Origin of the sequence: Staphylococcus sp. GDY8P94P (assembly GCF_017892255.1) — a bacterium.
Lineage (GTDB): Bacteria > Bacillota > Bacilli > Staphylococcales > Staphylococcaceae > Staphylococcus > Staphylococcus cohnii.
On record NZ_JAESKU010000007.1, the window covers coordinates 1 to 57,671 of the forward strand.

A 57,671-nucleotide genomic window follows, 5' to 3' on the forward strand; every position below is an offset into this window, starting at 1 on the left:
CCCAGGCAAGCATGCACGGTCAAAATCGCAAGTTATCAAATAAAAAAGGGCTAATCCTTTTGAAAACGGATTAGCCCTTTTTAAGTATGAGATTTATATTTCATTTACGTTTAAATGAATGCTTTTAATCATCATTCATTTAAAAATTTCTGTACTTCTTCTTTATTTTTGGCTTTATCGATTTCTAGTGCGCTGCCATCCATTGGTGACTGGATATCTTGATAAGTGTTTGATACAGGTAAAGTGATAGACTCTACTTTTTTATCACCACGTATTCCAAAATTCAAACCAGTTTGGATGAGCGCAGAATCTGGCATATTCGTATTTAAATAACCTCTTAAAATACCTGCAACTCTAGGTAATTTAGGTAGCGTGTCTAAACTAGCCAATTCTTGTTTAAGTGATTGCATGACTTGTTGCTGACGTCTTACACGCCCGAAATCGCCTTCTTCATCATGTCTGAATCTAGCATAACCTAATAATTCTTTACCATTTAATCGATGATGACCTTTTTTAAGCGATACACCTATATTTTTAGACATATCTTTTTCAACATCAATCGGTACACCATTAGGTTCCAGTTCATCAATCATTTTTTCAAAACCGGTAAAATCAAGTATTGCATAATACTCAGGGTCTATACCTAAGTTTTTCTTTAATGTTTGTCGTAATAATTCAGGTCCACCGATAGAATAAGCTGAATTAATTTTATGTTGCCCATTGCCAGGTATATCTGCATAAATATCTCGCATTACAGACATCATCTTCATCTTTTTATGAATATAATCATATTGTGCAATCATAATTGAGTCGGTTCTAGAAATACCACCTTGCTCTTTATCTGCACCTAAGACCATAATCGTAATTTTTCCATCATTTTTTTTAGCACCATTAAATTTATGTTGCTTGAGCGTTTTGCCATGATCTTTTGCGTATTCAATACCTGATTTATAACCATGAACAGAATAACCAACTATAATGGCTAAAATAATTACAATGATTAAAATTACAATCGGAAATTTTTTTAATTTCTTCTTTTTTGTCCTACGCATCGTCGGTTGTTCTTCTGTGTTTGCACTTTCTTTACTACTGTGTTTGTGTTCATTCATATGTAATCAACCTTATATCTTCAAAATTGCACTGCTATGTACTATAATTAACATATATTAAAGTTATATAAAAACTGAATAAAAATCAAGTGATATCTTAATATATGGTACTAAGGTCTAATATGGAAAGGATGTTAAACATGAATATAAACAAGGCATACTTCGCTGGAGGTTGCTTTTGGTGTATGGTCAAGCCTTTCGACACATTTGAAGGTATTGAGAAAGTGACTTCTGGTTACATGGGAGGTCATACAGATAATCCGTCGTATGAAGAAGTTAAAACGGGTAACACCGGGCATTACGAAACAGTTGAAATAGAGTATGATGTCGCTCTATTTTCCTACAATAAATTATTAGAAATATTCTTTTCTGTAATAGATCCAACTGATGAAGGTGGACAATTTCAAGATAGAGGGTCACAATATAAGACAGCAATTTTTTATACAAATGAAGACCAAAAAGCGGTGGCTGAAGATTATGTAGAACAATTAAAACAAAGTATAGATAAAGAAAAAGCTATTGCTACAAAAATATTACCCGCTTCTACATTTTATGAAGCTGAAAAAGAGCATCAAAATTTTTATAAGAAAAACCCTGAACGATATGCTCAAGAACAGCAAGAACGTCAAAAATATAAGTAAGCACATAAAAAAACCGGTGCCTTTTGCATCCGGTTTTTATTTATTACTCAAACTTCAAAATAACTTATTGTCGTTTCATTTCTAAAGGTATTTTATTCTTTTTCTCAACCTTTTTACCATTATATAAATTCATTATTGTTTTAATACTTTCTTCTCCCATCAAATTAGGTTGTTGCGCAACTGTAGCAAACAACTTACCCTTTTCAACAGATTTTATCGCATCTTCATTACCATCAAAACCAACGACTTTAATATCCTTATTTCCTATCGCTTCTACTGCCCCTAAAGCCATTTCATCATTTTGAGCAAAAATAGCTTTGATATCAGGATGAGCTTGAATAATATTTTGTGTTACATTTAAACCTTCTGTTCTATTAAACTTAGCGCTTTGTTTGGAAACTACATCAAGTGATTTATCTGCGACGTTATGGAAACCTTTACCACGTTCACGTGTAGCACTGGCACCAGGAACGCCCTCAAGTTCCGCTACTTTCGCATCTTCACCTAATTCATCGACAATGAGTTCGCCACCCATTTCACCGCCTTTGATATTATCGGAAGCAATAAATGATGCAACATCCCCTTTAGCTACATCTCGGTCTAATGTAATAACTGGTATTGCCTCATCATTCGCGATTTGGATACTACCTGATATCGCATCAGAATCTGTTGGATTTACAATCAGGTAATCCACTTTTTGTTGTATTAAATCATCAATATCATTAGCTTGTTTCGCTGCATCATCTTGAGCATCTGCAAACTTAACTTTGACACCTTGTTTCTTTGCCTCTTTCTCAATGCCATCTTTAATTTTCACAAAGAAAGGGTTATTTAAGGTAGAAATACTCACACCAATAACAACATCAGATTTTTTCTTATCTACTTTACCATTATCATTTTTTTCTATAGGTGATTCTAGAGAACAACCTGCTAAAAATAATAAAATAGTTATTGTAGTTATAAAAAGTTTTTTCAATATCAACACCTCCAATTATTTATTTTTTCTATCTATCAGTACTGCAATGATAATAACGACACCTTTTACCACTTGTTGGTAAAATGAAGATACACCTAGTAAATTCAAACCATTGTTCAAAACACCAATAATTAACACACCAATTAATGTTCCAACAATACGACCTTTACCACCAGTTAAAGAAGTTCCTCCTAGTACAACTGCTGCAATGGCATCCAATTCATAGGACATCCCTGCTGTTGGTTGTGCTGAATTTAAACGTGAAGTTAAAATTGATCCTGCCATAGCTGACATTAAGCCGGCTAAACTATAAATCATTATTTTGATTTTATTAACTTTAATTCCTGAAATAAATGCTGCTTTTTCATTACCACCCATAGCATAAGTCTGTCTACCAAATACGGTTTTATGTAGCACAATATATAATATGATAAATGTAATAAACATTGTGACAGCTGGTACTGGAATACCTAAAAAATAGCCTCTACCAAATAATTGAAATGCATAACTACCATTTAAATTTGTAATGGGATTTCCATCTGTAATGACAAGCGTTAGTCCCCTGAATACAGTCATTGTAGCTAGTGTTGCAATGAAAGGTGCCATTTTACCTATCGTGATGAGTAAGCCGTTCACAGCTCCCAAAATCGCACCAAATATACAACCCATGAATAAAGCTACAATAGAATCCATACCTGAAACCATTAAAATCGCTACAAAAGCACTAGATAACGCTAACGTTGAACCTACTGATAAATCAATGCCTCCAGTCAATATTACGAAAGTCATGCCAAATGCAATCAAACCATTAATAGAAACTTGTCTTAATAAATTAAATAAGTTAGAAGGTTCTAAAAAAGCACTATTTAATATACTAATAATAACAACTAATAGTATTAACCCAATAAAAGGTATAATTTTTTCCAAATACGAATAAGAAAATGATAATTTAGACTGTTTCATTTAATTTTCCTCCTGTAGCTAAAGTCATAATACGTTCTTCTGTGATAGCTGAACCCTCTAATATTCCTGCAATGGACCCTTCATGTACAACCGCAACTCTATCACTCATACCTATAATCTCTGGTAGTTCTGATGAAATCATAATAATAGACATACCTCGGTCAGTTAATTCATGCATCAATTGGTATATCTCACGTTTAGCACCTACATCAATGCCTCGTGTTGGTTCATCTAGTATTAACACGTGTGGTGCAGTCGCAATCCATTTAGCTAAAACTACTTTCTGTTGATTACCACCTGATAAATTGCCACAAGTATCTCCTATTTTGCCTTTAATATTTAAACGCTGAACCATTTGTTCTGAATATTGTTCCATAGCATGTTGTGTTAAAAAACCAGAACTTGAAAAACTTTTCAAAGCAGGTAATGTAATGTTTTCTAAAATTGAATCCTGTAAAACTAAACCTTCTTCTTTTCTATTTTCAGTGATAAAAGCCAGACCTTGTGAAATGGATTGGTTAGGATTTTGAATCTGTAATTGCTTATTGTTAAGTTTCACCGATTTATTCCCTTTATCTAAGCCAAAAAGTACTCTCATAATTTCTGAACGACCGGCACCCATCAAACCACTAAAACCAAGTATTTCGCCTTTATGTAAATCAAAATGAATATGTTTTAAATGATGTTCAGCCGAATCCAAATTTTCAACAGAAAGCACAACATCACCTTGACGATATTGTCTAACAGGGTATTGATTATCTAAATCTCTACCAATCATAGATTTTACTATCTCAGCATGCGTCGTATTTTGAGTTTCTTTAGTTAATATCGAACGACCATCCCTCATTACTGTAATACGATCTGAGATTGCAAAAATTTCTTCCATTCTATGCGATATATATATAAAAGAAACGCCTTCTTTTTTTAAATTTTTGATTTGTTCAAACAACGTATTTATTTCGTTATTTGTCAGGGCTGCAGTAGGCTCATCCATGATAATGATTTTCGATTTTTCCATTAATGCTTTACTGATTTCGAGCATCTGTTGCATGCCGACTGATAAAGTACCTGCCATGCGGTTTAAATCGATATCAATATTTAATTTTTTGAAAATAGCCAAAGCACGTTGTTTCATTTTTTTATTATCAACAATGCCAAAAACTTTTGTTTCTTCTTTTCCTAAAAATAAATTTTCAAGCACGGTAAGATTTGGCCAAATATTTAATTCTTGCTGTATAAATGACACACCGTTTTGTTCAGCATCCATCGTATTTTTAAAATGAATAGGTTGACCGTTTTCTAACACATTACCGCTATCAGCGTTATATACACCTGTTAATATTTTCATGAGCGTACTCTTACCTGCACCATTTTCACCCATTAAGGCATGTATTTCTGCATCATTGATTTCAAAATCAACACCTCTTAAGACATCATTTTGACCAAATGATTTATGAATTTGATTCATCGTTATCATATTTTTCACCCCTTAAAATAAAACACCGCTTGATAAAATTGCATTTGCGTAAGGTGTCGCTTCACCTGTTCTTATAATTGCTTTAACATCCTTACTATACATTTTTAAATCTTCATGGGATTCCGTGACCATATCAATATTTTCAGCTAATAATTTCACATATAACTCACTATTTTGTTTGATCATTTCATTTGCAATAGTAAGCTGTTCAATTTTCATATGTGCTTTAACTAAATTAAATACTTCTTCAAATGAAGGGTGTCCAAAAGTTAATGCTAAATCTATTTTTTTAACACCATCTGGTACTGGTAATCCACAATCAGCAATGATAATTTTATCTGTATGCCCTAAATTACTTAATACCTTAGAAATTTCGCTGTTTAAAATACCTGTTTTATACATTTAAATCCCCTTTCGTTAAATCATATTTTATGTAACCCGTTACATATTATTACTCAAATCTAATACTACCTCTGCGTTTAGTAGATAACTTTAACGTATGATCTTGTTGATTCACTACACAGTTTTTATTTAATTTCAATAAAATTGATACCGCTTGTTGTCCTAAAAAATACGCGGACTGATCAATAGTTGCAATTTGAGGAAATGTCATTGCAGAAAAAGGTATATTGTCATAACCCACAATTTGAATCTCTTCAGGAACTTTCAATTGAAATTGCTGAATAAGTCCCATTGTTTCAATTGCAAGTACATCATTGCTACATATAATACTATCAATATGTAAATCTTTAACTAATGAAATAAATGCACTTTTATTTTTTAAAGTCTCGGCTGAACAATCGTAATAACTTACATCATAATTGTTCAATTCTTGTTTAATGCCATCTATTCTCAATTTAAATGCACCAATATTCAAATCTAAATGAAGAATCAAAATATTTTTTGGCTTACCTTCTAACACAAGCCGAGCTTGTAATTGTCCGCCTTCAAAATGATTCATAGAAATACCATTACCTTCATCTTTAACACGATCTACAAATACATAATGAATACCTTGTGATACTAATAACTTTTCGATTTGATCATCAGCAAATGCTGTAGCAATCACGCCTACACAATTATAAGCATTGAAAGTAGATAGATAATTTTTAGCCTTATCAACATCGTTGTCACTATTGCCAATTAAAACTTGAAAACCATGCGCAAGCGCTATATCTTCAACACCTCTCGCTATCAATGTAAAAAAAGGATTACTGATATCTGGCAATAATAAACCAATCATTTTTGACTTACGTTTATATAATGTACGTGCTGCTTCATTAGGTTGATAGTTAAGCTCATGAATCGCACGTTCAATTTGTGTTTTTGTTTGAGCTTTTACATATCCATTATTATTGATAACTCTAGATACCGTTGCTACAGAACAACCCGCTAATTTAGCTACCTCTTTTATTGTTACTATAAAAATCACCTCTATTTTTGTAACCGTTTTCATATTATCATAATAATTTATATTTTGGTAGTTTATTTGAAATTTTAATTTTTATATTACTTTATATTCCATGTTTTTATTAATTTATTTATATAGCACAAAAGCGTTGGTTTATACTAATCGGACCAAAAATATAAATATCTTACCATTTTATAAACTATTGCGCTATTAGTTATATTAAATAAAGACGTACTCGAACCTTCATTTACTTTAATTAAGTGATAATTTCATCATTTTCTTGAAAACCGCAATTCTTTCACCTCATATAAATTCAAATAAAAAAAGACTCATCCTGTTAATTCGGATAAGTCCTTAAAGTTGATAATGAACATTATGTCCACGTTCATTAATATCTATTCTATAGTAGATATTTGATCTATATTTTCTATTGCCGTCACTTTTTCATTTGAATCAAAATATACTTTAACAGAAAAATGATTAGATGGATTATCATCATATATTATCGTGCGATTATGACTATTAAATGTTCTTTGACCATGTACTTGAGCAAATGATTCAACAGTAACATTATCAGGAACAACAAAAATTCGTTGAACTTTATCATTTTTAAACAAAACTGCAATGTTACCATATTTATGTGCTTTCACATTAGCAATTTGTATTATATTTTCACTATCACCAAAATATGTTTCAACTTTACGCTTGTGCATACCTATTGAAATATGCATATAATGATTTCTTACATCACTATTCATGAAATTTTCACTGAATTGTTGCGATAATACATTAATCTTAGGTATTTTATACTTTGGATTTTTTTCCTTTTTAAACTTTTCATTTTGAGCAGATTGGTTCGAACCTTTGTAATTTGTGTGTATGGTATCATATAACGACTTAATTGATAACGTTAACGCAACTAAAAGTATTATTAATACCAAACAAACGATAACTTTTTTCATTTTTTCACCCCATTGCGCACACTGCAAGCATTAATATTTACATGTTACTACATAATCTTAAAATATTGAATGTATTTTAATAATATAACAAATGATAATAATTCAAATTGCAAATATTAACTTTAATCCGATGTAAAAATACATTTAAGTTTCAAAATGAAATTAACTATATAAAATGTCAATTTTTATTCACATGAGATGATATTATAGTATTGAAAGCGTTTTCTATTGATGATATATTATATTTACACCTTGGACAAAGGGGTAACTAGAAATTCATAAATATAGTTAGAGTCAAAATGATATTTAGAAAGTATATAGTTAGTTTATTAAAAAGTAGTTAATAACTTCTCCGGCATTGACTACAAAAACCATTAAAAGCTATAACTCCAAAAAACAACCAACAATCATTAACGGGATTGTTGGTTGTTTTTTATTATTTTTTTCTAATTACGCGCATGACTTTTGTCATACTTACCCATAATGAATTTCCTTTACGATATACTAAAAATCTTGGTTGCCAGTTGGGATTGAACTTTTCTTTATAACGTCTTAAACCTTGAAATCTATATAAGCCATTGAAATGCTCAAATATTCTACCAGCAAGTCTTTCTCTGTAAAATGAAAACGGTACTTTACCTACATTAGACAGTGTGGCCATGCCCATATTAAAGTATTGATAATGATTTGCTTTAGCCCATAATAGCATATGCAGATATAAACTATCCATCAGTGGTAAGGAAGCATCTGATTTCCAACGAATTAAATCAATAGATAATGTCGAATTGTCATTCACAGGCATAAATGTACAAAAACCAATAATAACTTTTTCTTTATCTCTAATGACTCCAATCGGCGCCTGTGATATATAATGTTCACTAAAATTTCCTACTGAAAATTGCATTTCTGTAGAGCCTGATAACCAATCATCACTTATTTGTTTCAATTCATCAAATATGTTTTGTGAAAAAGGCGGTTCTAACATCTCAAAATTACAACCCAAATCTTCTAGTTTGTTCAAGGTAGCACGCAAACCGCGCTTCTTTTTTCCTGAAGTAGTGAAAGTTGATAAATCAATAATGGCTTCTTCACCTAATTTAAAAAATTGATTTCCAAAATCATGGTAAATTGACATATATTTGTCAGTTACTTGATAAAAAATAATATCGTAACCTAAATAGTGTGCTTCATTATAAAATGTTTCAAGCAACTCATGGAACGATGCACTATTTCCGATAGGATCACCCAAAACAATATATGCATTTCGTTTATAACGATACATCACAAATGCGTCTTGCTGTTCATTAAAGAAAAACTTCTTATCGCCACTATAAATTAGATGACTTAAATAATTCCCGCCAAATTTTTGAATGATTGTTTCACATTGCTCTAGATTGTGATCACTGCCTGCAGATTTAAATCTTGCTTCAAACCACCACACAATAACACTTACTATAATAACTACCGTAATAATTGTGAACCAAAAATAATATCTTAAAAGAGAGGTATCTACTTCTAAATGATAAATATCTAAAGTATAAAATGTATTCTTTATAAACACATGGTTTATGAACAACACTAGTGCGCCTATGATTACACTAGACAATAGTTTCGTATATCTAAATGGACGCTTTATGACGCGTGCACTTCTATAAAATAAAACAAGCATTACGAACATAGTTATTAACCAACTCAAAAGAATCAAAGAAGGATAAGTATAAACTGTGACGCTAAATATAATGATGATTGAACAGATAGCGAACAAAAGTGCTCTCTTAGATAAATGATATACACCAATCACATTTAACAATAATAATAAACATGCACTAGTATGGATAGACGCTATAATATAATAAAACGCATGATTGTTACTATATAGCCCATCATAAATAATTGTAATGTTATTAAAGAAAAATAAAATACTCGTAAATAAAAGTAATAATGCAATGGAAAACGCTGGAATTCTTGTTAAAATATCTTTTTGATAAGATGCTAGAAGTGATGACATATCTTTGACAGGTATCATAATTTTAGAGTCATCCCAATAACGTTTTGCAGTATTTCTGAATTCAAATGTTGAGAGAATAAGTGCAATTAAAACAGGAAATAGGTAATAAGCTAACCTGTAGAGTAATAAAGCTAAAACAATTTTCTCTTCTGGAATGTTTAAACTTTTCAATCCTAGTAATAGTACCAAATCAAATGTTCCAAATCCTCCAGGAATGAAACTCATTAACCCAGATAAAGCGCCAATGATAAATATCCCCATGAATACAGGAAAATGCACATGTATACCAACAATTAACAGTGCCATGTATAACACTAAAGCAGCAATCATCCATTCAATACTAGAAACAATGGTGCAATATATCCCAGTCAGTTTACTGTTTTTATTGACTGGTTTCCAAATTGTAAAGAAAATAAAGATCGGCAAAAATAATGCTACAATATACATTAACCATCTAACCCAAGGGAATGGACTAAATATATGCCTAACATCAAATACATGAAATACTACTAAAATAGAGAGCATACTCAAACCAGTCAACATAGAGATTAAAACAATAGAAATAGTGTGTAGTAATCCTTTTTTATCTTCCGTAGTATCTTTATATAATAAAAATCTTACGCTCGCTCCTATAAATCCTCCAAAACCCAATACTGCATTCAAAGCATTTACAATATATCCTATACGTACGGTTTTAACGAAAGAAATTTTCAAATGTAATACCTTAGCTAAAATTACATCATACATCGATAAAATCAATATAGCTAAGCCGCCACTCATAAACAACACAACCAACCATACACTATTAATATCTTTTAAAGAATGAATCGTTTCTTTTAAATTTATATTCGCTAATTCTTTATATAACGTAAAAGCAACTAATATAAATAACGAAAGTGCAAATATAACTTTCATTATTGTTAATATTTTATTTCCTAACTTCTTTGACATGTGTTCACATCACTTTTCTATATTCATATAATATTTAAAATATAGCACAATTTTTATTTTTAATAAATAATTCTTATACACGTTATATATTACAATATTGTTAGACTCTGTATACTTCGTTTAAAAGTTTACACATGGAATCATCTTATAAACAAAATAAAAATGAGCAGAACGGGAAGCTAATTCACTTAAAATGAATATTTCATCCCATCTTGTCAATCATAAAAGAGATTGGAACATAAATCCCCATTCTCAAAATAAGAGGGCCAATCCTTAATATGGATTGGTCCTCTTTATATTTAAAATACTACGATTTTGATCGTGCATGCTTGCCTGGGGATATGGCTCGAGCCTGTAGTCTCTCGCTCATATCATTTCCCCGGACGTCCGCACGTTACAAAATCGCTATGAGTGATGTGTTTTAAAACAATGGAAAAATTTTCGTATTTATTATTTAAAGAAGTAACTGTTTTATAATATTAAAAAACATGATTTAACATATACAACTGCTAGAAATTTATAATTTTAATTTCACCAAATGATATAACTTAATATGATTACACATGATGGATGAGTCCATTTTAAATAAAAATCTTACGATTTTGATTGTGCATGCTTGCCTGGGATATGGCTCGAGCCTGTAGTCTCTCGCTCATATCATTTCCCGGGCGTCCGCACGTTACAAAATCGCTATAAGTGATATGTCACGACATGTGAATGAACTCGTTGAAACAACCCCTAAAAATGTATTCGGTTAAGAAAGTAAACACGTCAAAAGAGAACTTGGCTTTGTATTGATGGCACTTAATATAAGAAAAGTAATAGCTCAACAAGCTATCAATAGTCAAAACAATAATGAAAAAGACAATTTCTATATTATTTCAATAGAAATTGCCTTTTTTTACTTGACCAAGAACCTTATGTCTCAGCCTTATAATACATTGTTTAAATTTTAAATCAACGAATTTCTTCATCAGAAGTAATTTCATATTCCCCTGCATCATCACCATAATATTTATTATAACGACGTTTGTACATGGTAAATAAATGCGAAACTAATACTTTCAATATCGCATATGCAGGAATACCTAAAATAACACCGACAACACCTAATAAATTACCTGCACTTAGTAAGATGAATATAATTGTCAATGGATGAATTTTCAATGTTTTACCCATGATATTCGGAGAAATGAAATGCCCTTCAATAAATTGAACAGCTGTCCAAACAACCACTAACTTCAGCAACATAATCGGTGAAGTAATTAAAGCAATTATAATAGCTGGTGAAATCGCAATCGTCGGACCAATATATGGAACAACACTTGTGACTGCAGCGATTGAAGCTAAAATTAAACTGTAGTCTAAACCGATGATACTATACCCAATAAATAATAATATACCAATACAGAACGATACGATAATTTGTCCTTGGATATAAGAACCAACTTGTAGACTCATTTTATCTAATAAATCATGAAAATCTTTTCTAAATTTAGGCGGCATCAAATTTGTTGAAAATTCTTTGAAGCGGTGCCCGTCTTTTAACATAAAGAATAAAACAAATGGTGTTGTAGCAATCACAACGCCAACATTTACTAAAGCTTCAGCAAAATTTTTAACTTTAGAACCAAAACCATTAAAATAATCACTCACCATTGAAGGTAATTTTTTCGCCAATGAATCTAATTGATCTTGAATTTGTCCATAAAAATTAGAAATTAAAGAGTATTTCGTTACACTATCTATAAATTTATTAACCTTATCTACATAGTATGGGAAGTTATTTCCAAAACTTTTAAACTGAGCGCCAATCACAGGTATTAATAAATTAATAGCTAACGCAATCACACCAATAATGACTAAGAATAATATAATCACACCCCAAAGTCTTGATATATTATATCGTTCCATCAAGTTAACTAATGGGTTAAATAAATAATATAATATAATCGATACAATGATCGGTGCTACAATTGTATTAAAAACAATTATAAATGGTTTAAAAATATAAGAAACTTGATCAAATATAAAAATAGCACAGCCAATAAATATCAATATAAGCAAAGCAAAAACTAAATCTTTGCCTCCTAAAAACTTCATAAACCGCGTTTCGGGGAAACTTAATTTTAACTTACTTTTCTTAGATTCTGTTTCTTGCTTTAAATTATCTTCATTTGACATAACATCACCAAACCTTATTTTTCAAAATATATTGGTCTTTTAGTGCATAATAAAAAAATTATGCACTTTTGTGACACAATACATAACGTTTAATATTTAAAATAACTAATGTTAATCATAACACAATGACCATTTCCCAAACATATATTTTGCCATGTTTTATTAAAAATTAACTAAACACCCATAATTCATAATAACAACTACGAATAAAAAATGTATTGATAGTATATAAATATTATGGACTAAAGCATTACAGTGTATATTAAAAAGCAGTAATATAAAATCAAATGTTTAACATAACTTTATATTACTGCCTATATATAAATTAATATTAAAGAAAATATGATAATAAAGAAACATTTAAATCTTTACACTAATATTTAAACAAGATTATTTTTTCTTCATTCCCCAACTCTCAATACCGAACAAGTTGATTTCTAACTCTTCAGGTTTAAATACAGGCTTTTTGCCGGCTTTACGTTGACGTTGGTAATCATTCATAACTGCGAAAGCAATGTTAGATAAACCAATAATAGCTACTAAGTTGACAATCGCCATTAGACCCATAAATACATCTGCCGTACTCCATACCGTTTCAGTTTTCACAACTGCGCCAACGAAGACAAGTACAACAACTAAACATCTGAAAATAAATAATACAGTTTTATTTTCCCATAAAAATTCCATGTTCGATTGACCATAATAATAATTACCGATAACAGAAGAAAATGCAAATAAAGTAATCGCAATCGTTAAGAAAATACCACCTGCACTACCTAAATGTTCATTCAATGCAGATTGTGTAACTGCAACGCCTTGTGCTGCATTCTCTCCAAATTCCAATCCAGTATATAATAAAATCATTATCGCCGTTGCCGTACATACTAACATCGTATCAAAGAATACGCCTAATGATTGGATCAAACCTTGTTTAACTGGGTGTGGCGCAGCAGCTGTAGCAGCAGCATTTGGCGCAGAACCCATACCAGCTTCGTTTGAGAACAAACCACGTTTAATACCTTGAAGAACAGCTGCACCAACAGCGCCTCCAGTTGCTTGTTCAAATCCAAATGCATTTTTAACAATAGTTGCAATCATTGGTATGATTTGATCATAGTTGAATATTAATATTACAGCAACTAAACCTATATAAATAATTGCCATCACAGGCACAATTATAGAAGATAATGTTGCAATACTTCTTACGCCTCCAAATATAATAATAGCAGTAACAATAGCTAAGATTATACCAGTAACAATAGGGCTTACATTATATTGCGTTTTTAATGATTCAGCTATTGTGTTTGATTGTACTGTATTAAAAACAAATGCAAATGTCACTGTAATTAATACCGCAAAAACAACACCTAACCATTTTTGGTTGAGTCCTTTAGTTATGTAATAAGCTGGTCCACCACGATAACCACCTTCTTCATCAGGCACCTTATACACTTGCGCAAGCGTCGCTTCAATAAATGCACTGGCTGCTCCGATAAAAGCAATAATCCACATCCAGAATACTGCACCAGGGCCTCCTAACACAATTGCTGTCGCAACACCGGCAATATTACCAGTACCAACACGAGAACCTGCACTAATTGCAAATGCTTGGAATGGTGAAATCCCTTTTTTTCCATTTTCTAATGTTTCAGGTTTTTCACCAATTGCTCGAAACATTTCCGGTATCCATCTTAATTGTACGAACTTAGATCCAATGGTAAAAAATATACCTGCTGTAATTAAAAGTCCAATTAAGTATTGTGACCAGATTAAATCATTCCCGACTTGAACAAATGCTTTGAACCAATCCGGAATCAAACTATCAAAATTGCTCAATTTAATCCCTCTCATCTATACAAATTAATTTTCATAGTAAAATCAAGAGATTTATAGTTTCATTCATGTTTATAAACAAAATCCAATGCTTATGTAGACATGAAAATAAATGAATCGGTGAAGTACTTATCATCAAGCTTTGCACAGCACCTTTTCACATTACTATAAATCTCTTGCTTCATTTTTGTTACACCTTATAGGTATTTTATCATTATATTGTTGTATTTACTAACAAAATTTTAAAACTAGTGTTATTTAACGATCATATTAACAACTTCACCAAATTCTTTAACATCTACTACAAAGCTACCATTGGTATATTGTTCCGATAAATGAATATCTTTAATATTGCCGCTTTCTTCATGTTGTTTTGAATATACTGTATAAGTTGTATGATCCGGCTGAACAACGTTAGCTGCTACGATGCGATGCGGTATTTTTTTAAGCTCTTTTAATAATGTGATACCGCGTTGTGCACGTTTAGCATTTTGTAAAATATTAAATCTTATGCGTTTTAGTGAACCACGTTGAGTCGCCATCAAGATCGTGTTATTTTCATTAACGATTTGTGTTAACACAACATAGTCCTCACTTTTAAGGTTAATAGATTTAACACCAGCGGCTCTTAGTCCAGTATCTGATAACTCTTCACTACTGTATGTTAATGACATCCCTTTGTGTGTTAAAACAGTAATCGTTTGTGGTTCATCTAATCTCATTACATTGATCACTTCATCATTATCTTTTAGTTTCATAGAGACAAGTGGTTTATTGTATCTTGACGTTTTAAACATAGAGACATTACTTTTCTTAATCATGCCATTTCGCGTAGCTAAAATATAAAATACATCTGGTTTAAAATCACTTTCACAATAAACATCTATAACGTGCTCGCCTTCATCAATAGGCACAATCTGTGATACATGTTGTCCTAAATCTTTCCATTTAATCTCTGAAAGTTTATGAACTGGTATATAAAGATGTCTGCCTTTATTAGTGAATATTAATGCTGTATCTAATGTATTTACTTCTTGATATTTGAGCATTGTATCCCCATCTTTTACACCTAGCTCTTCTACACCACTGGCATTAAAGCTACGTAACGATGTTCGTTTTATATAACCATGTTTCGTAATACTCATAATCACATTTTCGCTTGGCACCATGACCTCTTTGTCAATTTTGATTTCACTGATTTCAGCTTCTATAGTAGATAAACGTTGTTGTTTATATTTATTTTTTATTTCTCCCAATTCTTCTTTGATAACATTTAACAAAGCATCATGGTTATCTAAAATATTTTTTAAATGTGCAATTTTAGCTTTTAATTCATCATGTTCTTCTTGTAATTGTACTATATCTGTATTTGTCAGACGATATAGTTGCAACGTAACAATAGCTTCAGCTTGTGCTTCTGTAAAATCAAACTCAGAAACCAAATTAACTTTAGCGTCTTTTTTATTTTTTGAATTTCTAATGAGTTTAATAACTTCATCTAAAATTGACAAAGCTTTCATTAGACCTTCTACAATATGCATTCTACTTTCTGCATTATCTAATTCAAAACGTGTACGTTTAGTAACTACATCAATCTGATGATTGAGATAACTGTCTATAAATTGACGAACACCCATAAGAAGTGGACGACCGTCACTGATTGCTACCATATTAAAATTATATGCAACTTGTAAGTCTGTGTTTTTATATAAAAAATTAGCAACCGCTTCGCTATTGACATCTTTCTTTAATTCAATGGCAATTCGCAGTCCTGTACGGTCTGTTTCGTCACGTACTTCTACAATACCATCTACTTTTTTATCTGCTCGCAGTTCATCCATCTTTTTAACAAGTGAACTTTTGTTAACTTCATAAGGTAATTCAGTAACGATGAGTTCTTTTCTACCATTTCTCAATTCTTCGACATCGACTTTAGAGCGAACAACAATTTTACCTTTTCCTGTTTCATAAGCTTTCTTAATACCATCAATCCCTTGAATAATACCACCTGTAGGAAAATCGGGACCTTTGATATACTTCATCAACTGACTAACAGTGATGTTTGGATTATCTATATACTTCAATGTTGCTTGAATAACTTCAGCAAGATTATGCGGAGGTATATCCGTAGCATAACCTGAAGATATACCTGTACTTCCATTGATTAACAAATGTGGCAGTCTAGCAGGTAATACCATTGGTTCCATTGTCGTATCATCGTAGTTAGGCATAAATGGTACAGTTTCTTTATTAATATCTCTTAATAACTCTTCTGAGATTCTGCTTAATTTCGCTTCAGTATAACGCATAGCAGCTGCTGGGTCGTTATCAATACTACCATTATTACCTTGCATTTCTATCAGCACATGTCGCAATTTCCAATCTTGACTCAAACGAACCATAGCATCATATACAGATAAATCACCATGAGGGTGATATTGTCCGATAACATCACCGACAGTTTTTGCACTTTTACGGAAATTTTTATCAAATGTATTACCACTAGAATACATAGCGTATAAAATACGTCTTTGAACAGGTTTAAGCCCATCACGAACATCTGGTAATGCACGCTCTTGAATGATGTATTTACTATATCTACCAAATCGGTCGCCAATAACATCTTCCAGCGACAAATCTTGAATTATTTCACTCAATTCATTTCCTCCTCATTAGAATAATCCTGCTCTAGTATTTGAATTTCATTGTTATCCAGAATGCTTTGATCTTCTTGAAGACCAAATTCAACATGTTTTTCAATCCATTCACGTCTAGGAGCTACTTTGTCTCCCATTAAAGTTGTTACGCGTTTCGATGAACGTAATTCATCATCAACTTGTACTCGAATCAGCGTTCTTGTATCTGGGTTCATTGTTGTTTCCCATAATTGATCAGCGTTCATTTCCCCTAAACCTTTATAACGCTGCAAACTAAATCCTTTACCTAATTTCTTTTGTAGTTTTTCTAATTCTTCATCTGTCCATGCATATTCTATTTTTTTAGAAGCACCCTTACCTTTTTCCAGTTTATACAATGGAGGTAATGCTATAAATACTCTACCTGCTTCTACTAAAGGTTTCATATATTTAAAGAAGAATGTTAATAAAAGCACTTGAATATGTGCGCCATCCGTATCCGCATCTGTCATTATAATTACACGATTGTAATTGCTATCTTCTAATTTAAATTCATTACCTACACCAGCACCTATTGTGTGGATAATCGTATTAATCTCTTCATTTTTAAAAATATCTTCTAAGCGTGCTTTTTCAGTGTTTATAACTTTACCTCTTAACGGTAAAATTGCTTGATATTTCCGGTCACGCCCCAATTTTGCAGAACCACCAGCTGAATCACCCTCAACTAAATATAATTCTTTTTTCTCTGTATTCTTACTTTGCGCAGGTGTTAACTTTCCGGATAATAATGTATCTTTTCGCTTGTTTTTCTTACCTGATCGCGCATCTTCTCTTGCTTTACGTGCTGCTTCTCTTGCTTGTTGGGCTTTTAATGCTTTTTTAACGAGGGTTTTTGACAATTGTCCTTTTTCTTCTAAATAATAAGGTAATTTTTCAGATACAACTGAATCTACTGCACTTCTGGCTTCAGGTGTACCTAATTTAGACTTAGTTTGTCCTTCGAATTGTAATAATTCCTCAGGTATACGAATTGAAATAATCGCAGTCAAACCTTCTCTTATATCATTACCATCTAGGTTCTTATCTTTTTCTTTTAATTCATTAATACGTCTAGCATAATCATTAAACACTCTCGTCATTGCTGTTTTAAAGCCAACTTCATGAGTGCCGCCATCTTTAGTACGCACATTATTGACAAAACTCAAGATGCTTTCCGAATATTGATCATTATACTGAAATGCAACCTCTACTTCTATATCATTAGCAGTGCCAGCAAAGTTTGCTACATCGTGTAACACTTCTTTACCTTCATTTACATAACTCACAAATTCTTTTATACCATCTTCATAGTGGAAAACATCTTCTCTTTCTTTGCCAGCTCTCAAATCTTTAAGTGTAATTCTAAGATTTTTAAGCAAAAATGCTGATTCTTGTAAACGTTCGCTCAACACATCATAGTTAAAAGATGTTGCTGATTTGAAAATTTCAGCATCTGGTTTAAAGGTAACTTTAGTACCTGTTTTTCTAGTTTTACCTAATTTTTCTAATCCAGTAGCTGGTACACCACCATGACTAAATAGTTGTTTATAGATAGCACCATCTCTGTATATTTCTACTTCTAACCATTCACTTAATGCATTTACAACTGATGCACCTACACCGTGTAGACCACCTGAAGTTTTATATCCACCTTGTCCAAATTTACCGCCTGCATGAAGTACTGTAAATATTACTTGAACAGTAGGTTTACCCGATGTATGAATTCCGGTTGGCATCCCACGTCCATCATCTTCTATAGTAATACTTTCGTCCTTATTTATTGTAACTAATATTTCATTACCAAAACCGTTTAATACTTCATCGACGGAATTATCGACAACTTCATACACTAAATGATGTAATCCTCTTTTATCGGTAGAACCAATATACATACCAGGTCTTTTTCTTACTGCTTCTAGCCCTTCTAAAACCTGAATGGAATCATCCGAATATTTATTTTGTTTGTTCATTGCCAATCGTTTCGCCCTCCTACAAACGTACGTTCGTTTTTAAAACTATACATTAGTTATTCTTATATAAATCTTGATAAATTGCAAGTATCAAATTAATATTTAAACCCTGTTTTACTACAGTTATAAATTTTTATTCGTCTAACCGAGGTCATATATGGTAAAATAATTTTAATGTCATTAAAGGATGTGGATTATGTATGGTGATGATAATTATCATGTTAATTTTAAGTTATCTCATTGGTGCTTTCCCAAGTGGCTATGTAATAGGTAAATTATTTTTCAAAAAAGATATTAGACAATTTGGTAGTGGGAATACAGGAGCAACAAACAGTTTTAGAGTATTAGGAAAACCTGCAGGATTCCTAGTTACATTTTTAGATATATTTAAAGGGTTTATTGTTGTGTTCTTACCACTATGGTTACCAGTACATGCAGACGGTGCTATTAGTACATTTTTCACAAATGGACTCATCGTAGGCGCATTCGCTATTCTGGGTCATGTTTATCCAGTTTACCTTGGATTTAAAGGTGGAAAAGCGGTTGCCACAAGCGCTGGTGTTATACTCGGAATCAATCCTATATTATTACTCATTTTAGCAGCGATTTTCTTCGGTATACTTTATTTAACAAAGTATGTATCATTATCGAGTATCATAGCATCAATTTGTTGTGTTATCGGTGCACTATTAATTCGAGATTATATCTTATTAGTCGTGAGTTTCGGTGTAGGCGTTCTATTAATATTTAGACACCGAACAAACATCGTTAGAATATTTAAAGGCGAAGAACCCAAAATTAAATGGATGTAACTATTACAAAAGTCATTAGCAATCAATAACAAAAATAGCAAACATACTCAGACTGGGACAATATAATGCCTCAGCTGCTGATACTTAAAAACGAATATCTGGCTAATAGAAAATGATGGAACATAAACCTATTCATTAGTCAATTTTCCCTTATAGTGAAGCAGAAATCTTTAAAATAGACTTCTGCTTCACTATTTTTTATTCATTAAACTAATGATTTATAGCTCAGACTATCACTGTATTATTAATTTATTTCTTATTATAATCCAAGTAAACCGTATGAATTGGACCTTCTCTCAAAACGAGTATTTCAGAACATTATATATAAAACATAACTTAACATTTGTGGAATAAATGCACTTTTCTTAATTCTACATTCATAAACAATAACATCTCTCGTTCATTTACTATTATTTAAATTATAATCCTTATATTTATTTATGCCACACTAATCCAAAACGTGACTAAATATCTTCGTTTTCACATTGAAACATGATTGATTAATTTGAATTCAAAGAAAATTATACTTAAATATGATATACTACTTTTATTATTACTCAAAATTGGGTAATAAATATAGTACTAATTTAAAAATTAGTAACCAATGGTCACAAGCTATAACTTGTGAAATGAGAGGGGACTTTTATTATGGATATAAAACTTTCAGATAATGCTGTATCTTGGTTTAAAGATGAACTTGATTTACCTGAAGATAACAAAGTCTTACAATTTTTCGTTCGCTATGGTGGAGAATTCCAATTAAAACAAGGATTTAGCCCTGCATTTAGTGTTGATCAAAAAGATGATGTAGAAATTGGTTACGAAAACCATTTCGACGGCTTAGATGTAGTGATTGCCGAAAAAGACTTATGGTATTTTGAAGATCACGATTTATTCATAGACGTCAATGATAGTGTCGACGAAATTGCTTATTCTGCTAAATAATAATAGAACTCAAAACACATAACACAATTTATAATTCATATATTAATATATACTTAAAAAGAGCCTGGTTCCATTCCAGGCTCTTTTTATCAATCATTTTTATCATGCTTTTGTACACTTCAAAAATACACAGTAAATGAATTGATGTATATAAATACAAATGTCATACATTGAATTATGCATTTATACATCAAACTAAATTAAAGCATGCCATTTTTCACTTCAAATGTTTCTTCAGCTTGATTTCTTTTATCTACTTCTGCATACATAGCATGCCATTCCGGAAAATATCTATCTAACCTAATAGGCTTAAAGTTATCCTTTCTAATACAAGTCAAAACAGTTGAACCTGTAGTAGCTAAATCGCCAGCCTCGTTGTATACTTCATAACGATAAATTGATCTTAAACGTGTATATTTTTCAACCCATGTCTTAATTTTAACAGTTTCAGGATACTGTATTGTTTTTATATATTTAATATCTAAATCTGTAACGGGAGAAATAATACCAGACTCTTCCATTGCTTTATAGCTAAAACCTAATTTTGATATATAATCTGTGCGTGCAACCTCAAACCATGTTGGATAATTACCGTGATAAATAACACCCATTTGATCTGTTTCTGCATAACGTGAAGGAATTTCTGTAATACTATAAATCATTATAAACGTCCTCTTTTCAATTGTTCAAATTACTTATATCTAAATATTAACATAAAAATGAAAGCAAGGCAGAAAACACATTTTAAAATCATTTCTACAGACTCACCTAGCAATAGTTAAAACTTTTAAAATTTTAACTATATATGTTTAGCGTTCACAAAATAAAATAAGACTGAGACATAAAAGATTGTCTCAGTCTTAACTATATTCATAATGAACAGTTAATTTGCTAATTTATTTCTTAATACTAATTGTAAAATACCGCCATTACGATAGTAGTCAATTTCTACATGTGAGTCGAAACGTGCAACTGCTTCGAAGTCGATAACTTCTCCATTTTCTTTTTCAGCAGTTACTTTGACTAAATCATGTGGTTTTACACTTTCATCGATGTCTACTGAAATCGTTTCTGTACCATCTAAGCCTAAACTATCAGCAGATTCGCCATCTTTAAACTGTAAAGGTAACACACCCATCATAACTAAGTTAGAACGGTGAATACGTTCATAACTCTGAGCGATTACAGTTTTAACACCTAGTAAATTTGTACCTTTAGCTGCCCAGTCACGAGAAGAGCCCATTCCGTAGTCATTTCCGGCTAACACTACTAAACCAGTACCATCTTCTTTATATTTCATTGCCGCATCATATATAGGCATTTGCTCACCAGTAGGCCAATAAGTTGTGAAACCACCTTCTGTACCTGGCGCTAATTGGTTTTTAATACGAATATTAGCAAAAGTACCACGAACCATTACCTCATGGTTACCACGACGAGAACCATAAGAGTTAAATTGACGAATAGGTACGTCATGATCTAATAAATATTTACCTGCTGGCGTATCTTTACCGATAGCACCCGCTGGAGAAATATGGTCAGTTGTAACTGAATCTCCAAATTTACCCATTATACGTAAATTATTTAATGATTTAATATCATCAGGTTCTTTAGATAAGTTTTGGAAGAATGATGGATTTTGAATGTAAGTTGACTCTGGATCGAAATCATATAACGGTTGGTCTGTTACATCGATTTCATTCCACATTTCATTATTATTATAAACAGTTTCATATTCTTCTTTAAACAATTCAGGAGTAACAACACTGTCTACAGTATCTGCTACTTCTTTAATTGTTGGCCAAATATCTTTTAGGTAGATATCTTCACCATTTTTCCCTTTACCTAATGGCTCATTTTGTAAATCAATATCAACTGTACCTGCAAGTGCATATGCAACTACTAATTGAGGTGATGCCAAATAGTTAGCTTTTACTAACGGATGAATACGTCCTTCAAAGTTGCGGTTACCTGATAAAACAGATGTTACAAGTAAATCTTCTTCAGCAATCGCTTTTTCGATTTCTTCTAATAATGGGCCTGAGTTACCGATACATGTTGTACAACCGTAACCTACTAAATTAAATCCTAAGTCATCTAGATATTCTTGTAATCCAGAATCTCTTAAATAACCTGTAACAACTTTAGAACCTGGAGCTAATGAAGTTTTAACATATTCAGGTACTTTTAAGCCTTTTTCAACTGCATTTCTAGCTACCAAGCCAGCCCCCAACATAACATATGGATTTGACGTATTCGTACATGATGTAATTGCTGCAATAGCAAGATCACCTGTAGTCATTTGTGTTTTAGATCCATCTTTAAATTCAATTGTTGCCGTTTTATCAAATTCACTTTCATCAAAACCATGACCTTGGTTACCAGCAGGTGCAGTAACAGATTTTTCAAATTCTTCTTTCATATCACTTAAGAAGATTAAATCTTGAGGTCGTTTAGGACCTGAAAGTGAAGCTTCAACTGTAGCTAAATCTAATTCAACCACATCTGTATAATCTGGTTCATCTTTATCAGCAGTAAAGAACATATTGTTTTCTTCTAAATATTTTTCAACTAATTCAATTTGTTCTTCTGAACGACCAGTTAAACGTAAATATTTTAAAGATTCTTTATCTACAGGGAAGAAACCACAAGTTGCACCATATTCAGGTGCCATATTTGCGATTGTAGCTCTATCTGCTAATGGTAGCTGTTCTACACCTGGGCCAAAGAACTCAACAAATTTACCAACAACGCCTTTTTTACGTAATTCTTGAGTTACACGTAGGGCTAAATCCGTTGCAGTAGCACCTTGAGGTAACGCATTAGATAATCTCACACCTATTACTTCAGGAATTGGGAAATAAGAAGGTTGGCCAAGCATACCAGCTTCGGCTTCAATACCACCTACACCCCAACCTAATACACCTAGACCATTAATCATAGTTGTATGTGAGTCAGTTCCTACTAATGTATCAGGAAAAGCAACTGTTTCTCCGTCTACTTCACGTGCGTGAACAACGTTTGCTAAGTACTCTAAGTTAACTTGGTGTACAATACCAGTTGCTGGTGGAACAGCACTATAGTTAGCAAATGCTTTAGTAGCCCAATTTAAGAATTGATAACGTTCGTAGTTTCTTTCAAATTCTAATTTCATATTTCTTTCTAGCGCATCTGGGTTCGCATAGCTATCTACTTGAACTGAGTGATCAATAACTAAATCCACTGGCACTTCTGGATTAATTTTATTTAAGTCTCCCCCAACATCATTCATAGCTTTACGTAATGACGCTAAGTCAACAACTGCAGGTACACCAGTGAAATCTTGTAAAATTACACGAGATGGTTTGAAAGGCACTTCACCTACTGTACCTTTATTAAATTCAGACAATGCTTTAATGTGATCTTCAGAAATAACAAATCCATCTTCTTGTCTCAATTCAGATTCTAATAATACTCTAATCGAATATGGCAATTTGGATATTTTAGTTAAACCTTGTTCTTCTAAAGTTTTTAAATCATAGTATGTGTATGATTTCCCATTTAGCTCGAATGACTTTTTCGCTTGCTCTTTTAAATTAGAAGCCATATAAATCCCCCTTGAAATTTTTAGTAATTATATGCCGTTAATTAAATTGTATAATTATATGTAACTTAAAACAACTACCTACCATTATAAACATCTATAATTTAGATTTGAATTTACAATCAGTATGTATAAGCAAAACTTATCGTAAGTGCATCGTGTAATAAGTTATTATTATTAATTGAGAATCATTATCACTAATTAAGTGCAATTAAACTTACACAAAAAAACTGAGAGCCTTTATCGGCCCTCAGTTTTTAAGCTTATTTCTCTGATTTTTCAGCGTCTCTTAACGGCGCTCTTCGATTGATTATATCATCTTCAAAATCTTCTTGTTGATATTGTACATAATCTTGTAATCTATGTTTGTTAGGCGTTAAAGTTAAGCCTAAGAATTTACGTTCTTTATTCGCGTCTTTGTAGAATGAAATCATCATCATTATAACTACAAAGGAGAATGGTAACGCACTGATTATGGCAGCACTTTGAATTGCATTTAAAGCATCTGCACCATTTCCTCCACCTGCAAATAATAATACGAAGGCAATTAATGACTGAGCAATACCCCAAGTCACTTTAACAACATTTGAAGGTTCTAATGAACCAAATGTCGTTTGCATACCTAATACAAATGTTGCAGAGTCAGCAGATGTAATAAAGAATGATGCAATGAGTACTAGCGCTATCAACGATAATATAATGCCAAATGGTATTTCATTAAACACGCCAAATAATTGAGTTTCAGCTGTCATATTAAACAGTTCAGGATTTTTCTTACCAGTTTCAATACCTAGTACACCAAATACACTGAACCATACAAAACTTACTAAAGCAGGTACTAAAAGTACACCACCAATAAATTCACGTACTGAACGACCTTTAGAAACACGCGCTATAAAGATACCTACGAACGGACTCCAACTTAACCACCAGCCCCAATAGTAAAGTGTCCAGCTAGACATCCATTCACGTTTTTGTGGATTTTGAGCCGCTGTATCAAAAGTATTAAATAGGAATGAATTTAATAAACTACCTGTTGAACTTGTCATCATATTTAATATCAACACAGTTGGTCCAATAATCAAGACTGCAATCATTAGAACCGCGCCCAAACTAATATTTAAATTACTTAAGTATTGGATACCTCTACTTAAGCCTGACCATGCACTCATTAAGAATAGAATCGTAACGATCACAATAATAATTGCTTGTACCCAAATAGTATTTGGTACACCAAATAGGTAATTCAAACCACCATTGATTTGTAATGCACCCATACCTAATGAAACAGCAACACCGACAACTGTAGCAAATACTGCTAACACGTCAATGATTGTTCCAATTGGACCTTCTACTTTATTGCCTAAGATAGGGCGTAACGTTCTTGAGATAAGTCCTGGTTCTCCTTTTCTAAACTGTGCGTAAGCAAGTGCTAATGCAACGACACCGTAAATAGACCACGCATGGAATCCCCAATGGAAGAATGTAGAACGTAATGCTTCAGTATATGCTGCAGTAGTTTTAGGTTCCGCATTTGGCGGTGCAGCAAAATCTGCCATAGGTTCAGCAGCACCGTAGAATACAAGCCCTATACCCATACCAGCACTGAATAGCATCGCAAACCAAGATATAGTATTAAACTCTGGTTTATCATTTGGTTTACCGAGCTTTAATTTTCCAATAGGACTAAAAATTAGGAAAATACAGAAGAAAACAATAAACGTTGTAAGAATTAAGTAATACCAACCCAATTTATCAGTAATCCATAGTTTGATTGTGTTCGTAACAGTGTCAAATTGTTCTGGAACAATTGCCCCGATTAAAACAACTATACCAACAATAATCGCACTATAAATAAATACTGGGGATATCTTCTTACCGTTTGGTTGATTTTCAGAAGAATTCACAATTAATTACTCCCTTTCATATTTATATTAAATTTTTAAATCTAAATAGAAAATTTGCCAAAACAAATTTATTTCTATTTTTTAGTTTTACCATTCATAAGAATAACAAACATCTATGTTAATATCAAATTCACTTTTAAAAAGTATTTTCTTAATTTAATAAATATTGTATAATAACATTTATATTAAAAAAATTAATTAAGAGAGGTTATTAATATGCTACAAGAATTTAAAGATTTTGCATTAAAAGGGAATGTCTTAGATTTAGCAGTAGCTGTAGTTATGGGTGCAGCTTTCAACAAAATTGTAACAGCTTTGGTTTCATATATTATCATGCCATTAATCGGTTTAATATTCGGTACCGTTGATTTTGCCAAAAGTTGGTCCTTCATGGGTATCAAATACGGTATGTTTGTACAATCGATTATAGACTTTATTATTATTGCATTTGCATTATTTATATTTGTTAAAATTGCAAATACATTAATTAAACAAGAAGAAGAAGAAATTGAAGAAAATACAGTGTTATTAACAGAAATTCGTGATTTATTACGTGAGAAACAATAAGCAGCAACAAAAACACTATTTAGTTATCTCATATTAGTGTAAGCGATGAGTATATACATCCTTATATGATAGACCCGTAAATGAATATTGAAAATTCATTTACGGGTCTATTTTTATCTATAATTCCTAATTTTGTTTTCTTAGACTCATCAGACTGTGCAATCTAACTCTTTTAGCTAGGTTTGTATTTGCGAAAACTTTGTCCTAAATATTCAGTTGAGCATTACTTGTGTTAGCTATTTACTATAAAATCAATACACAACCATATTATTATTAAATCTAAAAATTTAAATCGACGTATCATCATTGTTATTATGCTTATTTCAATGGACAAAGTAATCAAATATACATCACCTATTCATTTAAATATTGATAGCTTTAAGTTTAAAAAACAATGAATTTACTTTGTCAAAAAGTAGTTCACTGCTTTTTTTTATTGTTTTATAAAGTTTGTTGTACTTTGGTATTGTTCAGTTTGTACTTCTAAAATAAGCGGAATACGTTGTTTTAGTTCGCTAACATGAGAAATAATTCCAACCATTCTTCCAGAAGATTTTAAACTAAGTAATGTATCCAAAGCAGTTTCCAGCGTTTCCTGATCTAAGGTGCCAAACCCTTCGTCTATAAACATAGAATCTAATGCAATCCCACCAGATTCTTGTTGCACCACTTCACTTAAACCTAATGCCAGCGCTAAAGAAGCTTGGAAGGTTTCCCCTCCCGATAACGAGGTGATATGTCTCTTTTTATTAGAGTGAGAATCAAATACATCTATTTCCAAACCACTATACCCTTTTGAAGTTTGTTCCCTTCTAACTAATTGATACCTTTCACCCGTCATCAATGATAATCGCTGGTTCGCATGAGCAAGTATTCGTTCTAAATAATATATTAAAACAAAATTTTCCAAAGTTAATTTTTGTTCATTTTTTCCAGATAATACTTCTGCCAATTGAAAAACTTCTTGTTGTTCTTGTAATTCTTTTTCTAAATGATTTATAACAGCATAAATATTATCGATTTTCTTATTGTTAAATTCAAGTTTATAATCATGTTGACTTAACATTGATTTAGCTTGATCTAGTTGTATTTTTTCTTGTTCATAATCTTTTTTTAATTGAGAAATATCACGTAATTCTTGGTTATTAATTTCTGCTTCTAGCTGATTAATGATAATTTCAAATTGTTGTTTCTCTTGATTGAACTTATTTATTTCCGCTTCTATTTTTGGTTTATTAGGAATTTCATTAATGGTGTGTTCTACGTCTTTCAATGATGTAAAGCCAATCCTATTCATTTCATGATCAATTTTATGATTTGCTTCTTTAATATCCTTTAGCAAACTCTTTATAGTATTTTCTAGATGTGTTTTATTATTCATTTCAAGTGACAGTTCGTTATTATATTTTTGAATTTGCTGTATTAACCTTTCATATTTCTTTTGATATTCATTTAATTTCTCTAATGATTTATCATAAGCTGTAATAAACTTATTTACATCTTTATATTGCGTGGTATTTTCAAAGTCATTAATCATCAGTGTACTTTCATCTAATTTGAATTGTTTTGTTTTTAAATCCAATTCTAATTCATGTGATTTTTGCCTTAAATTTAAAATATTCTCTTTAAGGTTTCTAATTTCTTCATTTTCCTCTTCTATTAATCCTTTTTCTTTCAAAAGGTTATCCTTAGTTAATTCCAGCTCTGTATAGTTAATTTTTTCTAACTCATCTAAATTAAATCTATGTAATTGTTCTAAGATGTGCTGTAATTCACTATCATATTTGATTTTTTGTTCTTTTAACTTTAGGCGTTGTTGTTCAATATTATTGAGTTGGTCATGTCTTTTTGTAAGTTCATCAAAATCAATATGATGTTCAATTTCATGAATCTCATTCCCACAAAGTGGGCATTTGTCACCTTTAGAAAGCACTGATTGTAATTTAATAATCATATCTTGTTTATTGTTTAAATCTATATTTGTTTTATCAATAGCTTTATATTTATCATCTAATGCATTTATTTCAGATTTAATATGTTCATTTTTCGCTGTTATGTCAGTTTGTCGCTTTTGCAACGCTTGATATTCTTTTTTATTTAACTCATTTTGTTTTTTGATTTTAATTTCATTATCCAATTGATGTATTTTTTCATTAAGTTGTTCATTTTTTTTATAATCTGGCTCTCTGTCATTTAATTTTTCAATATACTGATTGAGTTGTTGCTTTTGTTTTTCGTACTGTGATTTAAACTCACCGTACGTGTTTTTTAAATTTTCAATTTGCTGGTATAGCTCTTTATATTTATCAATTTTTTTATAAAATATTTTACAATTTTCTATAAATGTTTTCGATTTATCTATTGTCTCAGATAAATCTTTATGTTTTGCTAATTGTTTCTCACAATCTTCTAATTGCTCCTGTAAATTTGATATGCTTGTTATTGTTTTTGCTTTATCTTTTTCTATCTCTTTATGCTTATTTAAAAGTTTTTCTTTTGAATCAAGTAAATTGGAGAGCGGTCTTACCTCATTGATTTCATTTAATAATTTTATTTGATTTTTTATGTAATTTTGATTGGATAACAAAGCTTCTTGCTTTTGTTTATTTTCTTCGAGGCTTGTCATTGCATCTTGAAGTTTCAAATTACGATTCAATAAATTTTCAGCTTGCTCAAATTTTTCAATACTTCTTTTTTTAGCTGTTAATAAATCATTTTGAATAGATTCGCCTATGCTTTTGAATTGTGGTATTAATGCTTTGATTTTATCAGTTTGTCTTGAATTTACTTCTTTATACTCATTTAATAAGGTCTCATCAAAAGTATCTAAATCCATCCAATCCGTTTCAAGTGTATGATATCTCTTTTCAATATTCGCTCTTACTTCTTTAACATCATCATTTAACAATTTTTGTATTTCTTCAAATCTTTGACTATTAAACAATGTTCTTAATATTTCTTGTTTTTCTATGCTTTTAGATAATAAGAAACGTTTAAATTCACCCTGAGGAAGGATAAATAATTGTCTAAATTGTTCTGAATTAACACCAAGTAACGTTCTAATAAATTGATTTCCAGCATTTACTTTACTTTCACGTAATTCAAATGTATCTTCAAGTTGATAAATTGAAAGTTGTCCAAGTGTTTTATTTTTATTTCCTTCTTTTACAAATGCACCTTGTCGATTAATTTTAAAAATACTATCTCTCAATTTAAACTCGAACTCAACGACCATTGGTGATTTACCGTCTGCAAAGTGACTACGTAAATCCCCTTCATTCCTATCTTTTGTCGATGCCTCTCCAAATAAGGCGAATACAATTGCATCAAATATCATTGTTTTTCCTGAACCCGTTTTTCCACTAATTAAAAACAATTGATCATTATTTACTTGTTGAAAATCAATGGTTTCGTCTAAAAATGGGCCGAAATTTGTTAATTTTAATGTTAAAGGTCTCATTTATTCTGATCTCCTTCAAGTAAATGATTTAATACTTTACCAATTTTATTATTTTGAATGCTTGTTAATGATTGATCCGTCATATTCTCAAAAAATTTATTAATGATTGTTGTATCATCTAATTTTTGTATTTCTATATTTTCATGATGTAACGGAGTATTAAATTCAAAAGAACTATTGGTAAGCGCCAACGTGTTTGGGTATATTTGTTTCAAATGCATCATAGGATCACTAACATGTGACATATGTTTTAACTTGAAATGTAAATAGTTGTTTTTATCTTTTATGCTTAATTTTTCTTGAATAGCGTCTTCATAATCCCCTTCAATTACTTCTAATTGTCTTAAGGGCGTTAATGGCCTAAATATATTTTTCAATTTATGATCTATCATTTCAATCACTCTATAACCTTTAGGTTGTGTAGTTTCTGAAAAAGAGTATTGTAATAAAGAACCACTATAATGAATAAAATCTGAATCTATACTAAATGGATGATGTAAATGGCCTAGCAACACTGCATCAAATTGCTGAAATGAATTTTCTGTAACTGATTCAACAGTGCCAATCGTCAATGCTCTCTCAGATTCAGTGCGAATACCACCTTGAACTGTGAGATGGCCTATGAGTATATTGACTTTATTTTGATTTATATTCTGTGTCATATATTCTATTGATTTACTCACGGCTTGTTGATGTGTTTCTATCGTTTTATCATTAAAGAAATAACTTGTTTCATTCACTGTAGAAAATGGTAGTGTATAAAAATCAATATTTCCAATGGTAATAGGATCACACATATCTTCAAGTGAGGTTCTGATATAGAGTTGAGATTTTTCAAACCACTTTGAGCCATAATTTAACCGTTCTTTACTATCATGATTTCCACTTATCATCACCAACGGAATGTTCATTTCTAAATTTAATGTATTAATTGTATTTTCCAATAACTGTATTGCAGCTTTGTTGGGATAACTAGTATCATATAAATCACCTGCAATTACGATTACATCTGGTTTTTCATCACTCATTTTTTTAATAAATTGATCTAATATATATGCTTGGTCTTCTAGCAATGATTTTCCGTTCAAAATCCGTCCTAAATGCCAATCAGCTGTATGTACAATTTTCATTCTATCACTCCTAATAGAACATCCGTTCGATTTCATAGTATAACACTCCTACTTAATACTCAAGTAATTTTTCAAAATATAAAAGAGGCTACTTAAATTCCATGATTTTTAAGGAAATTTAGTAGCCCTTGAGTATTAAGCATATTCAATTACTCTAATATAATTATTACTTCTTTCGCTTATTTAATTAATGTTTTCTTAACTTTTTTATATTGATATAACATAGCCAATCTCCAAGGTACAATCATACAAAAAGCAAGTAAGAAGAACATGCCACCAATTTCACCTGGATCTATTTTATTACTTATAAATATCTTCATAATTGTTCTGATTAATAACAGTGAAATTAAGATAATAGGAAAAGCTTTAGACCGCTTCATGTATACTTCGCTACCGGATGTTTCAAATCGAGAAGTCCAAATTAATATCGTCGAGAAAAGAACACCTAATACAATGCACTCTATTATTTCCATACCCGTTAATCTGAAATAAGGTACCACATACATTAATGCACCTGTTGCCATGAAAAATGGCGGTAAAATAATTTTCTTTTCATTTACTGGATATTGCTGTGCTTTCATCCTTACAACGATTACCCCAATACCCATTAAAAAAGCTACAACTATAGAAAAAACTAAATATAACATGCTTACACCTTCTTTATGTTACTGGCTTAATCTCCACCTCAAATAGTATATCATTTTACTATTTAACATTCAGTAATTTTAATATGTTTTCATTTGTTGTGTATAGCATGTTATTTAGCCTTTTCTGCATATTTCAAAAATTCAATTATGTATAGGTGATATAGCATCAAAAGATTAATGTCAACGTCGGGAGGTATTGATAGAAAATTACTCAAAATAAAATAAGCCTTGTTTCAGACTTATCTTATTCATTGCTATTTAAATAGCGCGTGTTGTATCACAAGCTGACAATGCATTTTCTAAAGTATATCTAAGATAATTCATATCATGAATTTGCATCGCGTTATGATATTCTTTGAAAGCTTCATCAGTAGAAAAGTTAATATGCATATTTGCTAATCGATCTAAAACTTCTTTGTCTTCCATGTCATAAGCACTCTTCACTTATTAATACCTCCCTTATATATACAAATTATAACAAATATGATTTTACAATCAAATATTTACTGAATATTTAAAAAATAAATTACATTCACTATCACTTTAATTATTTTAATGTCCATTTAAAAAAACATAATCCATCTATAAAATTTCGAATCATTAAAGTATGATTTGCAAATGACAAAATTAAGTAGCATCACATTTATATAATCGAACCAGGGTTATATTCTCATTTTTTAAATATAATAGGCATTTGTTCAAACCAAAAAAGCTGACGACTTACTAGTAGGTAGTAATCATCAGCTTTTCACAAGACGTTATTTCTTCTTCTTGAATGCGTCGTCTTGATTTTTATTCATCATTGTCATCATTTGATTTATTTTCTTTTGAGATGGTTTTTGACCCATTTGCATCATCATCATTCGTAGCATTTCTTCATTAATTGGTGGGTTCTTTTTCAGATAATCCATCATATATTTTCTCGCAAGGAAAAATCCACCGACTAGCCCTAGAATTAGTGCTAACACGATTAATAAAATTGCTAACCAAGTTGCCATTGTTTCACCCACTTTCCTATCCTAATGCATTTTACTAAAATAACCACTCCTTTTCAAGAGTGACTCAATTAATTTATATTTCCAACCTTATGTATTATATCAATTATAATTTCAGTTTGTAAATATAATCCAATCTTTATTTATAATTAAAAATTGGTATGAGAACAAAAGCTCTCATACCAAAAATATTACCTATCTTTTTATCTTAATAATTAGAACGTTTGAATTTGATTTAAGATATTTTCTTTAGTGAAACCATATTTTTCAACTACTAAATCACCAGGCGCACTTGCACCGAATCCATCAATACCAATCACTTTACCTTCAGTACCAACATATTTATGCCAACCTAATGATGATGCCATTTCAATAGCAATACGTTTTGTAATTGAAGCAGGTAAGATAGCTGCTTTATATTCATCGGATTGTTGATCAAATGCATTCCAGTTAGGCATTGATACAACACGTACACCTTTACCTTGTCCTTCTAAATCTTTAGCAGCTTCAATAGCTAAATTAACTTCTGAACCTGTAGCTAATAGTAAGTACTCTGGATCTTTATCTGATTCAAACACTACATAAGCACCTTTACGCACACCTTCTTCAACAGTTTCTTTAGGTAAGTCCATTGTTGTTAGGTTTTGACGTGTTAATACTAAAGATGTAGGTGTATTTTCTGATTCCATTGCTACTTCCCAAGCTACACGTGTTTCATTACCGTCTGCCGGACGAATAACATTCATGTTTGGAATTGCACGTAAACCAGATAATTGTTCGATTGGTTCATGTGTAGGGCCATCTTCACCAACTGCAATTGAATCATGCGTGAAAATAAATGTTGAATTTAATCCCATGATTGCTGATAAACGAAGTGCTGGTTTTAAATAGTCACTAAACACGAAGAAAGTTGCACCATATGGGTGTAAACCACCGTGAGCAGCCATACCATTTACAGCAGCACCCATTGCAAATTCACGTACACCAAACCAGATATTTTTACCTTCAGGTGTATCTTTATCAAAGTCAACCGCATCTTTAACGTTTGATTTGTTTGAACCTGCTAAGTCAGCTGAACCACCAAAGAATGAAGGGACTGTTTTACTTAGTGCTTGTATTACTTCACCAGAATCTGCACGTGAAGCACCACTATGGCCAGCTTCAAATTCTGGCAATTCGTTTGAGTAGTTCGTTGGTAATTTACCACTGATTGCCAATTTGAATTCTTCAGCTAATTCTGGATATTTTTCACTGTATGTTTCAACAAGTTTATTCCAGTTTTCTTCTTTTTCATTAGCGCGTTTTAACATTGTTTGTTGGAAAATTTCATATACTTCATCTGGTACGTTAAAGCGTTTTTCAGGATCCAAACCATAGTTTTCTAAAGCTAATTTTCTTTCTTCTTCACCTAATGGAGCACCATGTACGCCATGAGAAGCTTGTTTATTAGGCGCGCCGTAACCAATGATTGTTTTCACTTCAATGATTGTTGGTACATTTGAAGTTTTAGCTTCTTTAATAGCATTATCAATAGCATCTATATCATTACCATCTTTAACTAAAATGTGTTTCCAACCATATGATTCAAAACGCGTTTTAACATCTTCAGAAAATGCTTTGTTTAAATCTCCATCTAAAGAAATGTCATTTGAGTCATATAATACAATAAGTTTATCTAATTGTGTATGACCAGCTAATGATGCTGCTTCATGTGAAATACCTTCCATTAGATCTCCATCAGATGCTATTACATAAGTATGGTGATCTACTACATTTGCATTTTCTTTATTAAACTTACCAGCAAGATGTTTTTCAGCCATTGCCATACCTACAGACATAGCAAAACCTTGTCCTAATGGGCCAGTTGTTACTTCAACACCATCAGTATGTCTAAACTCTGGATGCCCTGGAGTTTTTGAACCCCATTGTCTAAATTGTTTTAATTCATCCAATTCTAAACTACCTGAAACGTGTAATAAGCTGTATAGCAATGCAGAACCATGGCCTGCAGACAATACAAAACGATCTCTATCAAAGAAATCTTTTGATTGGGGGTTGAAATTTAAGTGGCGTGTCCATAATGTATATGCCATTGGAGCTGCGCCCATTGGTAATCCAGGGTGACCTGAGTTTGCTTGTTCAACAGCATCGATACTTAAGGCTCTTATCGTATCTATCGCTAATTGATCTTTTTCTTTATTCATCTAAATGACTTCCTTTCTTATAGCAAGTTTCATTACTATTATACCTTATTTGGTAATTATTTAACAAAAAATTGATTTAGTTATTATCTTTTTTATCTTTAGAATCTAATATTTTTTTCACCTTTTCAGGTGTTACATCATTGCCTTCTGGATCAATAACTCTCGTACTTTCAATTTGTTTTTTAAAGCTTTGTCGGAAAGAATCTAAATATGCTTTTCTTAATTTCGATTGTTCTTTCGATTCAGATTCAGTCAATCCTTGTTCTTTTTTCTTTTTTGCTAACTCATTTATACGCTTAATATCTACGGCATCATTTTTCGCCATAATAAACCTCCGTAATTCATAATATAGAAAATATAACAAAAAAATAAGCGAAACTAAATAGTTACGCTTATATTACCATTCTACTACATAAATTCACTTTCACAATACAGTTGGCTTAATATTTTATTTGGCTTTTGCTAAAAATTGATTGAGCGTTCGTTCGCTTTTTTCATCTGAATTCATCTGATACTGTTCGCCTTTGGTAGAAATATTTGTGATTTTATGATCCGTCATTTCGTACGTTTGTTCTGATTTTGTATTATAATAAGCACTTAATATAAATACAGTACTTAAAATCATCGTAACTAGCAATACTGTAATATAAGGTTTAATTTGATTTATATATAGTTTGAACATATAAGTCACTCCTAGAACGTTTGTTTGTACTTAAACTTTATCAGAACATCTGTTCTCTGTCAACACGAAAACGAACAAACGTTTGTAAACATTAATAATACATGCTATAATAAAAACAAATTAACGTAGGGAGTGCCTATTATGAGAGAATTAACTAAGCGACAAAATGAGATTTTTGAGTATATTAAACAAACTGTTCAGTCAAAGGGTTATCCACCAAGTGTTCGTGAAATTGGTGAAGCTGTTGGTTTAGCATCTAGCTCAACTGTGCATGGACATCTATCCAGATTAGAAGAAAAAGGTTATATAAAAAGAGATCCAACTAAACCACGTGCAATTGAAATTGTTACCGAACAATTAGGTGAAACCGTGAATATGGAATCTACAATTCACGTGCCAGTCATTGGAAAAGTAACAGCAGGTATACCTATTACTGCTGTTGAAAATGTTGAAGAGTATTTTCCGTTACCCGAGCATTTCACCTCAACGCATAACAGCGATATTTTCATCTTAAATGTTGTTGGTGATAGTATGATTGAAGCAGGAATATTAGATGGAGATAAAGTTATCGTAAGAAGCCAAACTATTGCTGAGAATGGTGATATTATTGTAGCTATGACTGAGGACAATGAAGCTACAGTCAAACGTTTTTACAAAGAAAAAACACGATACCGTTTACAGCCGGAAAATAGTACAATGTCGCCAATCTATTTAGATCAAGTTGCTGTTTTAGGTAAAGTTGTCGGCCTGTTTAGAGAAATTTAAATTTATAGATAAAGACACTCTCAATAAAAATAAGAGGCTACGCTTATAGCGTAGCCTCTTATTTATTGTCATTTTTTTCTAAGACATCTTTCACTTTTTCTAGTATATCTTCTGTTTGATCTTTTTTATTTGTTGTCATAATACCTCATCCTCACAGAATATAGATACCCTTTTCAACAATGCATAAACACTATCCCGTATAATTTTCAGTCCAATAAGGTTGTTTATGTTCATTAAAATCAACGCCGACACCTAAAGTATTAAATTCTTTTTTAAGAATATTTTTTCTATGACCTAAAGAGTTCATTAATCCTTGATGAGCATAAATGCTACTTGGTTGACCATAAGCTAAATTCTCGCCAGCTGCATTAAAATCATGTCCATCTTGTTCTAATCTATCAAATGGTGAATCCCCAGATTGATTATTATGGTCAAAATAATTATTCTCCGCCATATCATTACTGTGTTTGCGTGCTGTATCAGAGATAGTTTCAGAATAATCTAATGTATTTAACCCATGTTGTACTCTTTCAGCATTGACCAAATCAAAATTTTGAAGTTCAAAACTTTTTGCTAAATTACGCGAAGGCGTTGCATATTGATTTTGAAGTCTATTCTCCATTTTTTCACTTACTAATAGTAACGCAGTGAGATTATTGTCATTATGCTTATCATAAAAAGCTGTCGTGTAAATATTGTCTTTTTTAAAATTATCAAATTCATTATCGCGAACGTCTATACTCAAATGACCTTTACGTTTTGTAGTTATCGGATCACCTAATCGTTCTCTAACTATATCTTTAGGAGTACTATATTTAATTTTAGATTTTGAAGAAATAACATTTTGATTACTGTATAGTCCGTTCACTTTACCTTTAATATAACTTACCATAATAAAGCTTCTATAATTCTCCGAATAATACGCATGCCATTGTGTACCATATTCATTTGAAGTAATGCGTTTTGCTTTACCTAGTTTTCTTTCAACTTCGGTCTTCGACATATTCATTTGAATATTATTCAAAGCAAATTCTTGCTCATCAGGTACTTTCAAAGCATTTTGAGTTTGTGACTGTTCAGATGATGACCAACTATCTACTTTTGCTTTAAATTGTTGTTGCAAATTTTCTAAAGGTGTAAATTCTTTGATTGGAACAATTAAAACGATACAAAGAAGTACAATTACATATAATAAAAATCGTTTGATTTTTTACACCTACTAGTTTATTAGTCTCTATCTCCATTAAAAATGGAGTTTCTTACTATAACATAATCTACTTTAGTCAATGAATTTAAATCATCGCCACCCGCATATGAAATAGAACTTTGTAAATCTTGTTGCATTTCAATTAATGTATCTTTCAATAAACCTTTATGTTCAACAAACATTTTTTTACCTTCAACATTTTTGTGTTCACCTTTTTGGAACTCAGACGCACTGCCAAAATATTCTTTATACATTTTTCCATCTAATTCAACGGTTTCACCAGGAGATTCTTCATGTGCTGCAAATAATGAGCCTACCATAACCATTGATGCACCAAAACGAATTGATTTAGCAATATCACCGTGCGTTCTGATACCTCCATCAGCTATTATCGGTTTTCTTGCAGCTTTACTACAATGGTTCAACGCAGCTAATTGCCAACCACCTGTGCCAAATCCTGTCTTAATTTTTGTAATACAAACGCGACCTGGTCCAATACCAACCTTAGTTGCATCTGCACCAGCATTTTCCAATTCACGAACACCTTCTGGCGTTCCAACATTACCTGCAATAACAAATGCTTCAGGTATGTGGTTTTTAATATGTTTGATCATATTAATAACGGCATCAGAATGTCCGTGTGCGATATCAATTGTAATATACTCAGGAATCACTTTATCCTGTGCCAATTTTTCTACAAAATCAAATTCACGATCTTTAATACCAACTGAAATTGAAGCAAATAATCCTTTATCATGCATTTTCTTTACAAATGGTATACGTGCTTCTTCATCGAATCTATGCATAATATAGAAGTAATCATTTTCAGCAAACCATTCTGCTAATGTTTCATTCATTACTGTTTGCATGTTTGCAGGTACCACTGGCAATTTAAATGATTTTGGACCAAATTTCACAGTAGTATCACATTCTGAACGGCTATTAACAATACATTTATTTGGAATAAGCTGTATATCTTCGTAATCAAATATCTTCATAATTAAATAAACTCCTAACATTTATTAATAAAATAGTATTTAAAGGTAAGATTTTCAAATAAAATTCATAACTCTAAATAGAAATACTTAAACATACGATAGTTATTTCCGAACAATGACATTTTATTTATCTTTACCAATAGTTAATATACATGCTTTTTCCCTAAATGTAAATGAACTAAAGTCCTAAATTACCAACTTGATTTTTTCACGCCAGGAATTTGTCCTTTATGTGCATGTTCCCTAAACGCAATACGTGACATTTCAAACTTTCTCAGCACGCCTCTTGGACGACCAGTTACTTTACATCTACGTGTCAGTCTTGTTGGTAAAGCATCTCTTGGTAATTTTCTTAATGCTTCATAATCACCTTTTTCCTTCAGCGTTTTTCTTAATTCGTAATATTGTGCTACTAAGCGTTCTCTTTTTTGCTCCTTAGCAATTTTGGATTTTTTTGCCATAATACTCTCTCCTTTTTACAAATCGTAATTATTACGTTTTGTATAATAACACATTCTTTTTATTTATCAAACTAAAATATTTAAATTATTAACATTCGTATAATGATTAGAAATTTAACTTTAATTAACTACATACTTTTCAAAGATCAATCTTATTGAAATTAATGAAAGAATATGATATTATTTTAAAACGTAATGATTCCTGTTAAGAAAGAGGTGTTAACTTTGCGCGTAAATATAACATTAGCTTGTACTGAATGTGGTGATCGTAATTATATTAGCACTAAAAACAAGCGTAATAATCCAGAACGAATTGAACTTAAAAAATTCTGTCCACGATTAAATAAATACACTTTACATCGTGAAACAAAATAATTCTGTGCTTTCATTATCTTTTTAATACGACATTCAAACTAATTGTCTGGGATATAAACGTCTCGGACTTAGTATTAACGTCAATTCTATTCCTTTACTATAGAATTGACGTTTTTTTATATTTTAAATGGTAAAAACTCGGAACATATATCGCATCTATAAGAAAATGATAAGTTTATTATTTTGATTATGGGATTTATGTAGCTATTTTTAATATTTAAATGTTAATTGAATCATTGAAGATGAATGATGATTTAAAACTGTTACATGCACAAAAATACGATAGTTTATTGCAAATTATAATTTATTCATCAAAATTAATAGTTATTTAACAATAAAGTACTTAATTAACACTTTTAAATAGGTTAAGAGACTACTAATAAAGGTTGCCAAGCCTTATAATAAATACAGTATATTAAAATATGTGGAGGCGTTCCATATGAAAAATCGTCATATTACAAATGAGCAAAAAGGCATATTATAGATTCAATAACCGAGAAAACAAAAGATAAAAGTGTATGTAACTGCAGACATCCAATTATTGAAATATTAGACGGACATTATTTCCTACCATTGTTAACTGATTCTTTAGGTAATGGTCCGACACCTATAATAACTTTATTATGTAATAACTGTGGGAAAATGTATTTCTATTCACAAAATTTCTTAGGTATCAAAACTCGATAATTATTTTTAGTAATTGAGAAATAAATTACTGTTCATCACTCAGTCGCCTCATATGATGTGAGCGTTAGTTAACAACCTTTGACAACCTACAAAGCCTCTGACTTTGTAGGTTATTGTATGTGGAAATTTATAAAAACAAAGCAATACTTATAACATAGACTCGGTATAAATAAATATAAAAACGGATGATTTTTACTTTATATCGTAAAAATCATCCGCTTAAAATCATTCACGAACTACATATATCTCAAATGTTTAACATAAATTAATTATTTTGTATAATTCCATGCGCCATTGAAGTATAAATATGCGTGTATAATTAAGATACATTTATTAATCTGCAATTTCTAAATCTACATCATTAATGTCAATGCCTAGTGCTTTCGCAACACCTTTACCATATTCGCTATCCGCTTTATAACAGTGACGAATATGACGATGTTGTACTTCTAAAGTAGTGCCTTGCATTTCATTAGCTGTATTTTCAAAAATACGTTCTTGTTGTTCTTTAGATTGTAATCTGAATAAACGACCTGGTTGTTCGAAGTAGTTATCATCATCTTCTCTTAAATCATATTCATATGCTTCACCTTCAACTTTTAGACCAGGTTTTTTAAATTCAGGTTGATCTTCAAATGAGCCATCACTATTCGGATAGTAATGAGTACTGCCACCTTGATTATTATCAATAATTCTCATTTGGCCATCACGGCTGAATGGACAAATATTTTCCATACCTACACCTTTAGGTTGGTTAACTGGGATTTGCCAATGGTTCACACCTAATCTATAACGTTGTGCATCACCATATGAGAATAGTCTACCTTGTAACATTCTGTCTGGAGAAAAATCTATGCCAGGTACAATATTGGTTGGTGCGAAAGCAGCTTGTTCAACATCTTGGAAATAGTTGTCTGGATTACGATTTAATTCAAACTCTCCAACTTCTATTAATGGATAGTCTCCTTTATACCAAACTTTTGTTAAATCAAACGGATTATCTTTATGGTTACGAGCTTGTTCTTCTGTCATAACTTGGATATACATTTTCCATTTTGGATAGTCTTTATTTTCAATTGCTTCAAATAAATCACGTTGTGATGATTCTCTGTCTTCAGCAATTACGCTAGCTGCTTCATCAGGTTGTAAGTTTTCAATACCTTGTTGTGTTCTGTGATGGAATTTCACCCAAACACGTTCACCTTTATCATTGTACATAGAATAAGTATGAGAGCCAAATCCGTGCATGTTTCTAAAGCCTTTAGGAATACCACGGTCTGACATTAAAATTGTTACTTGGTGCAATGCTTCAGGTAAAGACGTCCAGAAATCCCAGTTGTTTTGTGCACTTCTCATATTTGTTCTTGGGTCACGCTTCACTGCGTGGTTTAAACTTGCAAATAATTTCGGATCTCTAAAGAAGAACACTGGTGTATTATTTCCTACTAAATCCCAGTTCCCTTCATCTGTATAAAATTTCAATGCAAATCCGCGAATATCACGTTCAGCATCAGCTGCACCTCTTTCACCTGCTACTGTTGAAAAACGTGCAAACATTTCTGTTTGTTTACCAACTTCAGAAAAAATGCTTGCTGAAGTATATTGTGTAATATCATTTGTAACTGTAAATGTACCAAATGCACCTGAACCTTTTGCATGCATACGTCTTTCAGGAATAACTTCTCTATCAAAATGAGCCATTTGCTCTAAAAAGTACCAATCTTGCATTAATAGTGGTCCTCTAGGGCCTGCTGTCATACTATTTTCTCTATCTGAAATTGGTGCGCCAAATAGGCTCGTCAACTTTTTCTTGTTACTCATAATATTTCCCCCGCTTTTTCTTATTAATAATTATTATTACCTAGTATTTATTTTAATCTATAACATTTGTAAAAGCAACTCACAATACATCTATAAATTAACAATTTTCAAAATATTTGAATATTTTATGGCTTTAAAGTCATAAAAAGCATTGCTCTTAAATCATAAAACCATTAAAATGGAGAATATATTTAAAATTCAATAGACTATAGGAGACTGTATTATGGCACAAAACAATATGAACCGTGGTCTTAATTCTAGACACATTTCTATGATAGCAATTGGTGGTGCAATTGGCACAGGCTTGTTTGTAGCTACTGGAAGTGTAATATCACAAGCAGGACCGGGTGGTGCAATATTAGCTTACTTGATTATTGGCGTGATGTTATATTTCTTAATGTCTTCAATCGGTGAACTTGCCACCTTTTATCCGGTTTCAGGTTCTTTTAGTTCTTATTCAACCCGTTTTGTTGATAGTTCCCTAGGTTTCACCATGGGATGGCTATATTGGGCAATCTGGCTACTAGTTACCAGTGTTGATATTATTATTTCTTCAAGTGTAATTTATTATTGGGATTTCTTCCAATTTTTCAGTCCAGTTACTTGGAGCATTATCTTCCTTGCCATACTTTTCTTACTTAATATTTTCTCTGTAAAAGCTTTCGGTGAAACAGAATTTTGGTTATCACTTATCAAAGTTGCAACAATAATTATTTTCATCGCAATTGGTGTATTGACGATTATTGGAATCTTAGGTGGAAAAACATATGGTCTAGGCAACTATGTAACAGGAGAAGCTCCTTTTGTAGGAGGCATCTCTGGCTTCTTGGGTGTCTTGCTTGTCGCTGGATTCTCTGTCGGTGGTACCGAAGTGGTTGCCGTAACAGCTGGAGAATCTTCAAATCCAAGTCATTCAATGCCAAAAGCAATTAAACAAGTGTTTTGGAGAATATTATTGTTCTATGTTTTATCAATTGCTGTTATTTCAGCTATTATCCCTTACACAGACCCATTGTTATTAAACAAAAGTGAATCTGTATCACAGAGTCCTTTTACAATCGTATTTGATCGTGTAGGTATTGCCTTTGCCGCTTCGGTTATTAATGCTGTTATTTTAACTTCATTATTGTCTGCTGCGAATTCAGGTATTTATACTACAAGTAGAATGCTTTTCTCAATGGCAGAAGATAAACAAGCGCCTAAATTTTTGGGTAAATTAAATAAAACTACAAAGTTACCTTTGGTATCATTGTTCGTAACTTTCATTGTTGTTTTATTTATAATTATAATTGCTCAGTTTAAATCAGATATCGTCTTTTCACTATTAAATATTATTGGTTCTTTAGTCATCGTTGTTTGGGCTTCTAGTATCGTAGCGCAAATTAGGCTGCGTTCAGCGATTAAAAAACAAAACTTGAACCCTGATGAAGTACTACCTTATAAAGCTCCCTTCTATCCTTTAGGACCAATCATAGTCATCATTGCATTATTATTCTTATTCATAGGTAATTCAATTGGTGCGATTTTAGCTGGTGATATGGGCGTCTTAATTAGAAACCTATCACCGATGATTATTTTAGCTATCATTTACTTTGTTCATAAATTAATACGACAAACTAAAATTGTTAAACTCAAAGACATTGATTTAAAAGAACATGATTATAATTAATGAATTGCACTGTAAAAGTATTTTAAGATACTTTTACAGTGCTTTTTTAATCTTGCAAACCTTACATTTATTTATTACCTACTTATTCTAAAATAAACCTCAACCATGAGAATTTTTAATAATTAAAAGCTTATCATATTTTCAGATACCCCAAATTAAGGTATAATGAAGTTAATAATTTAATGACTTAGAGGTGGAAATTATGATTGGACAAACAAACCTATTTGACGATATTTTAGAAACAGACGAGCGTTTCGTTATTGTTGTACAATCACTTGAAGAAAGACATGATCAATTAATCAAACGCACACTAAGAGAGTATCCAAGTTTAGATCACTCACAAATGGAAAGTCTTTTTAGCCATCTTAAAGAATTATTTTCAGAAGAAGAATTTGAAGAAAATCAGTCAGCGTTTTCAATCACAGTTTATACCAATTTAAACTATGCTGCAGATAACGTTTATGCTCATGTTAAGAGACATCGAGGCAAAAATGAGTGGACACATACTGCTAAATAATCACCAACAAAAATGGCAATTTCTAATTTTTATATAGAAATTGCCATTTTTTCTTCTATTTCTCTGTAAACAGAATATTGTAGTTGAAATATTCTAATGTTTTTGCTGAATCAAAGACTGCATATTGATGATTCAGCACTATTTATACATGGTATATTAATTTAAGTTGTCCACGTTTCTTAAAATCGTTTTCGTTCTTATAAGAGTAATATCGTGTACTGGTTCTCGCGTTCATTTAATTTAATATCTTTATTTAGTATATATAAGGTGCTTATTTTCGTACTAAAATACATACTTGATAACGATTTTGTAACGAGCTGACACCGAGAACAATGATATGAGTGACTTTCACTATTAAATCATATCCCTAGGCCAAGCTTGCACAAGTAAAATCGTCAATTCTTTACATTAAAATTAAATCTGAGACATCATCGATTCGCCCCACACTGTTTTTTAGTAGATGATTGAACTGAAAAATAAAGTCCCACTACTCAATAAATTGAGTTAATGGGACTTATGCATGAGTTTTTCTAATCAAACTATCAATCATTTACATAACGAGTATTTTAATAATAAAAGTTAAGCAATTAATATGTTAGTTAAGTAAAGCTTTTAGTGTATGTGGTATGCCATCATTATCATTTGTTAAAGTAACTTCATCAGCAATAGCTTTGACATCATTATTTGCATTACCCATAGCAACAGCTTTACCAACTACTTTCAACATTGATATATCATTTGAACTATCACCGAAGCCAATAACTTGAGATAATTTTATATCTAATTTTTGACACAATTCAGTGATAGCATTGCCTTTAGATACACCCTGTGCCATAAATTCTAAGAAAAACGGTTTACTTGTAGTAACATCAATATTTTCATTAAAGTGACCTTCTAAATCATTTCTAATACTTGTAATATTTGAAACATAATCAATCCCCATAACTTTAGGTACATCCTCTTGAATATATGCTTTTAAATCATCCACCTGTTTCATTGGCAAGCCTGTGAGTTCTGATTCAATGTTCATATATTCATGTTCACCTTCATATACGATATAACCATCTTGGTAAGTCAAAACAAACAATTTTTGATCCCTACAAAAATCTACAATACTATCAAATTCAGACTTTGACACAGTGCGACTTACTTCTACTTTTTCATCAGAAACTTTAACTGTTTTTCCACCATTGTAACTTATGACATAACTGTCATGTTGGTCTAATTTCAAATGTTTTGCTGTAGGCATCATACCATCTGTTGGTCTACCAGATGCGAGTACAACTTTATAACCTTGCGCTTGTATATCTATTAAATATTGGGCTGTTTCAACACTAACTTCGTTATTAGAAGTCATTAATGTATCATCCATATCCATCACTATTAATTTATATCCCATCTTGCTATCTCCTTTCAACCTCTACAAGACTATATTATAACAAATAAATCAAACTAATATACTACTTCAGATTCCACTCCTGTGATATTAACTGTAACGAGTTCAGATCGACAATTCGTAAATTCACGTTTAAGTTCCCTCACTAATTCACCGCTTCGTTCAGGTGCTATCAAGGTTAAAACAGTTGGGCCTGCACCACTAATAACTGTAGCATATGATTTATATTGTTTTGCAATTTGTTTAATGGTTTGAAATTCTGGGATTAGATGTTGGCGATATGGTTCATGAAAACCGTCTTGTTCCATCATCTTGCCTGCAAGTTCATAATTTTGTTGTATTAAAGCACTAATCATTGTATTACTGATGGCGCTATTTCTAACAGCATTTTTATGTGAAAATGTTTCAGGAAGCACATTCCTTGAAAGTGTCGTACTTAATTCATTTGATGGTATTGTTATGATAATATCAGCTTTTGGTGGATTAATATATGATACATCCGTCACTTTTGTTTCAGGATCATAGTATCCTAAGACAAGTCCCCCGTAAATTGTAGGTGCTACATTGTCAGGATGTCCTTCAAATTCAGTTGCCAATTGCAATAATTCATATTTAGAAAGCTCTATATCACCAAAATAATTAGCTATGTATAATCCCCCTACTAGTGCAGAAGCAGAGGAACCTAAGCCTCTTGCTAATGGGATTTCACTTCTCATTTCTATAGATAAAGACGGTAAAGTCACATCATATTTATTTGCCACTTGTTGTGCAATTTGATAAATATAGTGCGATTCGTCTGTTGGTAATGAGTCAACATTTGGACCTATATGTTTAAAAGACCATCTATCACTATGATTAATTCGCACATCAAGATATAAAAATTTATTTAAAGCCATTCCAATAGAATCAAATCCGACACCTAAATTAGCAGTAGATGCCGGTATTTTTAAACGTACACTCATGCTAAAGTGCTCCTTTAATATATTCTAAAATGCTTTCTCTATCATTTGGTAGAGGCTTAATTGGATTATCTAATAATGAGATAGCTGTATCTGGATCTTTCAAACCATTACCAGTCAACACTGACACGACACGTTTGCCCCTTGGTAACTTACCAGCACGGTGTAACTTAATTAAACCAGCAATGGATGCATTGCTTGCAGGTTCACTAAATATACCTTCTTTTCGAGCCATCAGTTGATAGGCTTCTAAAATTTCTTCGTCTGTTACGCTATCAATAAGACCTTCTGATTCTTTTAAGGCACGATTAGCTTTATCCCAACTTGCAGGGTTACCGATTCTAATTGCAGTAGCTACTGTATCTGGATTCTTCACTACTTTATTTTGAACGATTGGGGATGCACCTGCAGCTTGGAACCCATATAAGTTAGGAAGTTGAGTATCATTCGCGTCATGGTACTCTTTAAATCCTTTCCAATATGCTGAAATATTACCAGCATTTCCAACCGGAATTGATAATATATCTGGTGCTTGGCCATTCAATTGTTGAATCACTTCAAAAGCACTTGTTTTTTGACCTTCAATACGATAAGGATTAACTGAGTTCACAAGCGCAATTTCACCATTTTTAGCCACTTCTTGTACAATTTCAAGTGCTTCATCAAAATTTCCTTCTATAGAAACAATTTCTGCACCGTACATAACTGCTTGCGACAATTTCCCTAAAGCAATTTTCCCTTCCGGAATAACTACAATCGCTTTTAAACCTGCTCTCGCAGCATACGCTGCCGCAGAAGCTGAAGTGTTGCCAGTTGAAGCACAAATCACTATTTTCTTGCCTTCTTCTTTAGCTTTAGCCATTGCCATTACCATGCCTCTATCTTTAAATGAACCTGTTGGATTTGCACCTTCGTATTTAACATGTAATTCAATACCAAGCATTTCAGACATGTTCTCACAGTATATCAAAGGCGTATGGCCTTCATTTAAACTTACTTTAGGTGTATCAGCTGTTACTGGTAAATATTCCCTGAATTCTTCTACAAGCCCTTGCCAATTTTTCATAAACATTAAACTCCTTCAACTGGATAAATTTTCTGTACAACATAACCTGATTCTTGAATTGTTTCTATCGGGGATTCATCAATTCCTATGATAACTACACCAGCAGTATGTGCATCACGTTCAGTAACTGCTAATGATTTATGAACAGGCAATTCGCCTTTCAATAAAGTTTCAACTTGGTTTACATCTTCTCCATCTGTTTGCACCACGACATAATAACTTTCTTTCCCTTTGATAACAATCGTATCTTCTTCTTCGTTCATCATTTCTTTGGTTTCTTCAGTTTTCAATTCAAAATGCGGTGGTAGCGTATGCAAATTAGTATCAAAATTAAATGTAACATTTAATAAATCACTTACAACGGCACTACCTGTAGCTAAACTACCTGCACCTTTACCATAAAACATTGTTTCTCCAACAGCATCACCTATAACATAAATCGCGTTAAATTCATCTTCTACCGATGCTAACTGATGGCTTTTATCAATTAAGGTTGGTGCAACTGATGCATTGACTTGGGCATTTTCATATGTACCTTTACCAATCAACTTAATTTTATAGCCAAGTTTATCAGCTACTTTAATATCTGATAGTGTGACATCGCTAATACCATATTTATCAACCTCATCTAAATTAATCACTTGATTAAATGATAAATACGACGTAATAACAACTTTTCGCGCTGCATCAATACCTTCAACATCATCAGTTGGATCTGCTTCAGCAAACCCTAGACGTTGCGCTTCTGCCAACGCTTCTTCAAAAGATGTTTCTTCTTGTGTCATCTTACTTAATATAAAGTTAGATGTACCATTTAAAATCCCCATAAACTTACTTATATTATTGGCGTTTAAACCGTTATTTATTGCATTTACAATCGGAATACCACCTGCGACACTAGCTTCATATTTTAAAGCAACATCATTTTCTTGCGCTAAATGTTCTAACTCTCTTAAATTTTCAGCTAGAAGATCTTTGTTTGCGGTAATCACGTGTTTCTTCTCACTCAATGCGCGTTTTAACCATTCTACTGTGGGCTCAACTCCACCAAGTACTTCGACAATGATATCAATTGTTTCATCATCAAAAATATCTTCTATATTTTCTGTTAAATTATATTTAGATGTATTAATAGGACGTTTTCTAGACTTGTCACGTACTAATATATGTCTAATATTAATATCTTTATTCATTGTTTCTCTAATTTGTTCTCTATTTTCTTCTATTATTTTTACTACACCAGAACCTACAGTTCCTAAACCAAGTAGTGCTACATTTAATTCTTTCATGTCTTCATTCCTCCGTTTGTTTATCTAAAAAATACAATTGTACAGTTGAAAAATACTTGAATATGGTATAGTATAAATTCATTCATTATTTTTGTAAAGTCTATGAATATTTAAAACGTATATTTATATTATCACTCCTGTGATAAAAACTAAACTAAATTTTCTGATTTTTTAGAAAGGTTGTATAACATTATGAAAGTAACTAAATTCGGAGGAAGTTCTGTTTCCAATGCAGAGCAAATTAAAAAGGTATTAGACATTGTTAATTCAGATGAAGCTCGAAAAATCGTAGTCGTATCAGCACCAGGAAAACGAAATAAAGATGATGTAAAAACTACTGATTTATTAATTCGACTTTACGAAAAAGTGATTGAACGATTAGACTACAATTCTAAAAAAGAAGAAATCATTCAACGTTACAAGGATATTATTAACGAACTCAACATGAGTGATTCACTTTTAAAAACAATTGATGAAACTTTAGAAAGTTACATAGCTACATTGAGCGAAAAGCCATCCAGACTGCTAGATGCTTTACTTTCATGTGGTGAGAACTTTAATGCTCAAATTATTGCAGAATATAATAACAGCCAAGGTATTCCAACGCGTTATATTTCTCCTGGAGAGGCTGGTATTACTGTTACGGATTTACCTCAAAATGCTCAAATCTTAGATCAATCTTATGAAGCACTTTATAACTTAAGGTCATTTGAAGAAAAATTAATCATTCCTGGGTTTTTTGGTATTTCTAGACAAAATTACGTGGTCACATTCCCTCGTGGTGGTTCAGATATAACAGGAGCTATTGTAGCAAGAGGTGTAAGAGCAGATTTATATGAAAACTTTACAGATGTTTCTGGCATTTTTAGAGCTAATCCTTCTATTGTTAAAAATCCTGAAGTTATAAATGAAATTACATATCGCGAAATGCGTGAATTATCTTACGCTGGCTTTGGTGTATTCCATGATGAAGCTTTACAACCGCTACACAAAGACAGAATTCCTGTCGTTATAAAAAACACAAATAGACCTGATGATATAGGAACTTATATTAGACATGATAGAGAAATTGACTCAAATAGAATTGTAAGTGGCATTAGTTGTGACAAAGATTTCACAGTATTAAATATTAAAAAGTACCTTATGAATAGACAAGTTGGTTTTACGCATAAAATACTAGCCGTACTAGAAGACTATAATATTTCATTTGATCATATGCCATCAGGTATAGATAACATTAGCATCATCATGCGCTCTAAAGAGATACAAAACAAAGAGGAACAAGTACTTAATGATATACGTAAAAATTGTGATGTAGATGAATTAAGCATTGAACATGATTTAGCGATTTTAATGGTGGTTGGTGAAGGCATGCATAGAATCGTTGGTACTGCCAGCACAATTACTCATGCACTTGCAGAATCAAACATAAACTTGAAAATGATGAACCAAGGCGCTTCAGAAATTTCTATGATGTTCGGAATCGACGTTACAGATGCGGAGAAAGCAGTTAATGCTACTTATGAGTATTGTTACACTAAAAATTGTTTGAATATTTAAACAATAATTACTAACTATTTATCGATAAAAAATCCTTCAAATCTTATAGACTCATTTGAAAGTGAATGAATCCTAATGAATGATTTGAAGGGTTTTTAAATTGCCTTTTTTTCAGATATAAGTGCTTGATTAATGCGTTCATCTCCGACAACTAAGCGTAAAATAACAAATTGATAATAACTTAACGAATCGATAACGCTTCTATAATTTGGTAATTGATGATAATCGATGGGATCCAATAACTCATACATTAATACAATTTCAGGCTTAATATAATCTACATCCCATTTGATAGAATGAAAATAAATATGCTTTTCAGGTAAACGAATATTGTGATTCCACCTGAACATCCATTCATCATTTTCAACGTCATAAACAATAATTGTCATTATTAACTCATCATTTATATAAATATTTGCATGAGTGACATCTGCAAATTCTAACTTTGTAAAATCAGTAGTTGTATTTTTACCATCATGTAAAACAATCGTATTGCTTTTAGGTATAAACTTCAAAACTTCACCAAGATATTTTCTTTCGACACTAATATCTACCTTATCGTCTAAATTAAACTCATCATGAAGAAAAAGTTGTTTTGCGACTTCACCATTATATTTAAACAGTTCAGGTACATTTTCAGTTAAATTTTTTACAACTTCTTTAATATTTTTATCATTACTAACTGCCAAATCTGTACCTCCTATCAAAAGTAAGCGTTTCCATTAATAATCATTATATTATTTGTTACTACATTTTTCAATGTGAAAAGCACAAAAATGTGAATTTAAACACATTTTTATTTAAAATTCGCCAATATAGCTATACTCTTGTCGATGATGTTGTTTCAAAATCGCTGGTCTGTTAACAATTAATAGTTCTTCTGAACGATTGCATAAAGCTAACTGAATTTCAGCAATTTCTGGCAATGTTTGATACAATGCTTTATCTATCATATAAGGTGCAGTTGCAAAATAATAGCGAATGCGATATCTCTCAAATGTTTGGATAACATCCGTACCAGTGATAATATGTAGTGCATTGTCTACCTTTCCATTGGGCATTATAATATTAAAATCAGTATACCTTGCAACATATTTAATGATATCAGTTGAAAAAGAAATCACTGAAATTTTAAATTTAGCTTCATATAGTTCGTCAATAATGTGATAAGTAACTGGGTGGTTATCAAATGCAATAACATCTTCATTATTTACGTTTTCTATTATATAGTTGATATATTTTTTCATAGTAGTCAAATCAATGTCCTCCAAACAGACTTTTCTATGGTAAGTATAGTAGATAATATATGTATTACCCAATTAAGCACTAATTAAATAGATATATCATTTTTTAATTCAATAATTTTTATAACAAATCATATCACTCATTTATATATTAAGTAGGAATTGCTTATAATTAAAAAATATGATTATACTAATATTAACCCTATTAGTTAATTGTATTTGTACAAATATAAATAAAAGAGTAAAATATAGTTTATTAAAAATATTAAGATTAGGATGATACCAATGTTTTTCCCGATTATTTTAGCAATAATTATTGTAATACTATTATTAGTTATTATTATTGAAAGAAGAGTGATGAATCATAAGCTTGAGACTGAATCATATGCAAAAGATCAGTTAATAAATAAAATTAGTATCATCACGCGTGAAAACACATATTTAAAAAATCAAATGCTTGAAAAAAATGTTAATAATGATACACACCATCATGGATTAAGAAAAGCTAAACAGGATTTAAATGACATATTAAATCAATATCAAAGTGAAGGGTCAATTTCATTTTTTGATATTATAACAACTGGAAATTTAGCTGTTAAATATCCTTTGTTTGAATATGCTAGAGCTTTCGATTACATTGTTATTACTGAAAAAGGGTTATTTAATATTAATGTGAAAAACTGGAAGCAAAAAACATTTTACCACTTCACAGTTGACCCAACAAATGACACACAAAATAGTGGCGATGATACTGTAAACCAAACAGTTGGCCGTTATATTGCAAATCAATTCCATAGCCAATTCCAATCAACACGACCTACAACATACACATTTGTAGAGAGAATTAGAAATAATTCTATTATTTATGACTTTTATAATTATGATCCATATGAACAGTCTTCAAAAAATGCCAAAGCATTGGAAGATAGAATTGCAGACCAATTGCATCATAGAATTCAAAATATTGGTTTAGTTTACTTTACAGATGGTAGCGTAAATTTAATTGATGGACCTACAGAAAGACAGGATTTTGTAGAAACAGTTTCATCCAAGTCTTCTCTAAAAGAAGTAATTGGTGAAACGATTGTAAATGCTCAAGAATCATTAACTGAATCACAGTATAATGAACTACTTACACATTTCCACTAATTAAACAGTATTAATAACTGCATGAACGATTTTGTAACATGCCGTCACTTCTAATAATGATATAAATAAGAGATTATAGGCTCAGATTAAGTAAATCAAATACTCAGAAAAACGTGCATGGCCAAAATCGTAAGATGTAAATATAAAGGAGAGCTAACCCATTATGGATTAGCTCTCTTTTTTGAGGATAGATATTTATGTACCAGTCACTTTTGTGTTTAAGTCATTTGAAATTTTTAACTCCAAATATTTTCGTTATTGCTTTTAGCTATCTGTTCTGCTTTTTCGAACATTTCTCTATATTTACCATTTGGAGAAAAATATTTTTCTCTAGCCAATCCTTTTTTCACTAACAGTTCATTGAACATCGTATCTTTATCTAGCCAAACATATGCCAGTGTACGACCATACCGATCTTCTTTTTCTTTATCATATTCTAAAAAGACATCTTTATCGGTTAAATGTTCTTTTGAAAAATCAGATGCTTCTTTACCATATGGTTGTACTGGCGTATTTGGTTTAACAGTTTCAGGCGTATCTATGCCTATCAACCTCACTTTAATTTGTTCATGTTGATGATTATTTGCTATTAATGTATCACCATCAACTACACGCGCTACATGTACTTTCTCAGTTTGCTTTGGTCCATCATTGTTATTTGTATCATTGGATGAAAAAGGGCCAGTCCCATTTATAAACTGAAATGCAAGTACGCCTAGTACAACTATACTTATAATTAATGTAGTCATTTTCTTTGTTGATTTCATTGTTGCACCCACTTTTTATGAATATACCAAATTATCATATAGAAAATTAAAGTTTACGTCAAGACGCTCATTTTAAATAAAAATTAATCTTTTATATTAAGTGAAACTTTAATTAGTCATTATTTTATTTTAACGTACTTAAGCAATCGTGATATAATACATAAATGATAGGAGTGAACAGTTTGAGTATATTTAAGGAGAACATGATTACGGTTATTGCGATTGTTATAGCAATCATTGTGGGCTTAATATTACAATATCAATTTCAATTCCCACCGCTTGTGTCTGCAGTTGTAGCAATATTTTTAGGCATTTTCATTGGATTTATTATTTTTATTATTCAAGTTATTGTAACTAAAAATAAGAAAAAATAGTGTCTTCTGCCGAGTGTTTATATCGGCAGTTTTTTATTTTAGTTAACATAATATTATTATAGGAAAATACTAATATACGCGCATTTCTTTAAAAGATATATTTATAAAATCATACGATTCAATGTTTTTTCCAACAAAGTCCATGCTTCATGATCATATTCACTAGCATGAATTGGTCTGAATCCAAAATTTAGATACATATTGATTGCTTGGAAGCTTGTTGTTTGAGACGTTAAATATGCTCGATTATGATATGTAGCTAAAATTTTCATTGCTGCCGATAATAAAGGTTTAGATAATTGCTTTCCTTGATACTCCGGAATAATCGCAACCCAATGGATTCGTCCAGATGTTGTGCTATCTTTTGTTAAATGTCCGTACCAAGCAGTTGCGGTACCAATCACTTCTCCTTCAGGATTTTCAAGAAACAAACATCTTTGTTCCATTTCATTCATGTACGGTCCAAATTCAGTATTAAAATGCGTCAATGCTTGATCCGTAGTATCAAATTCATTAACTTTCATTTCTAAATTTGCCCATTTTACTTCTTCTCCTATTTTAAAGTTACGAATTTTATATCCAATAGGTAATTCATATTGTGGAATACTTTCTAAATTTTCTCTTACCATCTGTACTTTTAAATATTTCATTACATTCAACCTTTCATTCATAAATCAATTTTCATTAGAAAAAGGTTGAGACATGATGATAGTCTCAACCTCATATTGTGTATTTTGTAATTCCCTAAAACTTAGTGGTCATTACAATCAATAACGTTTGTTCTTATTCTACTTCTTTTATAAATGTTAATATGGCATGAAATTCTTCTTCATTTGCTGAAAAAGCACGCTCTTCAATTTCACGAACAGTTGAATTGAGTAATTGATAATCTGCTACTTCTTCATCTTTTAAATATGCATTTATGCTACTTTCTAATTCTTTTAAGGAACCTGCTTTTAATGTACTTAATTTTACTTCTTGCATTTAACTCCAACCCCTTTTTAATTAGTTTAAATCATTTCAATAAGACTAAAAGTTATTTTTACTTTAACTTAAAAACCTATAAATATAATACACTATATTAAAAAATCTAATCTTATTTTTAAAAATTATATCACTTCATACAAATTTTACATAACTTTTTCACTTTCTAATAGTTAAAAATAGGCTGAATCATCCCTAATTTGCACCCAAAAGGCATTTATAAATACGAGTAGGTGCAAAAAAAGCAATTCGAATCACTTACGAATAAGTGACCCGAATTGCTTATATACCTAGTGTTTGCCCCTTTTGCTTAGCACCTAGTATTGTTTTAAGTATTGTTCTCTTTCCCATTCAGAAACTTGAGTTCTATAGTAATCCCATTCAATAGATTTAGAGTTTATAAATTGATTATAAATGTGATTACCTAAAGCTTCTTTAATAGAATCGTTATCTTTCATTGCTTTAATAGCTGTATATAATGTTGATGGTAAATCTTGAATACCAACGGCTTCACGTTCTTCACGATTCATTTCATATATATTTTGATTTACTGGTTCAGGTACTTCTAATTTATTTTCAATACCGTCTAAGCCCGCTTGTAAGATAGCTGCTAATGCTAAGTAAGGATTGGCTGCTGGATCTACTGAACGAACTTCTACACGCGTTGATAAACCACGTGAAGTTGGTACACGTATTAATGGTGAACGGTTTTTACCACTCCAAGCAATATAGCATGGCGCTTCATAACCTGGAACTAAACGTTTATAAGAATTAACTAATGGGTTACATACACCAGTTAAACCACGTGCATTTTTCAGAATCCCCGCGATAAAATGATAAGCATCTTTAGTCATTTCCATATCGCCTTCTGGATCGTAAAAGGCATTTTCTTTACCTTTGAAAAGTGACATATTGAAGTGCATGCCGCTTCCGTTCACACCAAATAATGGTTTAGGCATAAATGTTGCATGAAGATTGTGTTGACGTGCGATTGTTTTAACAACTAATTTAAATGTCTGGATATTATCACACGCAGTGATAGCATCTGCATATTTAAAATCAATTTCATGTTGGCCTGGTGCCACTTCGTGGTGACTTGCTTCAATATCAAAGCCCATATCCTCTAATTCTAAAACAATATCGCGACGACAATTTTCACCTAAATCTGTTGGTGCAAGGTCAAAGTAACCACCATTATCATTTAATTCTAATGTTGGTTCACCTTTTTCATCTAGTTTAAACAAGAAGAATTCAGGTTCTGGTCCTAAATTAAGTTCACTAAATCCTAAATCTTGCATGTTTTTTAATACACGTTTTAAGTTTGCGCGTGGGTCACCTTCAAATGGTGTGCCATCTGTTTTATAAACATCACAGATAAGACGAGCTACTTTACCTTGACCGGCTGTCCATGGGAAAATAACCCATGTATCTAAATCTGGATATAAATACATGTCTGATTCTTCAATACGTACGAAACCTTCAATTGAAGATCCGTCAAACATCATTTCGTTATCTAAAACTTTTTCTAATTGGCTTACTGGTACTTCCACGTTTTTAATTACACCTAAAATATCAGTAAATTGTAAACGTAGGTATCTGACATTTTCTTCCTTAGCGAACTTGTGTATGTCTTCCTTTGTAAATGTACGTTTTGCCATTATAAATGTCCCCCATTAATTTTATTTGATAAATCGAGATAAATCTCCACGATTTATCGGAATCGCTTCTCGTTGTGGTTTCTGTGTAGCATCAACAATCATTTGTTTTCTCGTTTCTTGTTCAACATCAGAAAGGTGTTCTTGTTCGTCATTTAAAATCTGTTTAATACCTTTTAAATTAAAACCTTTTTCTATTAATCTTTTTATCTCTAAAAGGCGTTCCAAATCATTTAACGAAAAAAGTCGTTTATTTCCTTCTGATCTATGTGGTTTAATCAGTTCATGTGTCTCATAATAGCGAACTTGTCTAGCAGTTAATTCACTTAATTTCGTAACAACACTCATAGAGAAGACCGGCATGCTTCGTCGTATCGTATCTTTTGACTCCAATCCAATCACCTCTATTTTTGAACTTGTATTTAATTTAGCATAATTACTAAAGTAATTCAAAAATATGTCAGGTTTTCTAACATATACTTCAAACCATTGTTCTTACTGACTTTATAATAGTTTTATTCAATTTAATCGCTGAATTTTCCGAAATTTTTTTAATTTAATTAAAAAAGCCACATATACATTACAATTTGCTATTTAACATAGCAATAAATGTAATTCAATGTGGCATCTCTT

At 31.4% G+C, this 57,671-nt stretch carries 49 protein-coding genes and 1 pseudogene; 12 read left to right on the top strand and 38 right to left on the bottom strand.

What is annotated here, in order from left to right; translation table 11 throughout:
* Positions 1 to 131 precede the first annotated feature (131 nt).
* Positions 132 to 1,109 (bottom strand): LCP family protein, encoded by a 978-nt coding sequence (locus KA926_RS03475; RefSeq protein WP_107384580.1) that lies wholly within the window; start codon positions 1,107 to 1,109, stop codon positions 132 to 134.
* A gap of 140 nt (positions 1,110 to 1,249) precedes the next feature.
* Here KA926_RS03475 and msrA point away from each other — a divergent pair, with 140 nt between their 5' ends.
* Positions 1,250 to 1,750, top strand: coding sequence for a peptide-methionine (S)-S-oxide reductase MsrA (gene msrA / locus KA926_RS03480; RefSeq protein WP_210143617.1), 501 nt, complete (start codon positions 1,250 to 1,252; stop codon positions 1,748 to 1,750).
* Positions 1,751 to 1,814: 64 nt separating this feature from the next.
* Here the strand turns inward: msrA and KA926_RS03485 are convergent, their stop codons facing one another.
* The 7 genes from KA926_RS03485 to mprF form a co-directional block, all read right to left on the bottom strand.
* Complete coding sequence (locus KA926_RS03485; protein WP_210143618.1) at positions 1,815 to 2,726, bottom strand: D-ribose ABC transporter substrate-binding protein; 912 nt, start codon at positions 2,724 to 2,726, stop codon at positions 1,815 to 1,817.
* A 15-nt stretch (positions 2,727 to 2,741) separates the two neighbouring features.
* Positions 2,742 to 3,689 carry an ABC transporter permease subunit gene (locus KA926_RS03490; protein ID WP_107386069.1) on the bottom strand — a complete coding sequence of 316 codons (948 nt, stop codon included), beginning with the start codon at positions 3,687 to 3,689 and terminating at the stop codon, positions 2,742 to 2,744.
* On the bottom strand, positions 3,676 to 5,166 hold the full coding sequence (locus KA926_RS03495; RefSeq protein ID WP_210143619.1) for a sugar ABC transporter ATP-binding protein: 1,491 nt from the start codon (positions 5,164 to 5,166) through the stop codon (positions 3,676 to 3,678). Before KA926_RS03495 ends, KA926_RS03490 begins: the two co-directional genes overlap by 14 nt.
* 12 nt (positions 5,167 to 5,178) lie before the next feature.
* A complete protein-coding gene (gene rbsD / locus KA926_RS03500) occupies positions 5,179 to 5,568 on the bottom strand; it encodes a D-ribose pyranase (RefSeq protein ID WP_210143620.1) in 390 nt (129 codons plus the stop codon).
* A 49-nt stretch (positions 5,569 to 5,617) separates the two neighbouring features.
* Positions 5,618 to 6,622 carry a LacI family DNA-binding transcriptional regulator gene (locus KA926_RS03505; RefSeq protein WP_210143621.1) on the bottom strand — a complete coding sequence of 335 codons (1,005 nt, stop codon included), beginning with the start codon at positions 6,620 to 6,622 and terminating at the stop codon, positions 5,618 to 5,620.
* 350 nt (positions 6,623 to 6,972) lie between these two features.
* Positions 6,973 to 7,539: a hypothetical protein gene (locus KA926_RS03510; protein ID WP_210143622.1), complete on the bottom strand. Its 567-nt coding sequence runs from the start codon at positions 7,537 to 7,539 to the stop codon at positions 6,973 to 6,975.
* A 436-nt stretch (positions 7,540 to 7,975) separates the two neighbouring features.
* Positions 7,976 to 10,498: a bifunctional lysylphosphatidylglycerol flippase/synthetase MprF gene (gene mprF / locus KA926_RS03515; RefSeq protein ID WP_210143623.1), complete on the bottom strand. Its 2,523-nt coding sequence runs from the start codon at positions 10,496 to 10,498 to the stop codon at positions 7,976 to 7,978.
* 773 nt (positions 10,499 to 11,271) lie between these two features.
* Between mprF and KA926_RS03520 the strand changes: the two are divergent.
* Positions 11,272 to 11,454, top strand: a pseudogene (locus KA926_RS03520) (IS5/IS1182 family transposase); the annotation flags it as partial.
* Position 11,455: 1 nt separating this feature from the next.
* On the opposite strand, the gene KA926_RS03525 reads toward KA926_RS03520, so the two are convergent.
* The 4 genes from KA926_RS03525 to parE form a co-directional block, all read right to left on the bottom strand.
* Positions 11,456 to 12,682, bottom strand: a complete 1,227-nt coding sequence (locus KA926_RS03525) for an AI-2E family transporter (RefSeq protein WP_107384981.1) — start codon at positions 12,680 to 12,682, stop codon at positions 11,456 to 11,458.
* A gap of 390 nt (positions 12,683 to 13,072) precedes the next feature.
* Positions 13,073 to 14,518: a glutamine transporter AlsT gene (gene alsT / locus KA926_RS03530; protein ID WP_107386597.1), complete on the bottom strand. Its 1,446-nt coding sequence runs from the start codon at positions 14,516 to 14,518 to the stop codon at positions 13,073 to 13,075.
* A 251-nt stretch (positions 14,519 to 14,769) separates the two neighbouring features.
* Positions 14,770 to 17,172 (bottom strand): DNA topoisomerase IV subunit A, encoded by a 2,403-nt coding sequence (gene parC / locus KA926_RS03535; RefSeq protein WP_210143624.1) that lies wholly within the window; start codon positions 17,170 to 17,172, stop codon positions 14,770 to 14,772.
* Complete coding sequence (gene parE / locus KA926_RS03540) at positions 17,169 to 19,163, bottom strand: DNA topoisomerase IV subunit B (RefSeq protein WP_210143650.1); 1,995 nt, start codon at positions 19,161 to 19,163, stop codon at positions 17,169 to 17,171. The genes parC and parE overlap by 4 nt, the downstream gene beginning before the upstream one ends.
* A gap of 203 nt (positions 19,164 to 19,366) precedes the next feature.
* Here parE and plsY point away from each other — a divergent pair, with 203 nt between their 5' ends.
* Together plsY and KA926_RS03550 are read left to right on the top strand one after the other, a co-directional pair.
* Complete coding sequence (gene plsY, locus KA926_RS03545; RefSeq protein ID WP_026034743.1) at positions 19,367 to 19,975, top strand: glycerol-3-phosphate 1-O-acyltransferase PlsY; 609 nt, start codon at positions 19,367 to 19,369, stop codon at positions 19,973 to 19,975.
* 648 nt (positions 19,976 to 20,623) lie between these two features.
* The gene (locus KA926_RS03550; RefSeq protein WP_019467977.1) at positions 20,624 to 20,920 is read left to right on the top strand and encodes a HesB/YadR/YfhF family protein; all 297 of its coding nucleotides are present in this window, start codon (positions 20,624 to 20,626) and stop codon (positions 20,918 to 20,920) included.
* A gap of 200 nt (positions 20,921 to 21,120) precedes the next feature.
* Here the strand turns inward: KA926_RS03550 and menI are convergent, their stop codons facing one another.
* The 3 genes from menI to KA926_RS03565 form a co-directional block, all read right to left on the bottom strand.
* Complete coding sequence (gene menI, locus KA926_RS03555; protein WP_210143625.1) at positions 21,121 to 21,582, bottom strand: 1,4-dihydroxy-2-naphthoyl-CoA hydrolase MenI; 462 nt, start codon at positions 21,580 to 21,582, stop codon at positions 21,121 to 21,123.
* A 221-nt stretch (positions 21,583 to 21,803) separates the two neighbouring features.
* A complete protein-coding gene (acnA, locus tag KA926_RS03560; RefSeq protein ID WP_040030120.1) occupies positions 21,804 to 24,506 on the bottom strand; it encodes an aconitate hydratase AcnA in 2,703 nt (900 codons plus the stop codon).
* A 260-nt stretch (positions 24,507 to 24,766) separates the two neighbouring features.
* Positions 24,767 to 26,410, bottom strand: a complete 1,644-nt coding sequence (locus KA926_RS03565) for a BCCT family transporter (protein WP_419109727.1) — start codon at positions 26,408 to 26,410, stop codon at positions 24,767 to 24,769.
* Between the two features lie 216 nt (positions 26,411 to 26,626).
* Here KA926_RS03565 and mscL point away from each other — a divergent pair, with 216 nt between their 5' ends.
* On the top strand, positions 26,627 to 26,977 hold the full coding sequence (mscL, locus tag KA926_RS03570; RefSeq protein ID WP_107384942.1) for a large conductance mechanosensitive channel protein MscL: 351 nt from the start codon (positions 26,627 to 26,629) through the stop codon (positions 26,975 to 26,977).
* Between the two features lie 433 nt (positions 26,978 to 27,410).
* On the opposite strand, the gene sbcC is transcribed toward mscL, so the two are convergent.
* The 8 genes from sbcC to sosA all read right to left on the bottom strand — a co-directional run bounded on the left by sbcC (position 27,411) and on the right by sosA (position 36,095).
* Complete coding sequence (sbcC, locus tag KA926_RS03575) at positions 27,411 to 30,437, bottom strand: exonuclease subunit SbcC (protein ID WP_210143626.1); 3,027 nt, start codon at positions 30,435 to 30,437, stop codon at positions 27,411 to 27,413.
* On the bottom strand, positions 30,434 to 31,567 hold the full coding sequence (gene sbcD, locus KA926_RS03580; protein ID WP_210143627.1) for an exonuclease subunit SbcD: 1,134 nt from the start codon (positions 31,565 to 31,567) through the stop codon (positions 30,434 to 30,436). The genes sbcC and sbcD overlap by 4 nt, the downstream gene beginning before the upstream one ends.
* Before the next feature lie 179 nt (positions 31,568 to 31,746).
* Positions 31,747 to 32,214, bottom strand: coding sequence for a CcdC family protein (locus KA926_RS03585; protein WP_107384945.1), 468 nt, complete (start codon positions 32,212 to 32,214; stop codon positions 31,747 to 31,749).
* 258 nt (positions 32,215 to 32,472) lie between these two features.
* Positions 32,473 to 32,658 carry a hypothetical protein gene (locus KA926_RS03590; RefSeq protein WP_019467985.1) on the bottom strand — a complete coding sequence of 62 codons (186 nt, stop codon included), beginning with the start codon at positions 32,656 to 32,658 and terminating at the stop codon, positions 32,473 to 32,475.
* 314 nt (positions 32,659 to 32,972) lie between these two features.
* A complete protein-coding gene (locus KA926_RS03595) occupies positions 32,973 to 33,212 on the bottom strand; it encodes a YneF family protein (RefSeq protein WP_019467986.1) in 240 nt (79 codons plus the stop codon).
* Between the two features lie 212 nt (positions 33,213 to 33,424).
* Entirely contained in the window at positions 33,425 to 35,413 is a 1,989-nt protein-coding gene (gene tkt, locus KA926_RS03600) for a transketolase (protein WP_192946679.1), read from the bottom strand.
* A gap of 76 nt (positions 35,414 to 35,489) precedes the next feature.
* Positions 35,490 to 35,738 carry a DUF896 domain-containing protein gene (locus KA926_RS03605; protein ID WP_019467988.1) on the bottom strand — a complete coding sequence of 83 codons (249 nt, stop codon included), beginning with the start codon at positions 35,736 to 35,738 and terminating at the stop codon, positions 35,490 to 35,492.
* 123 nt (positions 35,739 to 35,861) lie between these two features.
* Entirely contained in the window at positions 35,862 to 36,095 is a 234-nt protein-coding gene (gene sosA / locus KA926_RS03610; protein ID WP_192946680.1) for a DNA damage-induced cell division inhibitor SosA, read from the bottom strand.
* A 141-nt stretch (positions 36,096 to 36,236) separates the two neighbouring features.
* Between sosA and lexA the strand changes: the two genes are divergently transcribed.
* Positions 36,237 to 36,860, top strand: a complete 624-nt coding sequence (lexA, locus tag KA926_RS03615; RefSeq protein WP_192946681.1) for a transcriptional repressor LexA — start codon at positions 36,237 to 36,239, stop codon at positions 36,858 to 36,860.
* A 190-nt stretch (positions 36,861 to 37,050) separates the two neighbouring features.
* On the opposite strand, the gene KA926_RS03620 is transcribed toward lexA, so the two are convergent.
* The 3 genes from KA926_RS03620 to rpsN all read right to left on the bottom strand — a co-directional run bounded on the left by KA926_RS03620 (position 37,051) and on the right by rpsN (position 39,526).
* A complete protein-coding gene (locus KA926_RS03620) occupies positions 37,051 to 38,067 on the bottom strand; it encodes a CAP domain-containing protein (protein ID WP_319016534.1) in 1,017 nt (338 codons plus the stop codon).
* A gap of 20 nt (positions 38,068 to 38,087) precedes the next feature.
* Complete coding sequence (guaC, locus tag KA926_RS03625; protein ID WP_192946682.1) at positions 38,088 to 39,065, bottom strand: GMP reductase; 978 nt, start codon at positions 39,063 to 39,065, stop codon at positions 38,088 to 38,090.
* A gap of 191 nt (positions 39,066 to 39,256) precedes the next feature.
* Entirely contained in the window at positions 39,257 to 39,526 is a 270-nt protein-coding gene (rpsN, locus tag KA926_RS03630; protein ID WP_192946683.1) for a 30S ribosomal protein S14, read from the bottom strand.
* Positions 39,527 to 39,751: 225 nt separating this feature from the next.
* Between rpsN and rpmG the strand changes: the two genes are divergently transcribed.
* Positions 39,752 to 39,901 carry a 50S ribosomal protein L33 gene (gene rpmG / locus KA926_RS03635; protein ID WP_017724369.1) on the top strand — a complete coding sequence of 50 codons (150 nt, stop codon included), beginning with the start codon at positions 39,752 to 39,754 and terminating at the stop codon, positions 39,899 to 39,901.
* A 1,020-nt stretch (positions 39,902 to 40,921) separates the two neighbouring features.
* Here the strand turns inward: rpmG and KA926_RS03640 are convergent.
* Positions 40,922 to 42,409, bottom strand: coding sequence for a catalase (locus tag KA926_RS03640; protein ID WP_107385305.1), 1,488 nt, complete (start codon positions 42,407 to 42,409; stop codon positions 40,922 to 40,924).
* A 223-nt stretch (positions 42,410 to 42,632) separates the two neighbouring features.
* Here KA926_RS03640 and KA926_RS03645 point away from each other — a divergent pair, with 223 nt between their 5' ends.
* Together KA926_RS03645 and KA926_RS03650 are read left to right on the top strand one after the other, a co-directional pair.
* Positions 42,633 to 44,078, top strand: coding sequence for an amino acid permease (locus KA926_RS03645; protein ID WP_192946684.1), 1,446 nt, complete (start codon positions 42,633 to 42,635; stop codon positions 44,076 to 44,078).
* Between the two features lie 202 nt (positions 44,079 to 44,280).
* Positions 44,281 to 44,595 (top strand): hypothetical protein, encoded by a 315-nt coding sequence (locus KA926_RS03650; RefSeq protein WP_019467809.1) that lies wholly within the window; start codon positions 44,281 to 44,283, stop codon positions 44,593 to 44,595.
* A 595-nt stretch (positions 44,596 to 45,190) separates the two neighbouring features.
* On the opposite strand, the gene KA926_RS03655 is transcribed toward KA926_RS03650, so the two are convergent.
* Genes KA926_RS03655 through KA926_RS03670 form a run of 4 tightly spaced genes read right to left on the bottom strand, consistent with a single transcriptional unit; the run spans position 45,191 to position 49,305 of the window.
* Complete coding sequence (locus KA926_RS03655; protein ID WP_192946685.1) at positions 45,191 to 45,994, bottom strand: Cof-type HAD-IIB family hydrolase; 804 nt, start codon at positions 45,992 to 45,994, stop codon at positions 45,191 to 45,193.
* Between the two features lie 53 nt (positions 45,995 to 46,047).
* On the bottom strand, positions 46,048 to 46,953 hold the full coding sequence (gene thrB / locus KA926_RS03660; RefSeq protein WP_192946686.1) for a homoserine kinase: 906 nt from the start codon (positions 46,951 to 46,953) through the stop codon (positions 46,048 to 46,050).
* A gap of 1 nt (position 46,954) precedes the next feature.
* On the bottom strand, positions 46,955 to 48,016 hold the full coding sequence (thrC, locus tag KA926_RS03665) for a threonine synthase (protein WP_192946687.1): 1,062 nt from the start codon (positions 48,014 to 48,016) through the stop codon (positions 46,955 to 46,957).
* A 5-nt stretch (positions 48,017 to 48,021) separates the two neighbouring features.
* Positions 48,022 to 49,305, bottom strand: coding sequence for a homoserine dehydrogenase (locus KA926_RS03670; RefSeq protein ID WP_192946688.1), 1,284 nt, complete (start codon positions 49,303 to 49,305; stop codon positions 48,022 to 48,024).
* 192 nt (positions 49,306 to 49,497) lie between these two features.
* Here KA926_RS03670 and KA926_RS03675 point away from each other — a divergent pair, with 192 nt between their 5' ends.
* A complete protein-coding gene (locus KA926_RS03675) occupies positions 49,498 to 50,865 on the top strand; it encodes an aspartate kinase (RefSeq protein WP_192946689.1) in 1,368 nt (455 codons plus the stop codon).
* A gap of 95 nt (positions 50,866 to 50,960) precedes the next feature.
* Here KA926_RS03675 and KA926_RS03680 read toward each other — a convergent pair whose 3' ends face one another.
* Complete coding sequence (locus KA926_RS03680) at positions 50,961 to 51,554, bottom strand: hypothetical protein (protein WP_107517891.1); 594 nt, start codon at positions 51,552 to 51,554, stop codon at positions 50,961 to 50,963.
* 111 nt (positions 51,555 to 51,665) lie between these two features.
* A complete protein-coding gene (locus KA926_RS03685) occupies positions 51,666 to 52,112 on the bottom strand; it encodes a sugar phosphate isomerase family (RefSeq protein WP_226957018.1) in 447 nt (148 codons plus the stop codon).
* Positions 52,113 to 52,394: 282 nt separating this feature from the next.
* Between KA926_RS03685 and KA926_RS03690 the strand changes: the two genes are divergently transcribed.
* On the top strand, positions 52,395 to 53,258 hold the full coding sequence (locus KA926_RS03690; protein ID WP_210143628.1) for an NERD domain-containing protein: 864 nt from the start codon (positions 52,395 to 52,397) through the stop codon (positions 53,256 to 53,258).
* A gap of 236 nt (positions 53,259 to 53,494) precedes the next feature.
* Here KA926_RS03690 and nucI read toward each other — a convergent pair whose 3' ends face one another.
* Positions 53,495 to 54,025 (bottom strand): thermonuclease NucI, encoded by a 531-nt coding sequence (gene nucI, locus KA926_RS03695; protein ID WP_210143629.1) that lies wholly within the window; start codon positions 54,023 to 54,025, stop codon positions 53,495 to 53,497.
* Between the two features lie 182 nt (positions 54,026 to 54,207).
* On the opposite strand from nucI, the gene KA926_RS03700 reads away from it, so the two are divergent.
* On the top strand, positions 54,208 to 54,399 hold the full coding sequence (locus tag KA926_RS03700; RefSeq protein ID WP_107383956.1) for a hypothetical protein: 192 nt from the start codon (positions 54,208 to 54,210) through the stop codon (positions 54,397 to 54,399).
* A 101-nt stretch (positions 54,400 to 54,500) separates the two neighbouring features.
* Here the strand turns inward: KA926_RS03700 and KA926_RS03705 are convergent, their stop codons facing one another.
* The 4 genes from KA926_RS03705 to KA926_RS03720 all read right to left on the bottom strand — a co-directional run bounded on the left by KA926_RS03705 (position 54,501) and on the right by KA926_RS03720 (position 57,431).
* Complete coding sequence (locus KA926_RS03705; protein ID WP_192946692.1) at positions 54,501 to 55,049, bottom strand: GNAT family N-acetyltransferase; 549 nt, start codon at positions 55,047 to 55,049, stop codon at positions 54,501 to 54,503.
* Between the two features lie 133 nt (positions 55,050 to 55,182).
* Positions 55,183 to 55,383 carry a hypothetical protein gene (locus KA926_RS03710; RefSeq protein WP_019468738.1) on the bottom strand — a complete coding sequence of 67 codons (201 nt, stop codon included), beginning with the start codon at positions 55,381 to 55,383 and terminating at the stop codon, positions 55,183 to 55,185.
* Positions 55,384 to 55,700: 317 nt separating this feature from the next.
* Entirely contained in the window at positions 55,701 to 57,041 is a 1,341-nt protein-coding gene (glnA, locus tag KA926_RS03715) for a type I glutamate--ammonia ligase (RefSeq protein ID WP_019468737.1), read from the bottom strand.
* A gap of 21 nt (positions 57,042 to 57,062) precedes the next feature.
* A complete protein-coding gene (locus tag KA926_RS03720) occupies positions 57,063 to 57,431 on the bottom strand; it encodes a MerR family transcriptional regulator (protein WP_181187463.1) in 369 nt (122 codons plus the stop codon).
* Between the last annotated feature and the right edge of the window lie 240 nt (positions 57,432 to 57,671).

Coding starts and splice junctions, on each gene's coding strand:
- KA926_RS03475 (WP_107384580.1), bottom strand. CDS start 1,109: ATGAATGAACACAAACACAGTAGTAAAGAAAGTGCAAACACAGAAGAA.
- msrA (WP_210143617.1), top strand. CDS start 1,250: ATGAATATAAACAAGGCATACTTCGCTGGAGGTTGCTTTTGGTGTATG.
- KA926_RS03490 (WP_107386069.1), bottom strand. CDS start 3,689: ATGAAACAGTCTAAATTATCATTTTCTTATTCGTATTTGGAAAAAATT.
- KA926_RS03495 (WP_210143619.1), bottom strand. CDS start 5,166: ATGATAACGATGAATCAAATTCATAAATCATTTGGTCAAAATGATGTC.
- rbsD (WP_210143620.1), bottom strand. CDS start 5,568: ATGTATAAAACAGGTATTTTAAACAGCGAAATTTCTAAGGTATTAAGT.
- KA926_RS03505 (WP_210143621.1), bottom strand. CDS start 6,622: ATGAAAACGGTTACAAAAATAGAGGTGATTTTTATAGTAACAATAAAA.
- KA926_RS03510 (WP_210143622.1), bottom strand. CDS start 7,539: ATGAAAAAAGTTATCGTTTGTTTGGTATTAATAATACTTTTAGTTGCG.
- mprF (WP_210143623.1), bottom strand. CDS start 10,498: ATGTCAAAGAAGTTAGGAAATAAAATATTAACAATAATGAAAGTTATA.
- KA926_RS03525 (WP_107384981.1), bottom strand. CDS start 12,682: ATGTCAAATGAAGATAATTTAAAGCAAGAAACAGAATCTAAGAAAAGT.
- parE (WP_210143650.1), bottom strand. CDS start 19,163: ATGAACAAACAAAATAAATATTCGGATGATTCCATTCAGGTTTTAGAA.
- KA926_RS03550 (WP_019467977.1), top strand. CDS start 20,624: ATGGATATAAAACTTTCAGATAATGCTGTATCTTGGTTTAAAGATGAA.
- menI (WP_210143625.1), bottom strand. CDS start 21,582: ATGATTTATAGTATTACAGAAATTCCTTCACGTTATGCAGAAACAGAT.
- acnA (WP_040030120.1), bottom strand. CDS start 24,506: ATGGCTTCTAATTTAAAAGAGCAAGCGAAAAAGTCATTCGAGCTAAAT.
- mscL (WP_107384942.1), top strand. CDS start 26,627: ATGCTACAAGAATTTAAAGATTTTGCATTAAAAGGGAATGTCTTAGAT.
- sbcC (WP_210143626.1), bottom strand. CDS start 30,437: ATGAGACCTTTAACATTAAAATTAACAAATTTCGGCCCATTTTTAGAC.
- sbcD (WP_210143627.1), bottom strand. CDS start 31,567: ATGAAAATTGTACATACAGCTGATTGGCATTTAGGACGGATTTTGAAC.
- KA926_RS03585 (WP_107384945.1), bottom strand. CDS start 32,214: ATGTTATATTTAGTTTTTTCTATAGTTGTAGCTTTTTTAATGGGTATT.
- KA926_RS03595 (WP_019467986.1), bottom strand. CDS start 33,212: ATGGCAACTTGGTTAGCAATTTTATTAATCGTGTTAGCACTAATTCTA.
- tkt (WP_192946679.1), bottom strand. CDS start 35,413: ATGAATAAAGAAAAAGATCAATTAGCGATAGATACGATAAGAGCCTTA.
- KA926_RS03605 (WP_019467988.1), bottom strand. CDS start 35,738: ATGGCGAAAAATGATGCCGTAGATATTAAGCGTATAAATGAGTTAGCA.
- sosA (WP_192946680.1), bottom strand. CDS start 36,095: ATGTTCAAACTATATATAAATCAAATTAAACCTTATATTACAGTATTG.
- lexA (WP_192946681.1), top strand. CDS start 36,237: ATGAGAGAATTAACTAAGCGACAAAATGAGATTTTTGAGTATATTAAA.
- guaC (WP_192946682.1), bottom strand. CDS start 39,065: ATGAAGATATTTGATTACGAAGATATACAGCTTATTCCAAATAAATGT.
- rpsN (WP_192946683.1), bottom strand. CDS start 39,526: ATGGCAAAAAAATCCAAAATTGCTAAGGAGCAAAAAAGAGAACGCTTA.
- KA926_RS03640 (WP_107385305.1), bottom strand. CDS start 42,409: ATGAGTAACAAGAAAAAGTTGACGAGCCTATTTGGCGCACCAATTTCA.
- KA926_RS03645 (WP_192946684.1), top strand. CDS start 42,633: ATGGCACAAAACAATATGAACCGTGGTCTTAATTCTAGACACATTTCT.
- KA926_RS03650 (WP_019467809.1), top strand. CDS start 44,281: ATGATTGGACAAACAAACCTATTTGACGATATTTTAGAAACAGACGAG.
- KA926_RS03655 (WP_192946685.1), bottom strand. CDS start 45,994: ATGGGATATAAATTAATAGTGATGGATATGGATGATACATTAATGACT.
- thrB (WP_192946686.1), bottom strand. CDS start 46,953: ATGAGTGTACGTTTAAAAATACCGGCATCTACTGCTAATTTAGGTGTC.
- thrC (WP_192946687.1), bottom strand. CDS start 48,016: ATGAAAAATTGGCAAGGGCTTGTAGAAGAATTCAGGGAATATTTACCA.
- KA926_RS03670 (WP_192946688.1), bottom strand. CDS start 49,305: ATGAAAGAATTAAATGTAGCACTACTTGGTTTAGGAACTGTAGGTTCT.
- KA926_RS03675 (WP_192946689.1), top strand. CDS start 49,498: ATGAAAGTAACTAAATTCGGAGGAAGTTCTGTTTCCAATGCAGAGCAA.
- KA926_RS03685 (WP_226957018.1), bottom strand. CDS start 52,112: ATGAAAAAATATATCAACTATATAATAGAAAACGTAAATAATGAAGAT.
- KA926_RS03690 (WP_210143628.1), top strand. CDS start 52,395: ATGTTTTTCCCGATTATTTTAGCAATAATTATTGTAATACTATTATTA.
- nucI (WP_210143629.1), bottom strand. CDS start 54,025: ATGAAATCAACAAAGAAAATGACTACATTAATTATAAGTATAGTTGTA.
- KA926_RS03705 (WP_192946692.1), bottom strand. CDS start 55,049: ATGAAATATTTAAAAGTACAGATGGTAAGAGAAAATTTAGAAAGTATT.
- KA926_RS03710 (WP_019468738.1), bottom strand. CDS start 55,383: ATGCAAGAAGTAAAATTAAGTACATTAAAAGCAGGTTCCTTAAAAGAA.
- glnA (WP_019468737.1), bottom strand. CDS start 57,041: ATGGCAAAACGTACATTTACAAAGGAAGACATACACAAGTTCGCTAAG.